Source organism: Geobacter argillaceus, assembly GCF_007830735.1.
Classification (GTDB): Bacteria; Desulfobacterota; Desulfuromonadia; order Geobacterales; family DSM-12255; genus Geomobilibacter; species Geomobilibacter argillaceus.
Map to the genome: position 1 here is coordinate 230687 of NZ_VLLN01000002.1, position 57671 is coordinate 288357.

At 61.8% G+C, this 57671-nt stretch carries 52 protein-coding genes, 1 tRNA gene, 1 other RNA gene and 1 pseudogene (2 of these 55 running past the window's edge); 12 read left to right on the forward strand and 43 right to left on the reverse strand.

The window, feature by feature from the left end; genetic code table 11:
- The 3 genes and pseudogenes from JN12_RS02590 to JN12_RS20710 form a co-directional block, all read left to right on the forward strand.
- Positions 1-180, forward strand: partial view of a multiheme c-type cytochrome gene (locus tag JN12_RS02590; protein ID WP_145017792.1) — the 3' portion only. The gene continues 1488 nt to the left of window position 1, outside the view; only the last 180 of its 1668 coding nucleotides appear in the window; its start codon lies off the left edge, out of view; it ends in the stop codon at positions 178-180.
- A 50-nt stretch (positions 181-230) separates the two neighbouring features.
- Positions 231-560, forward strand: a complete 330-nt coding sequence (locus JN12_RS20705) for a hypothetical protein (protein WP_246125724.1) — start codon at positions 231-233, stop codon at positions 558-560.
- A gap of 50 nt (positions 561-610) precedes the next feature.
- Positions 611-940 (forward strand): annotated as a pseudogene (locus JN12_RS20710) (multicopper oxidase domain-containing protein); the annotation flags it as partial.
- Positions 941-1057: 117 nt separating this feature from the next.
- Here JN12_RS20710 and JN12_RS02600 read toward each other — a convergent pair.
- Together JN12_RS02600 and JN12_RS02605 are read right to left on the reverse strand one after the other, a co-directional pair.
- A complete protein-coding gene (locus tag JN12_RS02600) occupies positions 1058-2041 on the reverse strand; it encodes a hypothetical protein (protein ID WP_145017794.1) in 984 nt (327 codons plus the stop codon).
- Between the two features lie 136 nt (positions 2042-2177).
- A complete protein-coding gene (locus JN12_RS02605) occupies positions 2178-5675 on the reverse strand; it encodes an alpha-amylase family glycosyl hydrolase (RefSeq protein WP_145017796.1) in 3498 nt (1165 codons plus the stop codon).
- A 134-nt stretch (positions 5676-5809) separates the two neighbouring features.
- Between JN12_RS02605 and JN12_RS02610 the strand changes: the two genes are divergently transcribed.
- Positions 5810-7438, forward strand: a complete 1629-nt coding sequence (locus JN12_RS02610) for a HAMP domain-containing sensor histidine kinase (protein ID WP_145017798.1) — start codon at positions 5810-5812, stop codon at positions 7436-7438.
- A 56-nt stretch (positions 7439-7494) separates the two neighbouring features.
- On the opposite strand, the gene JN12_RS20405 is transcribed toward JN12_RS02610, so the two are convergent.
- From JN12_RS20405 to JN12_RS02645, 8 genes are all read right to left on the reverse strand, one after another.
- On the reverse strand, positions 7495-7650 hold the full coding sequence (locus JN12_RS20405) for a hypothetical protein (protein WP_170241823.1): 156 nt from the start codon (positions 7648-7650) through the stop codon (positions 7495-7497).
- Complete coding sequence (gene glgA / locus JN12_RS02615; RefSeq protein WP_145017800.1) at positions 7650-9107, reverse strand: glycogen synthase GlgA; 1458 nt, start codon at positions 9105-9107, stop codon at positions 7650-7652. The genes JN12_RS20405 and glgA overlap by 1 nt, the downstream gene beginning before the upstream one ends.
- Before the next feature lie 29 nt (positions 9108-9136).
- The gene (gene galT / locus JN12_RS02620; RefSeq protein WP_145017802.1) at positions 9137-10162 is read right to left on the reverse strand and encodes a galactose-1-phosphate uridylyltransferase; all 1026 of its coding nucleotides are present in this window, start codon (positions 10160-10162) and stop codon (positions 9137-9139) included.
- Positions 10163-10171: 9 nt separating this feature from the next.
- Positions 10172-12373, reverse strand: coding sequence for a glycoside hydrolase (locus JN12_RS02625; RefSeq protein ID WP_145017804.1), 2202 nt, complete (start codon positions 12371-12373; stop codon positions 10172-10174).
- Positions 12374-12449: 76 nt separating this feature from the next.
- Positions 12450-14957 carry a mannose-1-phosphate guanyltransferase gene (locus JN12_RS02630; RefSeq protein WP_145017806.1) on the reverse strand — a complete coding sequence of 836 codons (2508 nt, stop codon included), beginning with the start codon at positions 14955-14957 and terminating at the stop codon, positions 12450-12452.
- Positions 14958-15010: 53 nt separating this feature from the next.
- Entirely contained in the window at positions 15011-15376 is a 366-nt protein-coding gene (locus JN12_RS02635; RefSeq protein ID WP_145017808.1) for a response regulator, read from the reverse strand.
- Complete coding sequence (locus tag JN12_RS02640) at positions 15377-16999, reverse strand: sensor histidine kinase (protein WP_145017810.1); 1623 nt, start codon at positions 16997-16999, stop codon at positions 15377-15379.
- Between the two features lie 193 nt (positions 17000-17192).
- Entirely contained in the window at positions 17193-17384 is a 192-nt protein-coding gene (locus tag JN12_RS02645; RefSeq protein WP_145017812.1) for a twin-arginine translocase TatA/TatE family subunit, read from the reverse strand.
- A 189-nt stretch (positions 17385-17573) separates the two neighbouring features.
- Here JN12_RS02645 and JN12_RS02650 point away from each other — a divergent pair, with 189 nt between their 5' ends.
- From JN12_RS02650 to JN12_RS02670, 5 genes are all read left to right on the forward strand, one after another.
- Positions 17574-18038, forward strand: coding sequence for a response regulator (locus JN12_RS02650; protein WP_145017814.1), 465 nt, complete (start codon positions 17574-17576; stop codon positions 18036-18038).
- Positions 18039-18127: 89 nt separating this feature from the next.
- A complete protein-coding gene (gene uvrB, locus JN12_RS02655) occupies positions 18128-20122 on the forward strand; it encodes an excinuclease ABC subunit UvrB (protein WP_145017816.1) in 1995 nt (664 codons plus the stop codon).
- Positions 20123-20147: 25 nt separating this feature from the next.
- Positions 20148-20801 (forward strand): lactate utilization protein, encoded by a 654-nt coding sequence (locus JN12_RS02660; protein ID WP_145017817.1) that lies wholly within the window; start codon positions 20148-20150, stop codon positions 20799-20801.
- A 246-nt stretch (positions 20802-21047) separates the two neighbouring features.
- Entirely contained in the window at positions 21048-21824 is a 777-nt protein-coding gene (locus tag JN12_RS02665; RefSeq protein WP_145017819.1) for a ComF family protein, read from the forward strand.
- A gap of 174 nt (positions 21825-21998) precedes the next feature.
- Entirely contained in the window at positions 21999-22466 is a 468-nt protein-coding gene (locus tag JN12_RS02670) for a hypothetical protein (protein ID WP_145017821.1), read from the forward strand.
- Here JN12_RS02670 and JN12_RS02675 read toward each other — a convergent pair.
- Both JN12_RS02675 and JN12_RS02680 read right to left on the reverse strand, forming a co-directional pair.
- A complete protein-coding gene (locus JN12_RS02675) occupies positions 22426-24957 on the reverse strand; it encodes a helicase C-terminal domain-containing protein (RefSeq protein ID WP_145017914.1) in 2532 nt (843 codons plus the stop codon). The genes JN12_RS02670 and JN12_RS02675 overlap by 41 nt on opposite strands.
- Before the next feature lie 100 nt (positions 24958-25057).
- The gene (locus JN12_RS02680) at positions 25058-25330 is read right to left on the reverse strand and encodes a cytochrome c7 (RefSeq protein ID WP_145017823.1); all 273 of its coding nucleotides are present in this window, start codon (positions 25328-25330) and stop codon (positions 25058-25060) included.
- 180 nt (positions 25331-25510) lie between these two features.
- On the opposite strand from JN12_RS02680, the gene JN12_RS02685 reads away from it, so the two are divergent.
- Entirely contained in the window at positions 25511-26449 is a 939-nt protein-coding gene (locus tag JN12_RS02685) for a helix-turn-helix domain-containing protein (RefSeq protein ID WP_145017825.1), read from the forward strand.
- A gap of 28 nt (positions 26450-26477) precedes the next feature.
- Positions 26478-27251 carry a PilZ-like domain-containing protein gene (locus JN12_RS02690; protein WP_145017827.1) on the forward strand — a complete coding sequence of 258 codons (774 nt, stop codon included), beginning with the start codon at positions 26478-26480 and terminating at the stop codon, positions 27249-27251.
- Positions 27252-27329: 78 nt separating this feature from the next.
- Here JN12_RS02690 and JN12_RS02695 read toward each other — a convergent pair whose 3' ends face one another.
- Entirely contained in the window at positions 27330-27986 is a 657-nt protein-coding gene (locus JN12_RS02695) for an OmpA family protein (protein WP_145017829.1), read from the reverse strand.
- 269 nt (positions 27987-28255) lie between these two features.
- Here JN12_RS02695 and JN12_RS02700 point away from each other — a divergent pair, with 269 nt between their 5' ends.
- The gene (locus JN12_RS02700; protein ID WP_145017831.1) at positions 28256-28459 is read left to right on the forward strand and encodes a GSU3473 family protein; all 204 of its coding nucleotides are present in this window, start codon (positions 28256-28258) and stop codon (positions 28457-28459) included.
- Positions 28460-28465: 6 nt separating this feature from the next.
- Here the strand turns inward: JN12_RS02700 and JN12_RS02705 are convergent, their stop codons facing one another.
- The 30 genes from JN12_RS02705 to JN12_RS02850 form a co-directional block, all read right to left on the reverse strand.
- The gene (locus JN12_RS02705) at positions 28466-30163 is read right to left on the reverse strand and encodes a radical SAM protein (protein ID WP_145017833.1); all 1698 of its coding nucleotides are present in this window, start codon (positions 30161-30163) and stop codon (positions 28466-28468) included.
- Positions 30164-30267: 104 nt separating this feature from the next.
- The gene (gene ftsZ / locus JN12_RS02710; protein WP_145017835.1) at positions 30268-31419 is read right to left on the reverse strand and encodes a cell division protein FtsZ; all 1152 of its coding nucleotides are present in this window, start codon (positions 31417-31419) and stop codon (positions 30268-30270) included.
- A gap of 82 nt (positions 31420-31501) precedes the next feature.
- Positions 31502-32737, reverse strand: a complete 1236-nt coding sequence (ftsA, locus tag JN12_RS02715; protein WP_145017837.1) for a cell division protein FtsA — start codon at positions 32735-32737, stop codon at positions 31502-31504.
- 80 nt (positions 32738-32817) lie between these two features.
- Positions 32818-33636: a cell division protein FtsQ/DivIB gene (locus JN12_RS02720; protein WP_145017838.1), complete on the reverse strand. Its 819-nt coding sequence runs from the start codon at positions 33634-33636 to the stop codon at positions 32818-32820.
- A 98-nt stretch (positions 33637-33734) separates the two neighbouring features.
- The gene (locus tag JN12_RS02725; RefSeq protein WP_145017840.1) at positions 33735-34673 is read right to left on the reverse strand and encodes a D-alanine--D-alanine ligase; all 939 of its coding nucleotides are present in this window, start codon (positions 34671-34673) and stop codon (positions 33735-33737) included.
- Positions 34674-34678: 5 nt separating this feature from the next.
- The gene (gene murB, locus JN12_RS02730; RefSeq protein ID WP_145017842.1) at positions 34679-35608 is read right to left on the reverse strand and encodes a UDP-N-acetylmuramate dehydrogenase; all 930 of its coding nucleotides are present in this window, start codon (positions 35606-35608) and stop codon (positions 34679-34681) included.
- Between the two features lie 8 nt (positions 35609-35616).
- A complete protein-coding gene (gene murC / locus JN12_RS02735; protein WP_145017844.1) occupies positions 35617-36999 on the reverse strand; it encodes a UDP-N-acetylmuramate--L-alanine ligase in 1383 nt (460 codons plus the stop codon).
- Positions 37000-37061: 62 nt separating this feature from the next.
- Positions 37062-38189, reverse strand: a complete 1128-nt coding sequence (gene murG / locus JN12_RS02740; protein WP_145017846.1) for an undecaprenyldiphospho-muramoylpentapeptide beta-N-acetylglucosaminyltransferase — start codon at positions 38187-38189, stop codon at positions 37062-37064.
- On the reverse strand, positions 38186-39289 hold the full coding sequence (gene ftsW, locus JN12_RS02745) for a putative lipid II flippase FtsW (protein WP_170241824.1): 1104 nt from the start codon (positions 39287-39289) through the stop codon (positions 38186-38188). Before ftsW ends, murG begins: the two co-directional genes overlap by 4 nt.
- The gene (murD, locus tag JN12_RS02750) at positions 39286-40641 is read right to left on the reverse strand and encodes a UDP-N-acetylmuramoyl-L-alanine--D-glutamate ligase (RefSeq protein WP_145017848.1); all 1356 of its coding nucleotides are present in this window, start codon (positions 40639-40641) and stop codon (positions 39286-39288) included. Before murD ends, ftsW begins: the two co-directional genes overlap by 4 nt.
- Before the next feature lie 69 nt (positions 40642-40710).
- Positions 40711-41787: a phospho-N-acetylmuramoyl-pentapeptide-transferase gene (gene mraY / locus JN12_RS02755; protein WP_145017850.1), complete on the reverse strand. Its 1077-nt coding sequence runs from the start codon at positions 41785-41787 to the stop codon at positions 40711-40713.
- Between the two features lies 1 nt (position 41788).
- Positions 41789-43189, reverse strand: coding sequence for a UDP-N-acetylmuramoyl-tripeptide--D-alanyl-D-alanine ligase (locus JN12_RS02760; RefSeq protein ID WP_145017852.1), 1401 nt, complete (start codon positions 43187-43189; stop codon positions 41789-41791).
- A gap of 1 nt (position 43190) precedes the next feature.
- Positions 43191-44714: a UDP-N-acetylmuramoyl-L-alanyl-D-glutamate--2,6-diaminopimelate ligase gene (locus JN12_RS02765; protein WP_145017854.1), complete on the reverse strand. Its 1524-nt coding sequence runs from the start codon at positions 44712-44714 to the stop codon at positions 43191-43193.
- A gap of 17 nt (positions 44715-44731) precedes the next feature.
- A complete protein-coding gene (locus tag JN12_RS02770; RefSeq protein ID WP_145017856.1) occupies positions 44732-46705 on the reverse strand; it encodes a penicillin-binding protein in 1974 nt (657 codons plus the stop codon).
- Positions 46702-47037, reverse strand: coding sequence for a cell division protein FtsL (gene ftsL / locus JN12_RS02775; protein ID WP_145017858.1), 336 nt, complete (start codon positions 47035-47037; stop codon positions 46702-46704). Before ftsL ends, JN12_RS02770 begins: the two co-directional genes overlap by 4 nt.
- Before the next feature lie 19 nt (positions 47038-47056).
- Complete coding sequence (gene rsmH / locus JN12_RS02780; RefSeq protein ID WP_145017859.1) at positions 47057-47995, reverse strand: 16S rRNA (cytosine(1402)-N(4))-methyltransferase RsmH; 939 nt, start codon at positions 47993-47995, stop codon at positions 47057-47059.
- Positions 47995-48477, reverse strand: coding sequence for a division/cell wall cluster transcriptional repressor MraZ (gene mraZ, locus JN12_RS02785; protein ID WP_145017918.1), 483 nt, complete (start codon positions 48475-48477; stop codon positions 47995-47997). Before mraZ ends, rsmH begins: the two co-directional genes overlap by 1 nt.
- Before the next feature lie 269 nt (positions 48478-48746).
- The gene (locus JN12_RS02790; RefSeq protein ID WP_145017861.1) at positions 48747-49091 is read right to left on the reverse strand and encodes a hypothetical protein; all 345 of its coding nucleotides are present in this window, start codon (positions 49089-49091) and stop codon (positions 48747-48749) included.
- A gap of 2 nt (positions 49092-49093) precedes the next feature.
- Positions 49094-49648, reverse strand: coding sequence for a hypothetical protein (locus JN12_RS02795; protein WP_145017863.1), 555 nt, complete (start codon positions 49646-49648; stop codon positions 49094-49096).
- A 17-nt stretch (positions 49649-49665) separates the two neighbouring features.
- An RNA gene (gene rnpB / locus JN12_RS02800) (RNase P RNA component class A) lies at positions 49666-50045 on the reverse strand.
- A gap of 22 nt (positions 50046-50067) precedes the next feature.
- Positions 50068-50790: a zinc ribbon domain-containing protein gene (locus tag JN12_RS02805; RefSeq protein WP_145017865.1), complete on the reverse strand. Its 723-nt coding sequence runs from the start codon at positions 50788-50790 to the stop codon at positions 50068-50070.
- A gap of 43 nt (positions 50791-50833) precedes the next feature.
- Positions 50834-51949, reverse strand: a complete 1116-nt coding sequence (locus JN12_RS02810; protein ID WP_145017867.1) for a Nif3-like dinuclear metal center hexameric protein — start codon at positions 51947-51949, stop codon at positions 50834-50836.
- A 151-nt stretch (positions 51950-52100) separates the two neighbouring features.
- Positions 52101-52177: transfer RNA gene (locus JN12_RS02815), tRNA-Ile, on the reverse strand.
- 87 nt (positions 52178-52264) lie between these two features.
- A complete protein-coding gene (locus tag JN12_RS02820) occupies positions 52265-53395 on the reverse strand; it encodes a THUMP domain-containing class I SAM-dependent RNA methyltransferase (protein ID WP_145017869.1) in 1131 nt (376 codons plus the stop codon).
- Between the two features lie 45 nt (positions 53396-53440).
- The gene (locus JN12_RS02825; RefSeq protein ID WP_145017871.1) at positions 53441-54271 is read right to left on the reverse strand and encodes an SIR2 family NAD-dependent protein deacylase; all 831 of its coding nucleotides are present in this window, start codon (positions 54269-54271) and stop codon (positions 53441-53443) included.
- A gap of 237 nt (positions 54272-54508) precedes the next feature.
- Positions 54509-54991 carry a Cys-tRNA(Pro) deacylase gene (gene ybaK, locus JN12_RS02830; protein ID WP_145017873.1) on the reverse strand — a complete coding sequence of 161 codons (483 nt, stop codon included), beginning with the start codon at positions 54989-54991 and terminating at the stop codon, positions 54509-54511.
- 25 nt (positions 54992-55016) lie between these two features.
- Positions 55017-55802: a J domain-containing protein gene (locus JN12_RS02835; RefSeq protein WP_145017875.1), complete on the reverse strand. Its 786-nt coding sequence runs from the start codon at positions 55800-55802 to the stop codon at positions 55017-55019.
- A gap of 27 nt (positions 55803-55829) precedes the next feature.
- Complete coding sequence (locus JN12_RS02840) at positions 55830-56165, reverse strand: YajD family HNH nuclease (protein WP_145017877.1); 336 nt, start codon at positions 56163-56165, stop codon at positions 55830-55832.
- Positions 56166-56195: 30 nt separating this feature from the next.
- Positions 56196-57329 carry a radical SAM protein gene (locus tag JN12_RS02845; protein ID WP_145017879.1) on the reverse strand — a complete coding sequence of 378 codons (1134 nt, stop codon included), beginning with the start codon at positions 57327-57329 and terminating at the stop codon, positions 56196-56198.
- 93 nt (positions 57330-57422) lie between these two features.
- Positions 57423-57671: the 3' portion of a type II toxin-antitoxin system PemK/MazF family toxin gene (locus JN12_RS02850; RefSeq protein WP_145017881.1), read on the reverse strand. It continues 81 nt past the right edge of the window; the window shows 249 of its 330 coding nt (coding positions 82-330); its start codon lies off the right edge, out of view; the stop codon is at positions 57423-57425.

The following is a 57671-nucleotide window of genomic DNA, read 5'->3' on the forward strand; positions in this document are numbered from 1 at the left end:
GCCGCCAAGGCCGACCCGCAGGCCTGCACCGTCTGCCACGGCAAGGACTACCGGGGAACCAGGCTCTCCCGGACCTTCACGACGCGAAGCTTCCACTCCACCGGACAGGACCTGAAGGTCTATGCTAAGGGGCAAACGGTGAGCTGTTATGATTGCCACACCAACCCGCCCGGCAGATAGTGGCCCGGATGGACGACGAAGGATTTCCCAAACTATCCGGAGGTACGCCAATGAAACGAGATAGGGTAACTCGCAGGGAATTTTTGGCCGGGGGCGCAGTCGCGGCCGCCAGCGCCTATGTCGGGCTTCATGCCGGCCTGGCCCGCGCCATGATGGGAAGCGGTGGCATGGGTGGTGGCACGACCATCATCGACCCGCCTCCGGGGTCGGCGCTCTACGACATCCCGGACGCGGTTAAGGACAGCATGGGAGCCTACAGGCTCACGGTCGGAGAGACGCGGCTGTCGCTGAACGGTACCCGTGTTACCCTCCTCACCTACGGGGGATTTCCACGGTCGATGCCTTGCCGGCTTCCATCAAGCCCGCGGCGACACGGTTGAATATGAACCTGGCCCTGCTGCCGCGGCGGCAGCTGACCCTCAGCATGATGATGGGGAGAGGGTACATCAACGGCATCTCGTTCACGGACATGGCCCACACCTACAAGGTCATGTCACACCTTGATTCATACGAGGTTTGGGAGATCGTCAACCAGAGCAACATGGACCATCCGTTCCACCAGCACGTCAATTCATGCCAGGTTCTCTCCATCTCGGGCGGCGACAGCGGCTACGCTTCGCTCTACACCTCCATTCCCGCCTGGAAAGACGTGGTCACGATCCCGAAGATGGGAAGCGCCACCATTCTTGTCCCGGTCATGGACTACGACGGCATGACCATGTTCCATTGCCACATTGTCGAGCATGAGGATATCGGGATGATGGGAGCATGGGACATTATGGGATGGGGATGTGAGAGGGCGAAGGATCTAAGTGAACAGCCCGGCCGACAGGACGTCGACCGGGCTGTTCACGCTATGCCGGGGAAAAGGCGCCGGTTACTTGACCGGCAGCTCCTGAATCGGCGCCGGCGGGGCGATCGCCTGCGGCTGCTCGGCAACGGGCGGTTCCGGAGCAGAAGCGGGTACCGCCACCGGGGCAGCGGGAGCCGGTGGCACCATGACCGGCGCCGGTGCCGATGGCACTGCAACTGGTTGGGCTGTTGCCGTCTTCTCTTTCTGCTCGGCCGACCGGCCACTCCCCATCAGCGACACCATGGCATCGAACAGGTCGCGGTAGAGGGTCGACACCGACGCCTTCGGCTGCAGCCGCGACTCCTCGCTCTTGGCCAGGGCGCGGCCGATGCCGGCCACGGTCTTGAACTTCACCTCGACCTCGTTGGCGGCATTGGCCTTGGCCTCGTCGAAGTCGGGATACTGGAGGGCCATGAACGCGGGGTAGCTGATAATCCGCTGACGGAAATTGGGATATTCCCAGAGCACGGTGCCGTCACGGTCGAGCACCTGGGCGGAGAAGGTCAGGAAGTTGTACTCCCCGGCCAGATAGGAGAGCAGGTTGCTGGAATAGAACTTGTCCTGGCGGGTCAGGCCGCTCGCGGTCACAATCATGACCGCGTCCGTCTTGTGCCGATCAACGAGCCCCTGCAGGGCCTCGGGCCGGAAAAAATACTTGTTGTAGATCACGCCGCCGTCGTCACGCCGCTCGCGCCGGGCGCCCAGGCCGGTAAACAGCTGGTCGGCGTCCTCGTCCAGCAGCCGGACGGAAAAATAGGAGCCCGTATCCTTGAGAAGCGCCACCAACTCCTTTTCGTTCTTCCGGTTCGCCTCTTTGAGCAGGGAGACGACGGCACCCTTTTCCGGATGGCGGATATCGGATTCCGCATCCACCAGGATTGGCACTACCCCCAGGACCCGGACCTTTTTCTCGTAACTCTCCCTCGGGATATTGTAATAGTTCTGGGCACACCCAAAGGCTGTCAACACCATGAAACCAATCAACACCATGTTCACTGCACGTCGCACGTCAAACTCTCCTTTGCCTGCTTTGGTCACGGATAGTCGGGTCGTCCCTGCCCTTATAACAGATGGCAGGGACGTTGACCAGAGCAATTCCGGGGCTCTTTGCAGATTTGCCACCAACTGCACCAACTCCCGAACCTCACCGATTCAGGGGATTACGTATGCCCATCCGCAGGAATCGATCCACGCGATAGCCGGCCGTCGCCGCTCGCCCAGCAAGGGTTGACGCGCTCTTTAGCAACGCCTTTCGCCGTGTGGCAGTAACGGCACCATTTTTCGCCGTGCCGGCCACCACGGTCAGGGCAGCGAGATACAACCAGCTCACCAGCAGATCCCAACGCTCCTTGACGAACCACTCATACCCGCCGCTCTCATGACGACCGATGAAGGTTGCCACATCGTTGTCGGAGAGCAGTTCGGCCAGTTGGGTTTCCACCAGTTCCGGTGCAGTCACCAGTGCCTCCTGCCAACGCAGAAGGGCTGCAAACAGGGCCACTATGGATGGCACCTCCAGCGTTGCCAGAGGATCGGCCTCCTCGCCGGCCTCGGCATGAAGCGCTTCTTCGAGCGGACGAAACAGGCCAAAACGGTGCGCCAGGTCAGCAGAGACGCCGACACTCCCCTTGTCTCCGTAAAGTTCGCCCGCACGGTGCAGGCAAAGCAGGGAAAAGGCAAGGATACGGGCAGTATACCCAGTCAGCGTCGCAACCGGCTCCATCTCCCCGCGTGCGACCGGTTCGGCAACCAGGCCTTCAAGGAAATCCAGCTCCTTGGCGATTGCTTTCTCGATCGACTGCGGATCCTCCGTCAGCCCGGCGGTTGCTGCCAAGGCAGCCAGGAACACGCCGAGGTCGGCACAAAACGCACGCTTCGCCTTGTCCAGGCTTGTTACCGGCACGTCACCGAAGGCCCCGGTAATAAGTCCGCTGTGCCGGTCGCAAAGCCCCCGCAGCCGGTCGATGAGGTCGGCGTAACGAACCTGTTTCACCTCCTCGTCCATGCTGGGAGCGGGCCGCCCATTGAGTTGGTGGCACAGCTTCCCCCAGGTACCGAACTCGTCGTCCCAGATCTCCCTGAAGTCCAGGAAGGCGTGGTATTCGTACGCCTCCATCTCCACGAACAGCCCCTGCTCGCACAGTTCGCGGCCATTGCGGATATACTCGAGGTCACTGGCATAATCGCGGAACAGGTAGTAGTGCCGGCCATCCCCCTTGAAAGAGAGCGCCTCGCCAAGGGTCGTCCGGCGCAGTTCCATATCGCCCGACCCGTTCTTTACCGCAAAGGAAGTGGAGCTCCTTATCCAGCCGGAGGTGGAAGCAAACCTGTTGTGGTAGACGATGATGGCCCGATGCTCACCGACCCGGTTCGAGTAGGCGAAGACATCTTCGTTGACGTGGGAGCCGCTCCAGAAGTCATAGAACACGAAGCTGTCGGCGCCGGAAAAGAGCCAGCGCCGCCGCATCAGCGGAAATATCCTCCGTTCGTGCTCCCGCACCAGGTGCTCGTCCACCGGCTCATCCCAATAAGCCTTCTTGTATTCCATGCCGTACTTCTCGTGGAACCCCTCCACCTGTCCATGGCCGATCATCGGCAGCCCCGGCATGGTCACCAGCAGGACGCAGGCACCGAAGTACTTGCTCTCCTTGCCGAACTGCTCGACCGCGGTCTTCTCGTCCGGATTGTTCATGAAATTGACGAACCGCTGCAGCACCTGGGGGTTGAACTCCAGCACGTTCTTCACGGTCTGGCGGTACTTGGCGTTCTCCTCCATTTTCAGCATGTTCATGAAGGCGCTGTTGTAGACCCGGTGCATCCCCAGGGTGCGAACGAAGTACCCCTCCATCAGCCAGAACGCCTCGGCCAGGAGCAGGGTATCGGACGCCTCGGACGCCACCCGGTCCACCACCTGGCGCCAGAACTCCTCGGGCATGGCCGCATCGAACTGCTCCCGGGTCAGGCCGTGCTCCCCCCTGGACGGCACCCCGCCGTGACCGGGCTGGGGGAACCAGAGGCGCTGGTAGTGCTTCTTGGCCAGGGTCATGGCCGCATCGAAACGGATAATGGGAAACATCCGGGCAACATGGAGGATGGTGCGGACCACCGCCTCCCGCACCTCGGGATTCAGGTAGTTGAGCTGGGCCGTATCGTTCCACGGCGTGCTGGTACCGTCGTTGCCGTGGTAGATGTAGCGGGTCCGGCCGTCGCGGTGGTCATAGTGCTTGAAGACCACGGCCGCATCCCGCCGTTCCCAGTAGCCATCCTCGATATGGAGGCTCACCTCGGGCGCGGAGGAGAGATCCGGGCCGTTGAACTGGTAGGCCGGGTACGGCGGATAGTCCAGTTGGACGAACCAGTCCGGGTGCTCCACGGTCCACTTGGAGTAAATGCCGGTGTGGTTGGGAACCATGTCGCTGGCCAGCCGGATGCCCCGTTTGAGCGCCCGTTCCCGCAGGTTCCAGAGGGCCTCTTCCCCCCCGAGATCGTGGGCGATGGTGTAGTCGAACAGGGAGTAGGCGGACGAGATCGCCTCCGGGTTGCCGCACATCTGCTTGATCCGCTGCGAGGCCGGCGAACGCTCCCAGAGGCCGATCAGCCAGAGGCCGGTGACCCCCCGGCGGGCCAGCCGGTCCAGTTCCGCGTCAGGAATCTGATCGAGCCGCGTGATCTCCCTGCCATACTGTTTCGACAGCTGCCCCAGCCAGACATAGACCATCTTGGCCAGGAGGACCACATTGGGCATCCAGTCCGTATCCGCCGAAAAGCGCTCGGGCTCGGGATAATAGTCGTTGATGCCGGCCCCACCGGCCCGGCCGAATTCAAGGACCGGCGCCCCTCCGGGCTCGCCGCGGGGGGCAAAGATGCGGCTTTCCTCGCGGACCACCGCAAAGGCCGACAGCATTTCAGTCAGCAGCTCATCCGGCAGGATTGCGCGCCAGTTTGTCCGAATGTACTCCAGTTGGTCATAGAGGGAAGCTGGTGCCGCCTTCAAGGGGAGGCGGAGCAATTCCGGCAGGGTCAGGTTGAACGGAGCCACCACGGGCGACCTGGCCAACTGCCGCTCCACACCGGATACGAGCTGGGGATAGCGGCTGCCGGCCGCCAGTTCAGTGTCGTCGAGGAGTTCGCGGAACGGATCGAGCGCCCGGTTCTCCGTTGCCAGCCTGAGCAGCAGCAGTTCAGCCGCAATCTCCTTCTTTCTGGCATGATCGGTGCTATCCTCCCCAAGCCAGGCTGCGGCATCGACACGGTCTCCGAACAGGAGGTCGGTACCGGGAAAGAGGGACGCGAACCGCTCCGCCACAGCAAAGAGGTCGGGCGAGTCGCAGGAAAAACCGGCAGCGGCCAGTACCTGTTCCAGTATCCCGGGGTGCTGTTCCCCGGCATAGCGGTCGATAACCGTCCGGAATATCCGCAGCTGCAGGGAGTAGAGACCGAGCATGCCGGCATGGACCGGCTGCCCGGCACGGCCCGGCTGGGGGGAGAGGCGGGCAGCCAGCTCCCGGTAGAACATGACCTGCGGCAACTTTCCGTCACGAATGGCGGTTGCTGCCGGCCCGAGAGAAAGGGTGTCCCAGAGGGACCGGCGGAGCTGTATGGAAAAGGGGAAATACCCCGGGGCAACTCTGTTGCGCTTCATGTCTGATCCTTCCGTGCAGGTATAGTGAATCCGTGAGTCATCAGCTTAGTGTGCATGATGATGGAGATTGCATTGACGAAATGCAACAGAAAGTTATAATGGAGAAAAAATTTAATTAATTAAACGAATACTATATGCACCGCAGCCTCACGACAAAACTGACGATCGTCACCAGCGTGGTCCTCCTCATCACCATGACCCTCTTCGCCTACCTGAACATCCATGGCGTACGGAAGCTCCTCTTGGACGACGCGGTGAACAATGCCGAACTCCTCAGCGAGACCCTCATCAATGTGACCCACTACCAGATGCTGGTCAACGACCGCAAGCAGGTCGACCGGATCATGCAGGATGCCGGCAGTCAAAAGGGGATCGAGTGCATCCGGCTCATCAACAAGGAAGGCCAGATCATCTTCTCCACGAACCCCAAGGAGGCGGGCACGGTTCTGGACAAAAAGGCCGCTGCCTGCACCATGTGCCACGCCAGTGGGGAGCCGCTGCTCCATGCCTCCACCATGAACAGAAGCCGCATCTTCACCCTTGCCGGCGGAAAGCAGGTGATGGGACTGGCCAAGGCCATCTATAACGAGACGAGCTGTTACGTTGCCGATTGCCATTTCCATCCGGAAAGCGCCAAGGTCCTCGGCGTCCTCGATGTAATCGTCTCCCTGGAAAACATGCAGGCCCAGCTCAGCTCCTCCCGTTCGTGGGTCATCGGCCTGACCATGGTCCTCTTGCTCCTCATATCCCTCTTCCTGGCGATTTTCACCCAGCAACTGGTCAACAAGCCGGTCAAGCATCTCCTGGACCACACGAACCTGCTGGCCCAAGGGGACCTGACCCAGACCATCCCCTTTAGCTCCGACGACGAGCTGGGTGAACTGGCCGAATCGTTCAACTCTATGACAACCTCCCTCAAGAAGGCTCGCCAGGAGTTGCAGGGATGGAACCGGACCCTGGAACTGAAGGTCGAGGAGCGCACCCGGGAGATCCAGTCGATGCAGGCCCAGCTCGTTCGTTCGGAAAAGCTCGCCTCCGTGGGCGAACTGGTGGCCGGCATCGCCCATGAAATCAACAATCCTCTGACCGGCATCCTGGTCTACTCAAACCTGGTGAGCGAAGATGCCAAGCTGGACCCGTCGCTGCAGGACGACATGGCGGTGATTGTCCGGGAGACGGAACGATGTGCCAACATAGTACGGGGACTCCTGAAGTTTTCCCGGGAGTCGGTTCCCCACAAGACCAGGACATCGCTCACACAGGTGATGGATGCGGCCCTTTCCCTTGTGGAACACCAGACGCTCTTTCAGGACATCATCATAATCCGCAACTACCAAAAAGCTCTGCCATTGATCTATCTCGACCCCGGCCAGATCGAACAGGTCTTCATCAACATGGTGCTCAATGCCGGCCAGGCAATGGACGGTACCGGCTCCCTGACCATTACCATTGACATCACCCCGGACGAACAATCCCTCTTCGTCCGGGTAATCGACACCGGTTGCGGCATTGCCGAAGAGACGCTGGCAAAAATCTTCGATCCGTTCTTCACCACCAAGGAAAACCGCGGAACCGGTCTCGGACTGTCTGTTTCGTACGGAATAATCAAGAATCATGGCGGAAATATCGAAGTGACCAGCCGGGTTGGCGAGGGAACCACGTTTACCATCGTGCTGCCGATCGCCCCGGACGAAGGATGCACCAAGCCTTTTCCGGACCAGGATGCCGACGGGGTAATGGGACATGACCACCAACAGGTCTGACACTTTGCAGAGATCGCCGAGGTCTCCAATCGTATCGTAACCGATTGGCCGGGGACTCAACCGACCGGCAAATCTCCCCCGGACTCCCCGTCGTCCTCCGGCTCGAAGTCATCGTCCATGATCCGGTCCAGAAACGTGCGATTATCCTCCACCAGCTTCCGCACCTCCCGGGCCAGTTGGGTCAATTCGCTCTCCGGCTCCTGGTCCCCCATCAGTACCCCCGCTTCTTCACCAGACACCGCCGATACAGGTCGTCATACTGTCGACTGGAACTGGCCCATGAAAAATTATGGCGCATGCCGTTACGCACCATGTGCCGCCAGCGGCTCTTGTCGCCAAATGCCGCGACTGCCCTTTGGAGCACGTCCCAAAGGGCAGTCGCGGTATAGTCGTCAAAGGTGAAGCCGTTTGGCTCCTTCGCTCCGCAGCGCTCGTCGCTGATGGTATCCGCCAGCCCGCCGACCTTATGGACCACCGGCACGGCACCATACCGGAGGGCAACCATCTGCGCCAGACCGCACGGTTCAAAACGGGACGGCATGAGAAAGATGTCGGCCCCGGCAAAGATGCCTGCTGCCAAGGCAGGATTGTAACCCTGCGAAAAGGAAATCTTTTTATCCTCCGACCGGGCAAGGGAGGCAAACTCCCGGACATAACGCTCATCACCCTCCCCGAGTATTGCCAACTGGATGTTTTCCGCTGCGATGCGGGGAAGCATCTCGACAATCAGGTCGAATCCCTTCTGCTCCGCCAGGCGGGAAACGATGCCAACCAAGGGAATGTTCGGGTCAACGGCAAGCCCCAACTGCTTCTGCAACCGCTGCTTGTTGAACTGTCGGGCGGCAAGGGAACTGGCGGTGTAATTCTTTGCCAGCGCCCGGTCGGAGGCCGGGTCCCAGCGCGCCGTATCGATTCCGTTGAGCACCCCGACCAGGTCGTCCCGGCGGGAACGCAGGACCCCGTCCAGGCCGCACCCCAGTTCCGGGGTCAGAATCTCGTTGCGATAGGTCGGGGAAACAGTGTTCAGCAGATTGGCGGTCAACAGCGCCCCCTTCATCAGGTTCACCTGCCCGTAGAACTCCAGCCGCTCAATCCGGTAACAGGTCTTGTTCAGCCCCATCTCCTCCAGGGCCTTCCGGGGGAAGATCCCCTGGAAGGCCAGGTTATGGATGGTGAAGAGGGTGGCCATCCCTGCAAAGAACGGATCGTCGTGGTGTTCGTAGCGAAGAATGATGGGCAGCAGGGCCGTTTGCCAGTCGTGGCAATGGAGGATGTCCGGTCGGAAGTCCATCCGTTTCAGCATGTCGAGTACGCCACGGCAGAAAAAAGTGAACCGGCAGTGGTTATCAGGGTAATCCCCACCCGGCGGGCCATAGAGATGATCCCGGTCAAAAAAGTCCCGGCTTTCGATCAGATACACCGTGATATCGTCAATCGTCGTCTGACGGAGAAACCCCTTGTATGAACTGGAGCCGCTGAGGAGCTCAATGCTCTTCCTCGCCTTGCGGATCGGCAGTTCCAAACGGTTCAGAGTCCGGTAGCACGGCATGATCACCCTGACGTCATGGCCGAGCAGCTTTAATTCCCTGGGAAGCGAACCAATCACATCGGCAAGCCCGCCCGTCGAAGCGAGCGGAGTCATTTCCGAAGCCACAAACAGAATCTTCATCTGGTAAACCTCGTTGAGTAGTTGTTTTTTCAGATATCCGCCTCACGGAGGAATGCAGCCGCATCCTCGGGAGAGGTGGGATTGATGTAAAAGCCGGTCCCCCACTCGAAGCCGGCAATCTGAGTGAGCCGGGGAACCAGCTCGATATGCCAGTGGTAGTCCCACTGGATGGACCCCCAGTAGTCGGGCTTTCCCGGCCGTGGCTGATGGGGCGGTACCGTATGGAGGATGAAATTGTACGGCGGGTCTTTCAGCACCTTTTTCACCCGCATGAGCATGTCCTTCAATGCCGCGGCCAGCTCCAGCAGCTCAGCGTCGGTCATCAGGGCGAAGTCATGGCTGTGGCGTTTGGGATAGAGACGCAGCTCGAACGGGAAGCAGGATGCATAGGGAGTGATCAGGAGGTAGTCGGGCGACTCCTTCACCACCCGCGCCCCCTCGGCGATCTCGAATTCGATCAGGTCGCAGAAAATGCATCGTTCCCGGACCGAATAGAAGTCCCGACAGACCTTGAGCTCGGTGGCGGCCACCGGCGGAGTCAGGGGAACGGCGATCAACTGGCTGTGGGAGTGGCTGAGGGTGGCGCCGGCCCGGGTACCGTGGTTCTTGAAGAGAACCATGTAGCGGAAACGGATGTCCTTGCGCAGGTCCAGCAGGCGGACCCGATAGGCCTTGAGTACGTTGGAGATTTCGTCCACCGTCAGGTCGGCCATACTCTTGTTGTGGTCCGGGGTCTCCACGATCACTTCGTGGGCGCCGATCCCCTCGCGGACATCGTAGAGACCGTAACCGCGGCTCTTCAGGTCGCCCTCGATCCTGAGCGCCGGATATTTGTTGGCAAAGACCCGCACCTGCCAGCCAGGCGTATTGGGTGCACCCGACTTCCGGATGGCAAAGATCTCCGGCGGGGTTTTGTCTTCATAGCCGTAGCAGAACGGGCAGACCCCGGCGTTATCGCCGGCCTCCTCAACCCGGAAATCCCGGGGTCGCCGCCCCCGGTCGGTGGCGATGATTACCCAGTGCTGCTTGATCGGGTCCCACCTCAATTCTGACATATCTTCTCCTCAAATCAGCCACGTTTCCAGCTCCAGCTCCGGCCCGACGTACCTGAGCCGCATCGGGGCATCGGTTGGCCAGCGCCCAACTTCGTCATCGCCCCGGGTCAGGGTGAAAAAGGCAAAAAGGTAGCCGCCGGGCTCGGGGTGCAGGATATCGAGCGGCACCTTCGCTTCGCAGATCTTGATGATCTTCCAGTGACAGCTCGTCCCGGTGTCGTGCCACTCTGCTCCGTCCCGTACCTGGAGCAGACCCTGTTCGCCGCCGAGCCCCATGACCAGACGGTATTCGCGATCGCTGATCAGGTGCAGGGTCAGGAGATCGCTCGGGTGCAGCATCTTTTCCAGGGACTGTTGTCCGTCAACCCGGAAATAGAAGGCATGCCGGTCGAAGCCGTAAAAGAACGACTGGAGCATGCTCTCGGCCGAATGCATGGCCGATGCCTGCTTGGAGAGGTCGAAGAGGCCTGCGGCGAGCCACTCGAAGTAATCGGTCACAAAGCCGTTGACAACCGGCGAGATCAGGGCTGCCGGCTCCCGCACGAAACCGGCGGGGCTCTTCTTTTTGATCGGTTCGTACAGTTCAGCCGGCACCGGCAGCCCCAGCAGCCGGTACACGTTCATCAGGTGGCGGCGGAAGAGGAGGTCGAAACGATCGCTATGGGGCGAAAAGTGGTCGTCACCGTACCACCAGAACCAGTCGCTCCCCTCGGCGGCGAAGAGCGAACGACAGATGAGGGCAGCGGTCCCGTCGGGCTCGTTCGGGAAATCGGCAACCGCTCCGGTGGCAAGGAGTTCGGCAACCCGGGGATGGTTGCGTACGGCCGCCTCCCTGGCCTTGTAAAGATAATCCCACCCTAGATTTTCTTCCGGGTGCCCGATCCAGATCCCGTAGTTGGCATTGATCCAGGAACCGGGGTAGATGCGATCCAGGCGCCGGTGCGTCGTATGTTCCGCCAGGAACGCCGAACAGGTGGTGAGCCTCACGTCGCGGTCATCCACAAGGGTCCGGTAAAGACGGGTGAGAAACGGATACCCGTTGTCCTCGTAGTATTCCCAGGCGTTCTCCCCGTCCAGGATGACCGGCACAACCCTGACGCCGTGGGTCTGGCGGCCGATGGCCAGGAGGCGCTCGCGAAAATCGTTTACGGCCCGCTCCCCATCCCACTGGGAATAGGTAAAGCCGATCAGGTCTGACAGGGCGTGATCCCGGAAGAACATCGCCAGGTCTGCGGCGCCACGCTGGAACCGGTACGACTGGTAGAGCGCCTCGCGGCCGGGACCGAGCCCCTCCGGAAGCGTATGGAGCAGCACCCCCTCATCGGTGGCAACCCACGTGAGGCCACAGTCGGCAATGATCTCCAGTGCCTCGTCGCACACCGATCCCTCGGAGGGCCACATGCCGGCCGGCGCAAAGCCGAAGAGCCCGGTGAAATAGTCGACAGCGGTTGTGACCTGGCTTCTGGCGTCCTGCGGGAAGCTGAACGGCAGGGTCGGCAGGGTCGCCTTCGGCATGGCGGTCAGGGCGTTTCGCACGTCGCAGAGGAGAGGCAGGATCGGATGAAAATAGGGAGTGACCGACAGTTCCAGCTTCCCCTCGGCATGCAACCGCTTGTAGAGGGGGATGATTTCTCCCAGGATCTGCCGGTGCGTGGCAAAGAGGAGCTCCTTGTCGGCCGCCGTGAAGCCGCTTCCTTTGCGCACCAGCTCCTGGAGCGCCGGATGCCGCCGCCTCGCCGCCTCGCCGGTCCAGGCGAGGAAAAACCAGACCTGGAGGTCGAGGATATCCTGGTCCCGGAACAGGCGGAGCCGGTCCCGTGCCCGCTCCCCGCCATCGCCGCCCGCCAGACAGAAAAGCTCGAAGTAGCGCCTGACCGGTTCGATCAGCCGCTGGCGGTTTGCGGCAAAGAAATTCTCCAGGACAAAGAGGCGGTCATCATCCCCCATGTCGGCCGGGTGCATCCGGCCCCGGGAAAGGAACGGATCGACCGCCTGCCCGGCGGCATACTCCTCCAGCTGCTCCAGAAGGGACGGCACCAGGTTGAACACCGCCCGTGCACCCGCCACCTCATCCACAATGGCCGCCATGTCATAGTAATCCTTGATGCCATGGAGATACGTCCAGGGAAGGATATACTCCCCCCGGAGCGGGTCCTTGTAGTAGGGCTGGTGCATGTGCCAGAGAAATATGACCGACAAAGGCTGTTTCATGAGAACCTGTTCAAGGTTCGAGGTTCGAGGTTCGAGGTTAATTTTTCAACATCGAACATCGAACCTCGAACCGGGTTTATTGCAGCTCCTTCTTCCAGTTCTCCACCTTCTTCTTGTACTCGTCCAGCAGCTTCTGGGCAGTCTTGGGGTCTTTGGCCTCAGCCACCAGGTGTACACAGGAGGCGTACTGGTCCGGCAGGACCAGCAGCCAGTCCTCGCCGAAGTGCACCTTGATCCCGTCAATAAAGGTCGCTTCCTTGTCCAGGCTGTCCTCGCTCATCTTGCGCATGATCCCCCCCTTCATCTCCCAGATACAGGCACTGGAGGTCTGCAGGAAGGTACGGTGCGGGATCTCGGCATGGATCTTCGAGAGAGGAACGCCACTGGCGGCGATCAGCTCAAGGGTCTTGGCAATGGCAAACATGCCGTCAAAGGCAGTCTGAAAGCGGGGAAATGCCAGACGGCCATCCATGGAACCGACCAGCACCACCTCGGAAGAGAGGGCCGCCTCCATCATGGCCCGTTCGCTATTTTTGGTACGGGTCACCTGGCTCCGTTTTTCCTGGACAATCTGCTCCACCACGGACGGGGCATTGACCGGCACCGCAAAGATCCCCTTGGCGCCGCTCTTCAGGAGCAGAGCCACCATGAGCGGCAGGAGCTCGGCAGATTCATAGATCTTGCCGGCCTCGTCCACCAGGGTGAACGCCTCGGCAGAGGGATCGAGCCAGAAGCCGGCCTGGGCCTCCAGGGTAACGACGATCTTGGCCAGCTGCTGCAAGCTGGCCGCTTTCTCTTCGGCCTTTTTCGCCCCCCGCTCCTCGTCCACATAGGCGTTGAGACCGATCACCTCGGACCCCAGCTCGTTCAGAATCGCCGGCAGGACCTGGCCGGCCGGGGAATGGTTGAAGTCGACGACCACCTTCAGGTTCTGCTTTTTGAACGCCTCACGGTCAATGGTCCTGAGGAACCCCTCCCGGTAGAACTCGCTTACCTGGGGGAGCTCGGTGATCCCGCCCGGTTCTTTGTGGTGAGCCCGCCGGAAGTTTTCCTTGTAGAAGATCCGTTCCAGGTTTTTCCCCATGGCACTGGAAAAGTCGAGGCCGTCGCCGTCCAGAAAGACGATCTCGGTTGAGGCGGGATCGTCCGAGGCCTGCCGGAAGAAGATCCCCCCCACCTCGCCAAAGGTCTTGAGCTTGTAGCGGAGCATGGGGAGCGGGATCATCTTCAGGTCCCTGACGTTGACCCCGGCAGAGAGGATGCCGCCAAAAAAACTCCGCTTGAGCATCCGCGAGGAGAGGTAGGCGTCACGCCCTCCCAGGACGAAGCTCCCCTTGGGAAGCGAGGTGCCATAAGCGCACCCCAGCTTGGCAACGAACTCCGGGGTCAGTTCGATATTGGTCAGCCCCTTGATCATCACCCCCTCGAACAGGGACCGTTTCCACTTTTCACCCCAGATCAGGTTGGCCGTTACCGTTGAGCCGGCCTCGATCACCTTGCGGGGCCAGATCTTCACATCCCGCTTGATATAGGTCTCTTCACCGATGGAGGTCTCTTCGGCAACGATCCCCCCTTCTTCTATGACCACCCCCTGGCCGACCCGGACACTGTTGCAGATGACGCTGTCGGTGATCTTCGCCCCTCTCTTGATGTAGACGTTGTCCCAGATGACGCAGCGGGAGAGCTTGACCCCCGCTTCAATGGTGCAGTTGCGGCCGATGACCGTATCCTTGATCTGGGCCTCGCCCAGAATCTGGCTGTTGTCGCCGACCACCACCGTTCCCTGGAGGTGGGACGGGTCGTCCAGACGGACATCGGCGCCGAGCCGTAGATCCTTCCCCACGAAGTCCTGCTTTGGCTCGTCGATCCGCACATTCACCTTGCCGCGGAAAATGTCGTGGTGCGCCTCCCGATAGGAGTCGGTGTTGCCGATGTCCCGCCAGTACCCCTTGGCCGGATACCCGAACAGCGCCTCCTCTTTCTCCAGCAGCGAGGGGAAAAGGTTCTGGGAAAAGTCGAAATTCTCTCCCTCCGGTATGTACTTGAGCACCTCCGGTTCCAGGACGTAGATGCCGGTGTTGATGGTATCGGAGATCACTTCTCCCCAGCCGGGCTTTTCCAGGAATTGGGTGATCCGCTTCGCCTTGTCGGTGATGACCACGCCGAACTGGAGCGGGTCCTTGACCGACGTGAGGGTGATGGTGGCAATCGCCTTGTTTTCCGCATGGAAGTCGATGACCTTCTGCAGGTTGAAGTCGGTCAGGAGATCGCCGCTGATGATCAGAAAGCGCTCGTCCAGGTATTTTTCGGCACACTTGACCGCCCCGGCGGTCCCCATGTCCTCCAGGGGGGTTACGTAGGTGATCTTCACCCCGAAGTCGGTGCCGTCCCGAAAGAAGTTCTTGATGATGCCCGGCTGATGGTAGAGCAGCATGATCAGGTCGGTAATGCCGTGCTTCTTCAGGAGTTCCACGGTGTGCAGCATGATCGGCCGATTGAGGAGCGGGATCATCGGCTTCGGAACGCTGCTGGTAAGGGGCTGGATGCGGGTACCGAACCCGCCGGCCATGATGACTGCTTTCATGCATTACCCTCCTTCATTGTAGTGAGAAGTGAGCCGCCTCACCCCTCACGAATTCATCGGTTCCGCTTCTTGGCCAGAAGCCGCTTGATCTCGTCCTTCAACTCCTGCGTGTCACTGGATTTCACCACATAGCCATCGGCCAGCCAGGCCGAAAAGTCGTCCTTATAGCAGGAGAAGGCAGTCGAAAGGATCACCACCATGTCCTGGCGCTCCTTGACGATTTTCTGCAGCAGATCGAGCCCACTCTCGTTCTTCAGTTTGATATCCAGGAGTGCCACGTCGAAGGTCGATGCCCGGAGCTTGTCCATGGCCTCGGCAATGGTGCCGGCAGTCTCCACCGCGTACCCTTCGTCAGCCAGTTCCTGGGCGAAAAGGAGCCTGATGGAGGCCTCATCGTCCACTACGAGAATGTTGGTCATCTACTGATCCTCCCTTAGAAGCGGAATGACAAAAGTGTATGCCGTCCCCCCCTCGGGACGGTCAATAATGGAAAACGTGCTACCATGGCGCTCCAGGATGATGCGGCAGAGCGGCAGACCGACACCGATGCCAAGCTCCTGGGTGGAGGTAAACGGGGTAATCAGTGCCTCCTTAACCGCATCATCGATGGTGGCGCCGTCATCGCTGATCGTTACCCTGAGGCCGTCACCGTCCCCGCTGGTAGCAGCCCAGATTGCACCTACTCCCGGCTGGGTCTCGATGATGTGCTGCAGGATTGTTTTCAGGCAGTAGGCAATCTGTTTATAGTCGAGCAGGATGGTGGGTATGTCCGGATCAAGATCAAGGGTAAGCGCGATGTTCCGGCCGGCCAACTGTTCGCTGAGTTCCCGACAGACGTTACGCACCAACTGGTTGATGTCCCATCGATCCATGACCGGATAGAGCGACTCGGAATAGTGCAGCACCTCTTCCAGCACATCCTCCAGGCGCTTGGCCTCCGTGACGATCTCCTCCAGGTATTCCCGTTTCCTGGCCACCTCGCCCACGTCCTTCATGAGCGACCTGGCATAGCCGCCAATGGTCATCAGAGGATTGCGGATGGAATGGGCGATGCTGGAGGTGATCCGCCCCACCACCGCCATCTTCTCCATCTTGACGATCAACGCCTGCTGCTCCTGCAGCTTGATGTTGGCAGCGGTCTGCTTCTCGATCTCTTCCTGAAGCTTTTCATAGAGGGACGCGCGCTCCAGGGCAAAGGCCACCGGAAACGTAAAGATCTCCATGGACTGAAGGTCCTGGGTAGTGATAGCTCGGTGGGTCACAAAGTTGTCGGCCAGAAGAACGCCGATGCGCCGGTTGCGGGAGATGAGCGGCATGACGAGGAAGCTATCCACTTCCAGGATACGTGCCAGATCCTCACTGACCTCAGGATTGTGAAAGGCATCCGTCACCAGGATCGGTTTGCGTTCCCGAAGCGCCCGGTTAAAGACGTGTAACTGGTCGGCATACGGCACGGTCAAGCGTTCGAGGATATCCTGGAATTTGACCTTTTCCGAAGTGATCTTGGTCTTGTGGAAATGGCGAGCCAGCTCCTTGAGGGTGTAGTTACCCTGCTCCAACTCGGACCAGATCCGCCACGCTTCGTCGTAGTTCCGTGGGCCGACCCCCAGGTACCCCTTGAGGCACTGCCGCTCCCGGTCGGCCATAAGGAGAAAGGCCCGGTTCATGCCGAACCCTTTGCCCGAGGTAATGGCTGTCATGGCCACCGACAGGACCTCGTCCAGGTCGAGGGATGTCTGGAGCACCATGCTCAATTCATGGAGAAACTTGATTTCGCGGGTCTTGCTGTCATGAAAGGCGATGAGGGACTGGAGCTGGCCCCGCTGTTCGATGAACTCGTCCACGAGGTAGCGCAGCACGTCGTGCATCGGATAGTCCCGATCGCTTAGCTGATTGAGGTCCTTCCTGAAGCTCGGGCACTCCAGGCACTTCTCCACCAGCCGCTTGCGGTGAGCAACGTAGAGCTCCTCCTCCCCCGCAGCGACATAGGGGCACTCTTCCGGCCTGATCTCATTGTTGAGCCAGCAGCATTCCCATTCCACAAAATCTGCTCCTGAGGCTGTTCCCCCGGCACGGGGCGCGAAACGCAATCAGTATAGCAGCCCGCCACGCCCTTTCAAGGCAACGGGCAAAAATGGCGTGCAGGAATCATAGGGCTCCGCACGTGGTGGAGGAGAAAAAACCCTTTTAAGGAGGCATTGACGAAACAGTGGAACAAGGCAAGCAGCTACCAGCTCACCCTTCCTTTTTCCCATCCTCTTCCTTGCGGGGCTTGATCTCGATCTCGTCCTTCCCATCCGACGCCCGCTTGAAGTTGCGGATACTCTTGCCAAGGGCACCACCGATCTCGGGGAGCTTGCCGGCACCGAAGACTACCAGGACGATGACCAGAATGACTATCAGTTCGGGCATACCGAATCCAAACATTGAGAAACCTCCACGGTTACTGTATCTTGCGCGGGAGTATGGCATTCTCCCTGGAAAAAATCAAGGACTGCCGCTGCTTATCGACACCGATATTGGCAACTTCTAATTAGTGCTGGATTTTTTCGCTAAAGCCTGGTATATAAGAGTGTCAAAATTGCAACAATAGTCATCGCTTCTGGATGGATACTCATGGAAACCAAACGGATTCTGCTTGTTGAAGACAACCCGGACGACGAAACCCTGACCCTGCGCACCCTCAACAAACACCGGATACCGTGCGAGGTGACCGTGGTGCGTGACGGTGTCGAAGCACTCCATTATCTATTTGCAACCGGTCCGTTTGCCTCCCGTGACATGGCGGTCATGCCAAACCTCGTGTTGCTGGACCTGAAACTCCCCAAGGTGGACGGACACGAAGTACTCCGCAGCATCAGAAACGACGAACGGACCCGGCTCATCCCGGTAGTCGTCTTCACCTCGTCCAACGAGGCCCACGACATTCAGCAGAGCTATAACCTGGGCGCCAACAGCTATCTCCGCAAACCGGTGGACTACAACCTCTTCAGCGAAGCGGTCAATCAGCTTGGTCACTACTGGCTGGAACAGAACCTCACTCCGCCATCTCTGGGCCACTACTGCCCTTCAGGCTCCTGACGACCACATTCTCGCACACTCCTGCGGCCAAGCCGACCCGCAATGTTTTTCTCGGCGCCGGCAGGCCAGACGTGTTATTATCCCCGCACATGAATCGGTTCAGACTCATCAGCGACTACCAGCCCAGAGGAGATCAGCCACGGGCCATTGCCGAACTGGTGCAGGGTATCGAACGGGGCGACCGGGATCAGGTACTGCTCGGGGTCACCGGCTCGGGAAAAACCTTCACCGTAGCCAACCTCATTGCCGCCACCAACAGACCGGCCCTGGTACTGGCCCCCAACAAGACCCTGGCAGCCCAACTCTACGGCGAGTTCAAGGAACTCTTTCCGGAAAATGCCGTAGAATACTTCGTTTCCTATTACGACTATTACCAGCCGGAAGCGTATCTCCCCACCACCGACACCTTTATCGAAAAAGACTCGTCCATCAACGACGAGATCGACAAGCTGCGCCACTCGGCCACCCGCAGCCTCCTCACCCGGCGGGATGTGATCATCGTCGCCTCGGTCTCCTGCATCTACGGCATCGGCTCACCGGCCGAATACCAGGCCATGCACATCTTCTTCCACGAAGGGGAAGACTACGGGCGGGACACCCTGCTGCAGAAACTGGTGGATATCCAGTACGAGCGGAACGATGTGGACTTTCACCGGGGCACCTTCCGGGTGCGGGGTGACAGTGTCGAGGTCTTTCCGGCGCACGACGACGAACGGGCCTATCGCATCGAATTCTTTGGCGACACGGTGGAGGCGATCAGCGAGATCGACCCGCTACGGGGCCAACTGCTCTCCCGTCTCGCCAAGGTCGCCATCTATCCCGCCTCCCACTACGTGGCCACCCGTGAAACCCTGGAGCGGGCCATAGAGGAGATCCGGGTCGCCCTCAGGGAACGGCTCCAGTGGTTCCGGAGCCGGAACATGCTGGTTGAGGCCCAGCGGCTGGAGCAGCGGACCATGTTCGACCTGGAGATGATGGAAGAGATGGGATTCTGCCAGGGGATCGAGAACTACTCCCGTCACTTCGACGGCCGGCAACCGGGAGACCCTCCGTACACCCTCATCGACTACTTCCCGCCGGACTTCCTGCTGTTCATCGACGAGTCGCACATCACGGTATCCCAGGTGGGAGGGATGTACCGAGGTGACCGGAGCCGCAAGGAGACCCTGGTGAACTATGGCTTCCGCCTCCCCTCGGCCCTGGACAACCGCCCCCTGAACTTCCCTGAATTCGAGGCCAAGCTGAACCAGGTGGTCTACGTCTCCGCCACCCCTGCCGACTACGAACTGCAAAAGGCAGCCGGGGTCGTGGTGGAACAGGTCATCCGCCCCACCGGGCTCCTCGACCCGGTGATCCAGGTCCGCCCGGCCTCCGGCCAGGTGGATGACCTGCTGAACGAGATCCGGACCACCATCGCCAAGGGGGAGCGGGTCCTGGTCACCACCCTGACCAAGCGGATGGCCGAAAACCTGACCGATTACTACCAGGAGTTGGGGGTGAGGGTGAAGTACCTCCACTCGGACATCGACACCATCCAGCGGATGCAGATCATCCGGAGCCTTCGCCTCGGCGAATTCGACGTCCTGGTGGGGATCAACCTGCTCCGGGAAGGGCTGGACCTTCCCGAGGTGTCGTTGGTGGCCATCCTGGATGCGGACAAGGAGGGGTTCCTCCGCTCCGAACGCTCCCTGATCCAGACCTGCGGCCGGGCCGCCCGCAACGTCAACGGCCGGGTCATCATGTACGCCGACGCCGTCACCCGCTCCATGCGGGCCTGCATCGATGAAACCACCCGCCGCCGCACGCTCCAGGAGGAGTTCAACACCGAACACGGCATCACCCCGCGCACCGTCCAGAAGGGGCTACGAACCATTCTCGAATCGATTGAGGAGCAGGACTACTACACCGTTCCCGTGGCGGCAGAGGCCCGGGAGGAGTACATGCCGCTGGAGAAGATCCCCGGACTGGTGAAGAAGCTGCGCAAGGAGATGCTGGCAGCGGCCAGGGAGCTGGACTTCGAAAAGGCCGCCGAGCTCAGGGATCGGATCAAGAAACTGGAAGATATGGAACTGGCGCTGAAATAACGAAAATCAACCAACGGAGGAAACTATGTCACTCACCCACGAACTGATCCAATGGAGCCACGAACAGAAGTGCGAAAAGGCCGTAGAGGCCTTGGGACAGAACGGCTTCACCGCCGTCTACTGCCGCTCCTCCCAAGAGGCGCACGACTACATCATCAAAGAAGCTGCCAATGCCCAGTCGATCGGCTTCGGCGGTTCCCGGACCGTCGTCGATTTGGAGGTGCAGGCGAAACTGCGGGAGCAGGGGAAGGAGATCCTCGACCACGGCACACCGGGGCTGTCGGGCGAGGAAAAGATGGCCACCATGCGCCGCCAGCTCACCTGCGACCTGTTTCTCGCCGGCACCAACGCGGTGACCCTGAACGGCTGGCTGGTGAACATCGACGGCAACGGCAACCGGGTGGCGGCCCTGACCTTCGGCCCGAAAAAGGTGATCGTGGTGGCCGGCCGGAACAAGCTGGTGGACGGGAACCTGCAGGCCGCCATCGACCGGATCAAGAACTACGCCTCCCCTGCCAATGCCCGGCGTCTGAACCTGAACACCCCCTGCGCCAAGACCGGTTTCTGCAGCAACTGCAACTCGCCGGACCGGATCTGCCGGATCACCACCGTCATCGACCGCAAGTCGAAGACCATGGACTTCCGGGTGCTGATCGTCAACGAGGATCTGGGACTGTAGGGCTCGGGGCGATTAAAAAACTGGGGCCTAAAATCAACGTTGTCAGTTAGAAAATTGCTGCACAGCTTTGAAGCCCCGTTAGGGGCGCTCGCATTGTAGCCGGGGGATTCATCCCCCGGATGCGTTGCCGATATATCTCTGCGTCACGTACGTGACGCAATGGCATTTTGCCAAGATAACCGGGGAATAAATTCCCCGGCTACAGACATTCTGTCCCTATGGGACGTAGACAACCACTGGCCAAAAATGGGAAAAGGTTTTCACCAGTCACTACTTACGAGTCACCAGTCACGGCTTTCCAGCCTCTTCGGCGGCCTGCTCGACCTGCTCTTTCCTCCCCTCTGCCATGTCTGCAAGGAGTTCATCGGCAGAGGGGAAAAGGTCCACCTCTGCCCCACCTGCAGCGCCGGGTTCACGCCGATCGGTACGCCGCTTTGCACGGTCTGCGGCACACCTTTTCTGACCGAAGGGGGGATGGACCACCCCTGCGGCAGGTGCCTCAGCCACCCGCCCCCCTATGATGCAGTCCGGGCCGCCTTTCTGTTTCACGGACCGGCGCGCGAGCTGATCCACCGCTTCAAGTACAACCGGCAGATACAGCTGCGGCGCCCGCTGGGGCTGTTGCTGGCCGAACGGCTGGCGCCGGTTGTCACGCAGTGGGGTGTGGACCTGCTGCTGCCGGTGCCTTTGCACCGTCGGCGCCTCAGGCAGCGCGGGTTCAACCAGGCAGCCCTGCTCGTGGAACTGCTGGCCAATGAATGGCGGCTTCCCCTGGCACGGCACCTCCTCCAGCGGACCCGTTGGACCGAACCACAGGTGAACCTGCCGGCACACGAACGACCGGGCAACGTGAAGGGGGCGTTTGCGCTGCGACGGCCGGAAGAGGTAAAAGGAAGGCGGATTGTATTGGTGGATGACGTTTTCACCACCGGCAGCACCATTGCCGAGTGCAGCCTGGTGCTGAAGCGGTCGGGAGCGTCAGCGGTCTATGCCGTGACCCTGGCCAGGGCAGTCGGGGAATAGCCCTCCTGATTCCGTGAAGAGTGGCGACCCGGTGGAGCGGAAACGGGTTGCCACTCCTCACGGAATCAACGCTCTGAAATACCGGACCATTTCTCCCCTTGTAAAACAATATCTCATTTGATATGCTGGCAATCTTAAATTTACCACTAACATATTGAAACTTATGGAGAATGGATGAGCACGTCATTTGATTTCAAACGGTTGCGCCGATTCATCACCATCTATGCCGCTGTCCAGGTTGTGCTGGTTCTCCTGCTGGTCTACATGGCGGTCAATTTTCAGGCCGGCCTGCAGGCCGAAGGGCGGCCACAGCGTTTTCTCCACAGCGTGGTGGCCACCCTGGTCTTTCAGCTGATGCTCTTTTATCCCATCAGAAAGTTTGCTGCCAGCGAGGCGACACGGGAAGTGGAAGCCTGCGCCACCAACCTCGATCCCGACACGCTGAAAAAGATGCGGACCCGGCGGACCATCGGCGATGTGGTCAAGTGCGGGGCCTTCATCTTCTTCGTCACCTTCATCCTGAAGGCGCCACAGGACCGCTTCGTCCTGAGCATCATCTTTTTCACCTTTATCCTGACCTTTCTCTCCTACTTCCAGTGCTTCAACTTTGCCGCAAAGCGGGAGATGAAGCTGAAGGCCTGAAAAAGGCCGTCATCTCCGCCAGCACCTCCGCCCCGTCGCCGGTCGACGTCCCGGCCGGCGGCAGGGAGTGCAGAAACAGCCGGCCATACCCCTTCGACACGATCCGCCGGTCCAGGATCAGCACCACGCCACGGTCCTCCCGGCTCCGGATCAGCCGCCCGAATCCCTGTTTGAACTTGAGCACCGCCTGGGGAACCGTGTACTCCATGAACGGGTCCCCGCCCCGGGCCGCGATCTGCTCGGCCCGCGCCTCCTGCACCGGATCGGTCGGCACCCGGAACGGCAGCCGGGTGATCACCACCAGCTCCAGCGCCTTCCCTTGGACGTCAACCCCTTCCCAGAACGAGTCGGTACCGAACAGTACCGCGCCGGGTGTATTTCTGAACCGGGAGAGGAGCAGGTGGCGGTTCATCTCCCCCTGACGGAGCGGCACCAGCCCGGCATCGAGCAGATCTTTTGCCAGGCGGCCATGGACCCGCATCAAAAGGTCATACGAGGTAAACAGCACGAACGCCCGGCCGAGCGAGATGTACAGCGCCTCCCGCAGCGTGTCGGCAAGGGCGACCTCATAGCCGCGGGCCGTCGGCTCGGGCATATCTGCCGGAATGCCGATGAAGGCCTGGCGTTCGTAGTCGAACGGCGACGGCAGCAGCAGCTCCACCACCCGCTCACGGGGGAGCAGGCTGATGCCGGTCCGCTCGGCAAGGAAGTCGAACCGCCCCTCCACTGCCAGGGTCGCCGAGGTGATCACCACGGTCTTGAACTTGTCCAGGATGACGGCACGGACCATCCGGGCGACCTCAAGAGGGGCAGCGCAGAGCCTGACCACGCTTCCCGCCTTCCCCTTCACCACCTCGAACCAGCGGCAGACCTCCTCGTCGCCGGCGAGAAACTGGCCAATGGTCTGGCCGTAGCAGATCAGACGCTCACCGATCCCCTTCAGGTCGATGACGGGACCGGTCATGCGTTGTCCCACCCGTTCCGGCAACCGGGCACAGGCGTGGCAGAACTCGTCTATCTTCCGGGCAAAGGCCTGGAGCCGGCGGGCAAGTTCCTGCAGACGGGGGGCGTTCTCCTGCCAGAGCCGGCCCCGGATCAGATCGGGCGTTACCCGGATGCGCCGGTCGCCGCCCGCACCGCCTTTCCCCTTCTCGCGGTTGAGCGACACGGCGAGCCCGTCCAGCCCCTTGACCACCTCGTCCTTGAGAGCAGCAAGCTCCGGCACCAGCAGTCCTTCCAGGTGGGCCGCCAGCTCCTCGTAGAGATCATCGAGCTCTTCCGGCACCTCACGGGAAAGGAGGGCGGAGAGCCGGGGAATGAGGCCCCGTTGGGGCTTTTTCGGATGCTGCAGCTTGGCGAGGGTCTTCAGCATCCCCTGCTGGGTGACCTGCAGCGAGAGGTGACCGGTGACCACATTCTCCAGGTGGTGGCCCTCGTCGATGATCAGCCGTTCAAAGGGGGGGAGGATGGCGGAACCGGCGTAGCCGGTCTCCCGGCGGACCGCCAGGTCGGCCATGAGGAGGGCATGGTTCACTACCAGGATATCGGCGCCGGCAGCGGCCCGGCGGGCGGTGTAGAAAAAGCAGCGCTGATAGTTGGGGCATTTGACCCGGCCGCACTGGTCGGCCTCGCAGTTGACCTCCTCCCACAGCTCACTCCTGGGAATGAACGGGAGATCGTCGCGGCAGCCGGTGGGGGTCTGCTCCCCCCAGGCAACGATGGCCGTTAGCTCGTCCGCCTCCTCGGAGAAGAGGGACGGCTCCGACTGCACGGTCTCCAGCTTCCGCCGGCAGAGGTAGTTGCCCCGCCCCTTCACCAGCACGGCCCGGAACGTAATGCCGGCGTGCTCCCGGAGAAAGGGGAGGTCCTTCTTGATCAGCTGTTCCTGGAGGTTGATGGTGTTGGTGGAGACCACCACCCGTTCCTTGTTGCGGACCGCCCAGAGCACGGCCGGCAACAGGTAGGCCAGGGATTTGCCGGTGCCGGTGCCGGCCTCCACAACCGCCACCCGGTCCGCGTTGAACGCCTCGGCAACGGCAAAGGCCATCCGCACCTGCTCGGGCCGGTGCTCGTACCCGTCAAGGCTGGTGGCGATGGGACCGCCGGGCGACAGCAGGTGCTCGATCTCCGGCAGGGCGAGCGGTTCGATGCTCCTGCGGGCAAACGGGGCAACCGCCTGGTAGCAGTCGGTCACACCGTTGTCGACGATGTAGAAGCCGACCCCCTGGTTTCCCAGGACCGAGGCGATCTCTATATCCGGCGCCGAGGGGGTGAGCTTGCCGCTCGGGTGGTTGTGGATCACCACGTCGCCGAAGGAGACGGCGATGAGGATGGCGGCCACGGCATCCCGATTCCCCCGCGCCAGCGGCTCGACTCCGACCACCAGCCGCTGCTCGTCGGTCGTCCCCAGGAAGAAGACCTCATTCCCTCCGGCCGCTGTTATTTCCTCCCGCATCCGGAGGATCGCCTGCTCTGAAAAGTAGTGTTGCATCCGGATGAAGATACATGGTTGGGCCGCGAGGGGCAACAGGGAAAGAGGGGACGACCGGAGCCGTCCCCTCTTACTCACCCCCGGGATTTCAACACTCCACCTACTTCTTGTGGCACTCCCCGCACTTGGTCGGCCCTTTCTTCAACTCTTCATGGCACCCCTTGCAGGTCTTGTGTGCCCAATCCTTGCCGAATCCCTCGATCTTGCCGGGGCCCTTCTCGTGACACTTTTTGCACTCCTTCAACGCTTCCTGGTGCTGCTTGTGGGGAAAGGTGATGTTGCCGTTTTTGGCCGGCAGGGTGATGGTGTCGGCCGCCAGGGCCATGCTGGCGGCAAACAGGGTAAGGGCAACTGCAGAGATGATCCGTTTCATGATGATACTCCTTTCGTTTTTTGGATAATTTTTTATCCGTTTGTGGTAAAAACTACCCCATGGATTAGGGTTACGCCATGGACATCTACCGCCATACGACCCGATGTCGGGTTCCGGTCCGGCAGCCCCCACACGAAAACATCATTAAAAATCAGGTCGATACCTATTTGATTGAGAACCATGGATGAAATCCGGGAAAAATCTGCTCCTGCTCCCTCTCCGGCCCTTGCCATCGATGGCACCAGGATCAAGGGGATCAGGGAAACCAAGAAACTGACCCAGCTCTACGTGGCCAGTGTAGTCGGCGTCACGACCGACACCATCTCACGCTGGGAAAACAACCGCTACCCGTCCATCAAACGCGACAACGCCGAAAAGCTGGCTGTCGCACTGGAAGTGGATCTGGAAGAGATCCTCCGGCAGGAAGAGCCGGAAATACTCCCACGGGAAGCGGAACCAGAGTCGGAACAACCCTCTCTCCCCCCGCCCGCACGCCCCCGTTGGGGTCTCATTGCAGGCATTGCCCTGCTCTTGCTGCTGGCACTGATCCTGTTCTTTTCCCGCCAGTTTGCCGCCCCCCCCACCGCTATCCGCGTGCTGCCACCATTTGCCGCACCCGGGACGATCATTCCGGTCCAGGTAAGGATACTTAAGGGTTCCCCTTCAGGCAAGGGTTACATCCTCAAAGAGCAGCTCCCGGCTGGCTGGAGCCTGGTGAACGCCAATCCGCCGGTTCCGCCGGGCAGGGGTCCGGCCGACGAGGCCAAATGGCTGCTGCCCGCTGCCGAGGGTCAACAGACCGTCTCCTATACCGTCCAGGTGCCGCCGAATCTTCCCCTGAAAGGAAAGGCCTCGTTTGCCGGCAGCGTGGTCACCCATACCGGAGAGGAAACCAGGACCGAAGCGGTCGGCGGCTCCCGCACCATCACCGTTGCCGACCGGCACTGGGCCGACCAGAATGGCGACGCCAGGATCGACGACAACGAGATCATGCCGGCCTATTATCTGTGCGAAGAGATGAAGGGACTGGGGCTTGACTGGAAGAGCATCGAGGCGATCTGGAACGGCAAAGGGTACCGCTGGGATCCCACCAGCCGCACGTTTATCGTGATCAGGTAACAAGCCCGGCGGGGGCATGGGGACAGCCATGGCGCAGTTACAGTACACATTGTTTTTCAGGCCCGACCAGCCGGTCACGCTGCACCTTCACCCCGGAAGCGGGCCGCCCCTGGAGGAAAACGGCATTGTCCTCACGATGGAGGGAGCAATGCTGGTCGTGGAACTGCTGGGCAAGGGGCTCCCGGTGGAGATTGCCGCCACCGGCGACATGGCGGTAACGGTCACCAGCCTTGACGGCTGGGCGATTTATCGCTGTCACGCCGTCCTGGCCGGGCGGATCAGAGGGAGAGAACTCCGGCTCCAGCTCGTGGATGAAGTATCAGTCCACCAGCGGCGGGAATATTACCGCCTTGACCTGGACCTGCCGCTGCTCTATAAGGTGCCGGAAAATCAGTTGCTGAACCATGTCCGGGCCGAGTGCGAACTGCGCAACCGGTTCAGCGCCAACGGCTTCCCGCCACTTTTCGAGCCACATGAAAGCGGGTTCAAGGTGGTCGGGTGGGAGCCCGGCATGGATCTGCTCCCCCAGCACGTCAACCTGAGCGGCGGCGGCATTCGCATCGTGATGCCGTTCAAACTTCCCATCGGCACCATGGTCCTTCTTGACCTGTTTCTGGTCGGTCCGCCACCCCGGGTGGTCCACACCATCGGCTCGGTCACCAGGACCGGCGAACTGCGCCTCAACCTTGGCCACTCCGCCTACCCCACCTCCATGGCCTTTCGCTACCTGGAACAGCGTGACCGGGACGCCATCATCACCCACATATTCAATCAGGAACGGGAAAATCTGCAGAAAAAGTGATCCTGCCTGCCGCAACAAAAACGGCGGGGCGCACCGGAAGATGCCGCCCCGCCGACATATTGTCCTCTGAACAATTGGTTACTGTTGCTGGTTCGGCTTGATAAAGATGTTCACCCGCCGGTTCATCGCCTTGCCCGACTCCGTATGGTTGTCGCCAATCGGCTTGGACGCACCGTAGCCGATGGTATTGATGCGGGAGGCAGCCACCCCCTGTCCCACCAGGGCATTCTTCACCGCTTCGGCCCGCCGCTCGGAGAGCTTCTGGTTGTAGTCGGCCTTGCCGGTACTGTCAGTATGCCCGGCAATCGTGAGGGTTGTCTGGGGGTACTGGTTGACGACCCGGGCCACCCGGGCCAGTTCGTCAAAAGCCCCCCCCTTCACGGCGTTTGAATTGACGTCAAACAGCAGATCCGACTTGAAGTTGACTGCCAGGGTATCCAGGTCCCGCTGGACGCTGGCACCTTCCACGGCGGAAAACTCCTGGCGCAGGGCAGCTTCCTGCTTGTCCATGTAGTTGCCGATCAGCCCCCCGCTCAGACCGCCAACCGCCGCACCGATGCCGGCACCGATCAGGGTCGATGAGGTGTTGCGGCCAATGGCCTGGCCAAGGGCGGCGCCGGCAGCCGCACCGGCACCGGTTCCGATCAGCGACCCCTTCTGGGTCCGGCTCAGCGGTTCGGCACACCCCGCCAGTGTTACCGCCAACAAAAGTACTCCGCATACAGTTCTTTTCATATTAAATCTCCTCTCTCAGATTCCTTTGGGTCCTGTTATACCAAAGGTTTCCCAAAACTCAATGCTCCCCTGCGGGATCAGGCGCTCAGCAGTTGTCGGATATTTTTACACTGCAACTAAACTGCCCATCCCATCACAAGAGACGGCCTTAACTTTCAGCATGTTACACTGATGGCAAACTGCTTGCATTTACGCGAGCAGTCGCTATAGTAACGGTCAGAGAACAGTTCAAACGCAAGTTGCACCGGAGACAACGGAGGGAACAATCCATGATGGTCCGCATTATCTACCACGACAACCGGTACGACATGGTCAAGTCCACCAGACTTGACGACCTGATCAGTTCCAAAGCGGTGGCCAAGTTCGAGCGTTCCAGCGGTTGGGTCACCATCGGCGTCGACCCGATACGCACCCCCAAGAGCCGCCAGCAGTATACCGGCCAGGAACGGCGGTCGTCCGGCTCAACCACATAGCAGGAATCATCCGGAGACGTCACCCGTCACAACCGCTGATGCCAAGCCGGCCACGTATTCCCGTACCAGATGCTCCCTGTTCTCACCTTCTATGAATTCCCAGGGAAGGAACTCGTCCAATGGGATGGTGCGCCCTGTCAGCGCCTCCACATCCACACCGAGCTCCTTCGCGGCCCGACGCCAGTTCCCTGACTCGGCAGCCGCCACCAACAACGGTGCAAGCCGGCGGTCGCCTCGTGACAGGAGTGCCTGCAAAAGCGCCTCCTTGAGCCCCTCCACCTGTAGCTTCACATTCGGCACCTTGCCCAGCGCCTTGCGGAGCCGGGCGACCTTTCGCTCCAACTCCTTGAGCGGAGCCATGCCGCACCACTGGAAGGGGGTCCACGGTTTGGGGATGAATGGGTTCACTGACAGGGTGATCTCACCCAGCCGCCGGTTCTGCTTCGCCCGTTCAACCACCCGCAGCCTGATCTTTTCCACCAATGCCACCAACTCGGCAAGATCGCCATCCGTTTCGGTCGGCAGGCCGATGATGAAGTAGAGCTTCAGGTTCAGGATGTCCCGGGCGATGAGCCGCTCGCAGGCATCAAGAATCTGGTCCTCGGTGATACCCTTCCGTATCAGGTCCCGCAGCCGCTGTGAACCGCCCTCCGGGGCCAGGGTCGCGGTCTTGTGACCGCTCGCCGCCAGCACCTCGATCATCTCGCTATCCAGGCCGTCGATGCGAAGCGAGGAGACCGAGACCTGACCGCCGGCAGCGAGGATATGGGTGCAGAGTTCGCCGATCCCGTGAAAGTCGCCGACCGCGGCAGCCACCAGGCCGATCCGGCGATGCTCGTGCAGCGCCACGTCCACCTGCCGCTTGATGGTTTGCAGCGAACGCCCCCGGTAGGGGAGATAGATAAAGCCGGCAGCGCAGAACCGGCACCCCCGCGGGCAGCCGCGGGAAAGCTCCACCAGGTGCATGTCGCCGAATTCGGCCTGGGGCGCATGGATACGGGTGCCGGTCGGCTGGCTGTCCAGGTCGGCGGCCCAGACCCGCTGTACCCGGGGAGGGGCACCGCCAGTCGCCCGGACTGCGGCCAGGCGGCTATCCTCATATTCAGGGGTATAGAGGCTGGGGACATACATGCCGGGGAGGGTGCAAAGGGTGCGGAGCAGTTCGCTCCGGCCGACACCACCGTTCTCCAGGATGGCAGCAACCAGCGGTGCCAGCAGTGGCTCGGCCTCGCCGATGACCACCAGGTCGAGAAAATCAGCCGCCGGTTCGGGGTTGAGGAAGAGCGCGGCACCGCCGGCCATGACCAGCGGCATGCTGTTGTTACGATCGGCAGCAAACGGAGGAAGTCCGGCAAGGGAGAAGATGGTCGGTAGGTTCAGGTAATCGCTCTCGAACGAGACGGAAAAGGCGAGCATGTCGAAATCCGCCACCGGCCGCTGGCTCTCCAGGGAGAGGAGCGATGTGCCGCTGCGCCGATACTCCTGCAGATCATCGGCATCGGGCAAAAAGGCCCTCTCGCAGAGGACGCCGGGAATCTCGTTCAGCAGCCCGTGCACCGTCTGGAATCCCAGGTTCCCCATGGCGGTACGGTAGCGGTTCGGGTAGACAAGGCAGATGGAGAGCGATGCACCACGGCGGGTCGGGAGGGAGCCCTTCTCGGCAGCCAGGGTCTGCCTGAGTCTTTCAGTGATCTTCCACGACATGGGGGAAAGGTACCATGGGGGGACTGGGGTGCAAAGGGAAAAAAGACCCGGCCCCCCATCAGGGGGAGAAAGGGGGGCCGGGGTCAGGGGTAGTTGAGACTGATCTAATCGACCGACTTGCGCAGGAAGGTCGGGATATCGTATTGGTCCTCCTCATCCGAGAAGCCGGGCTGGCGGCCATAGAATGAGCGTCCCTGCTGCTCGCGGCGGATATAGGCCGGGATGTCGCGGTTCACTTCCTGCCGGGGAGGGAGCGAGGAGACCTTGCGCCCTTCCTGGCGGGCGTAGTCGGCGTCAAACCGGTCACCGAAGCCGGTGGCGATGGCGGTCACCTTGAGCCGATCCTCCATTGCCTCGTCCACCACCAGGCCGATGATGATATTGGCATCCTCGTGGACCTTCTCGTGGATGATCCGGCTGACCGCGTCATACTCATCCATGGTCATCTTGGACGAGCCACAGATATTGACCAGCACCCCTCTGGCGCCGGAGATGTCGATGTCTTCCAGGAGCGGGCTGGAGATGGCGGCAGTGGCAGCCTCCATGGCCCGGTTGTCGCCGGAGGAGATGCCGATTCCCATCATGGCCATGCCGCGCTCGCTCATGATTGCTTTCACGTCGGCAAAGTCGACGTTGATCATGCCGTGGGTGGTGATCAGGTCCGAAATCCCCTGCACCGCCTGGCGCAGCACGTCGTCGGCCGGCTTGAAGGCGTCGAGGATGGAGGTGTTCTTGCCGGCCAGACCGATCAGACGGTCGTTGGGGATGACGATGAGGGAGTCCACATGCTTCTTCAGCTCACGGACCCCATCCTCGGCCTGGGTCATGCGGCGACGGCCTTCGCGGGTGAACGGCTTGGTCACCACGCCGACGGTCAGAATGCCGAGTTCTTTGGCCGCATCGGCGATGACCGGCGCAGCGCCGGTACCGGTGCCGCCCCCCATGCCGGCGGCCACGAAGACCATGTCGGCACCCTGCAGGATCTCCAGCAGCCTCTCCCGGTCCTCGAGGGCGGCGTCGCGACCCTTGCTCGGGTCTGCCCCGGCGCCGAGCCCCTTGGTCAGTTCGCCGCCGATCTGCAGCTTGGTCGTCGCCTTGGAGGTACGCAGCGCCTGGGCGTCGGTATTGGCAACGATAAAGTCCACATGATTGACATGTTTGTCGATCATCGTGTTGACTGCGTTGCTCCCCCCCCCGCCAACGCCGAACACCTTGATTCTTGCCACCTGGTCGATATTCTCATCGAATTCAAACATACCTACCCCCTTGATAGTTTGGCTTCGCAGCATGTAAACTTGGTACTGGTCCTCACGCAACGTCAGAACCATGGCGTTGCGCTTAGAAGAACTCGCCGAACCACTCGCGCATCCGTCTACTCACCCGCCTAAAGACGTTGTCGTCGCTCTGGGTGGTGGGGAATTCGTGCACCCCCACGTTCTTGCTCCCGTAAACCACCAGTCCGACGCCGGTGGCATAGACCGGCGAATTGACCACATCCACCAGTCCGCCGATCTTCTGGGGCAGGCCGCGCCGCACCGGCAGATTGAACACCTGCTCGGCCAGTTCGGGCATCCCTTCCAGGATCGTGGTGCCGCCGGTAATGACCACCCCGGAAGCGATCAGATCCTCGAACCCGGACTTGACGATCTCCCGGTTCACCAGGGTAAAGATCTCCTCTACGCGCGGCTCCAGGATCTCGGCCAGCAACTGGCGGGAAAGGACCCGCGGCTTGCGGCCGCCAACACTCGGCACCTCGATGGTCTCATCCTTGCCAACCAGGGATGCGAGACAGCAGCCGTACTTCTGCTTGATCTTTTCCGCCTCGGCCATGGGGGTGCGCAACCCCACGGCGATGTCGTTGGTCAGGTGGTTCCCTCCCAGCGACAGGACCGACGTATGCTTGATGGCACCGTCGACGAAGATGGCGATGTCGGTGGTGCCGCCGCCGATATCGACCAGCGCCACCCCCAGCTCTTTCTCATCCGAGGAGAGAGCCGCTTCCGAAGAGGCGAGCTGCTCCAGGACGATGTCGGCGACGTCCAGCCCGGCGCGGTTGCACGACTTGATGATGTTCTGGGCGCTGGCCACGGCGCCGGTTACGATATGGACCTTGGCTTCCAGGCGGACACCGCTCATGCCGAGAGGCTCGCGGATACCATCCTGATCGTCGATGATGAACTCCTGGGGAAGGATATGGATCACCTCCCGGTCCATGGGGATCGCAATCGCCTTGGCCGCTTCGATGACCCGCTTCACGTCTTCCGGGGAAACCTCCCGGTTCTTGATCGCAATGATACCCTGGGAGTTGAACCCCTTGATATGGCCGCCGGCAATGCCGGCATAGACCGATTTGATCTCGCAGCCGGCCATCAGCTCCGCCTCTTCCACGGCCTTGCGAATGGAGGCGACAGTGCTGTCTATATTGATAACCACCCCTTTGCGCAAGCCGCGCGACGGGCTGGAGCCGATACCGACAATATCGATGCCCTCTTCGGTGGCATTACCGACAATGGCGCAGATCTTGGTTGTTCCGATATCAAGACCGACGATCAGATTATCCCGTTTACCCGACATATTCCCCCCAACGGCTTATTACCAAGCCCGTGTACAACGTAATCCATCCATTCATACGGCACAGCAACCGACTGCCGGGCTCAGACCTTTTTGACGATGATCCGGTCGCTATAATCGAGATCCACATACTCCAGGAGCGGCAGATCCTTCTGCAGGTCCCGGTAGATCCGTGCAAATCGCCGGAGCTTTGCCGGAAAATCGTTGTTTCCCAGCTTCACGGGCACGCCGTTCCTCCGGGTGAACAGGGTAAAACCGTAGACCTTGTCGAAGTGGATCTCAGAGACGTCGGCAAGGTTGAATTTCTGGTCATCCCTAAGCAGGCCGATCAGGCCGAGGGCCGACCGGACCCCCTCGCGGCAGCCCGCCGGGTCCCGGGCCATCTCCTCTTCGCTGAAACCGGTCAGGATCGGATAGTCGAGGCGGTCTCCCACGGTGAGGGGCTTGAACACCTCTCCCTGGCCATCCACATAGTACAGGAACCCCATATTGATGACGGCAACCGGCTCCCGCTCCTGCAGCACAATGGTCAGGGTGTTCGGGAAGGTGCGACGAATCCGGACCTTTGCCACCCACGGGTTCTTGGCGATATGCTCGCCCATCTGCCGAAGTCTCAGCCCCAGCATGTCTTCGCCGGTGCGCACGGTCGCCAGGGAGATGACCTCATCCCTGGAGAGCCGCTTCATTCCGGTCACCTCGATCCGCTCCAGCCGCAGAAAGGTGGTCCGGGAAATGAAGCCGCTGGCTCCGTAGCCGATCAGACCGATGAGGGAGACGACCACCACCACTGACAGAACCCGCACGGACCTCTTCAACAGGCCGCGGAAATCGATCTTCCGGCGCTGGCGCTTGAACCGGTTGCGGCTGGCAACCTTCTGCTTGTTGAGGGTTAATTCGCGCATGGTAACCAGTTCGTTACCGGCTCTTCCTGACCGGACAAATGTCTGGCAATGTTAGCCGGCGATACTAGCACACTTTCGTGTTGCTTAACAGTCACAAATCATCCACCCGCCTGAATTTTCAGCGCCGCGGAGCAGGCAATCCGCTCCACCAGTTCGGAGAAATCCATCCCCCCCCCCCGGGCAATCTCGGGGAGCAGGCTTAAGGAAGTCATCCCGGGCAGGGTGTTGACTTCCAGCAGGAAACAGTCGCCGGCCCCGGTCACCAGAAAATCGACCCGGCTGTAGCCGCTGCAGCCGAGTGCCCGGTGGGCCTCTTCACCCTGCCCGAGCACCTTGGCGTACAGCTCGGGGGACAGGGGCGCCGGCATGATATGGGTCGCCATGCCGTCCGTGTATTTGGCCTCGTAGTCATAGAACTCGTTCCGGGGGACGATCTCGATGGCGCCCAGTGCCTGTTCGGCAAGTATCCCCACCTGGATCTCCCGCCCCTTGATGAACTGCTCCACCAGTATCTCCCGGTCATACCGGAACGCTTCGGCCAGGGCCGGCGCCAGCTGTATGGGCTCCTTCACGATGCTGACCCCGACCGATGACCCTTCCCGGGCCGGCTTCACCACCACCGGCAACCCGAACGGCACCTGGTCCGCCTCCAGGGACTCACCCCGGGTAAGCACACGGTACGGCGCAACGGTCAGACCGCTGGCCGCGAACACCTTTTTGGCAAAGATCTTGTCCATGGCCAGGGCGCTGGCCAGGACCCCGGAGCCGGTGTAGGGAATCCCCAGAAGCTCCAGAAGCCCCTGCACCGTGCCATCCTCGCCGTAGCGGCCATGGAGGCAGACAAAGGCGACGTCGACCCCCTCCCGGACCAGCAGCTGGGCCAGGTCGCGCCCCACGTCGATGGTCACGGCCCGGTAGCCGCGATCCACCAACGCCTGATGGACCCCGGCACCGCTCTTGAGCGACACCTCCCGCTCCGCGGACAGCCCCCCCATCAACACGCCGATCTTCTTTGATTTCAGCTCGTCTCTTGTCATAGGCTTTACCAGTCCCCAGTCCCCAGTCCCGAGCCCCCATCCTCGCCAACGATCCGCACTTCCTCTTCAAGCTCCACCCCGCTCGTCGACCTCACCCGCTCCTTGACGAGCGCTGCCAATTCGAGGAAATCCCGGGCCGTTGCCCCACCGGCATTCACCAGGAAATTGGCATGGGCCTCTGCCACCTGGGCACCACCCACCTGGCAGCCGCGCAGCCCGGCCCGGTCGATGAGACGCCAGGCCTGCTCTCCCAAGGGGTTCTTGAAAAACGAGCCGGCATTGGGTAGCGAGATCCGCTGGCTTTCCTGCCGGTGGGCACGATAGTCGGCCAGAAGCGTGTCAATGGTATCGGCATCGCCCGGCGACAGCTGAAACTCCGCCGCCAGGATTACCTCGCCGGGCGCCATGACATGCCGGCGGTAGCCGAATGTCCGCTCAGTTGCCCCCCACTCCCGGAGACTGCCGCCGGTCCGGGTCACCAGCCTGACGACCCGCTCCATCACCGCCGCGCCGTACGCACCGGCATTTACCGCCAGGGCGCCGCCAACCGTGCCGGGAATCATGGCCAGAAACTCCAGGCCGGTCAACCATTCATCCCGACAGAACCGGGCCAGCTGCTGGTTGGTCGCTCCTGCTTCGGCCCGTATCCGGTCTCCCGGGAGACGCTCGACCGCAGCCAGCCGCTCCAGGGAGATAACCACGCCGCGGAAGCCACCATCACGCACCAACAGGTTATACCCCCCCCCAATGACCAGCCAGGGAAGACGTTTCGATTCGAGGACTGCCAGGAGTCCCAGGAGATCGTCCCGGTCGGCCGGCAGCGCCAACCAGTCGGCCGGTCCGCCCACCCGTAGCGATGTGTGACCGGCCAGCGGTTCGTTCTCCCGCAGTTCGCCGCGGAACTGCCGGAAGATGCCGTCATTGGGGCGGTTCATGAACCTCCCTACATGCAGTCCTGCAACCGTTGCAGGAGCGCTTCCCCTGCCTGCCAGATATTGCCGGCTCCCAGGGTGAGGACGATGTCGCCCGGCCTGACGATGCCGGCCAGGTACTCCGGCAGGGTCTCCCGGTCGGCCACGTGGGTCACGTCCCGCTGCCCGTGCTTGCGGATCTCGCCGGCCAGCGCCTCCGCGGTCACCCCGGGGATCGGCGGTTCGCCCGCCGGGTAGATATCGGTCATCACCAGCACATCGGCGTCGTGGAAACAGGTGACGAACTCGGTGAACAGCTCCTTGGTCCTGGTGTAGCGATGGGGCTGGAAGGCGACCACCAGCCGCCGCTCGGGCCAGCCGTTCTTGCCGGCCGCCAGGGTGGCCCTGATCTCGGCCGGGTGGTGGCCGTAGTCGTCCACCACCATGATATCATTCAGCTCCCCCTTCACCTGGAAGCGCCGCCCGACGCCGCCGAACCGGGCGAACCCCTCCTGGATCAGCGGGAACGGAACGTCCAACTCCATGGCCACGGCGATGCAGGCCAGGGCGTTGAGGACGTTGTGGGCGCCGGGCATCGGAAAAGTGACCTCACCCATCCGGTACCCCTTGTAGTGGGCAACGAACGTAGCGGTGTTGCCGGACAGGGTCACATGGGTCGCCCGGATATCAGCCTGTGACGACAGACCGTAGGTAACGAACCGCTTCTTCACCCGGGGCAGAATCTCGGCAACGTTCCGGTCGTCGAGACAGAGGACTGCCAGACCGTAGAACGGAATCTTGTTGATGAAGTCGACAAAGGTATCCTTGATCTGCTCGATGCCGCCGCTGTAGAAGTCCAGGTGGTCGGCGTCGATGTTGGTGACCACTGCAATGGTGGGGGAGAGCTTCAGGAACGACCCGTCCGACTCGTCCGCCTCGGCCACCAGGAACTTCCCCTGCCCCAGCTTGGCGTTGGTGCCGAGGGTGTTCAGCTTGCCGCCGATGACAATGGTCGGATCGATGCCACCGTGGGTCAGGACCGTCGCCACCATGGAGGTGGTGGTGGTCTTGCCGTGGGTGCCGGCAATGGCAATGCCGTACTTCATCCGCATCAGCTCGGCCAGCATCTCGGCACGCGGGATGACCGGAACGACCCGCTGCCGCGCCTCCTGCACCTCGGGGTTGTCATCGTGAACCGCCGAGGAGATCACCACCACATCCACGTTGGTCAGGTTCTCCCGGGCATGGCCGATATAGATCTCCCCCCCCAGCGAGGCGAGCCGCTCGGTGGTCTCGGACTGCCGCAGGTCGGAACCGGAGACCTGGTACCCCAGGTTGAGCAGCACCTCGGCGATGCCGCTCATGCCGATGCCGCCGATGCCGACGAAATGGATTTTTTCGATTTTTCCGTACATGGTCGCCTTCCGTAGGGGCGATCCTTGTGATCGCCCGTTCCGGGCAAACACAAGGTTTGCCCCTACAATTCTTTCGCCTTCAGCATCTCGTCCACGATCACCTTGGCCGCGTCCAGTCTGGCCAGCGACCTAGCCTGACGACCCATCCCGGCGAGCCGTTCCGGTTCACGCAGAAGCCCGCCGACAGTCGCAGCCAATCTTTCCCCTGACAGCTCCAGTTCCAGGAGCATCTCGCAGGCCCCCTTTTTCAAGAGCGCCTCGGCGTTACGCCGCTGGTGGTCGTCCACCGCAAAGGGGAACGGGATAAACAGGCACGGCTTGCCGCAGGCCGTCGCCTCGGCAATGGTGGTGGCGCCGGCACGGCAGACCACCAGGTCGGCCCGGTGGTAGGCAGCCGCCATATCGTCGATGAAGGTGACCACCTCCGCCTCCAGCCCGGCCTCCCGGTAGGCTTGGGCGACCGTTTCCTGATCCTTGTCCCCGGTCTGGTGGGTGATGGTCAGCCTCCCCCGCCACCCGGACAAAAGCGGTGCCGCGGCAGCCATCGCCTCGTTGATGGCATGGGCACCCAGGCTGCCACCGAAGACGAGGAGATGAAAAGAAGGCTCGGGGCTCGGGGTTCGGGGCTCAAGGCTCCCCCCTTTGAGAAAGGGGGGCTGAGGGGGATTTCCCTCCACCTGTTCCAGGATCTGCCGGCGAAGTGGGTTCCCGGTCAGGAGCACTTTGTCCTCGGGGAAATACCTGGCCGATTCGTCCAGGGAAATGAACACCTGGCCGGCAACGTAGGCAAGAACCTTGTTGGTCATGCCGGGGATGGCGTTCTGCTCGTGCACGAAGCGGGGGATCTGTAGCCCCCGGGCCGCCAGCACCGCCGGCCCCGAGGCGTAGCCGCCGACCCCCAGCACCAGATCCGGCTTGAATGACCGGAGCAGTTGGCGGGACTGTGAATAGGCATAGAGCAGCAGGCCGATTCCCTTCATCCGGGATAATGTCCCCTTGCCCCGAATGCCGGCTGCGGCAATGCATTCCAACCGGTAACCGAGCTTCGGGAGCAGTCGCGCCTCCACGCCTCGCTCGGTGCCGACGAAGAGCACCTCATTCGCCGGGTCGCGGGCCAGGAACTCCTCGGCAACCGCTATTCCCGGAAAAAGGTGGCCGCCGGTACCGCCACCGGCTATCAACAACCTCATACCGCACCCCGCATCCGGCTGGAAATGTTAAGCAGAATCCCGATCGCCACGAGCGAAAAAATAAGGGAGCTGCCGCCGTAGCTGATGAACGGGAGCGCCAGCCCCTTGGTGGGGAAGAGCCCGGTCACTACGGCGATGTTGACGAACGCCTCGGCGCCGAGCAGCACGGCGATCCCGAAGGCCAGGAAGCGGCCGAAACTGTCCTCGGCATGGATGGCCACCCGAAAGCTCCGGTGGACCAGGAGGAAGAACATGGCAATGATCACCACCACGCCGAGGAATCCCAACTCCTCCCCCACCACCGACAGGATGAAGTCGGTGTGGGCCTCGGGGAGATAAAAGAGCTTCTGCTTCCCCTCTCCCAGCCCCTGGCCGATAACGCCGCCTGTGCCGAAGGCGAGCCACGACTGGATGATCTGGAACCCGGTGTTGGTCGGGTCCTCCCAGGGGTTGAGGAAGGAGAGTATCCGCCGCTTGCGGTACTCCTTGTGCATGACCAGGTAGTAGAGGATGGGAAGCGAGAACAGGACGATGGAGACGATGTGCGAGACCCGCATTCCGGCGGCGAAAAGCATGACGATCGCCACCCCTGCCAGGGTGATGGACGAGCCCATGTCCGGCTGGATCATCAGGAGGCCGATCATCACCAACAGGACGATCATGTAGGGGAAGAGCCCCTTGAACCAGCGGACCTGTTCCTGCTTCCGGTCCAGAGAATATGCCATGAAGATGATCAGGGCCAGCTTGGCCAGCTCGGCCGGCTGGAAGTTGAAGCCGAAGAGACGTATCCAGCGGGTCGCCCCCTTGGCGCTGCCGCCGATGCCGGGAATGAACACCGCCAGCAGGCAGACCATGCAGACCAGGAGGAGCGGCACCGCCGCCTTCTTCCAGTGGTGGTAGTCCAGGCGCATGGCACCGTACATCAGCCCGAAGCCGATCAGGGCAAACATCCCCTGCCGCTTCAGGAAATAGAAGCTGTCGTGAAATTTCTTGACCGCCATGATGGAAGAGGCGGAGTAGACCATGACCACCCCGAAGCAGGTGAGTGCCACCGCCATCAGGAAGATGATCATGTCGTACCCCTCCAGGCGCCGGATCATCCCCTCTCCTCCGGCAGTGCCCGTACCAGGGCCTTGAATCGCTCGGCCCGCTCCGCATAGTCCTTGAACATGTCGAAACTGGAGCAGGCCGGCGAAAAGAGCACCACCCCGCCCGGACCGGTCAGTGCCGCGGCAAGCGTCACCGCCTCTTCAAGGGAACCAGTCAGCCGGGTGTCGCTAAGGTGGCCGAGTTCCCGGGCGATCCGCTCTTTGGCCTCGCCGATCAGGACCAGGTGGCGCACCCGCTCCCGGACCAGTTCCGCCAACGGTGCATAGGAGCCGCCCTTGTCCTTGCCGCCGGCGATCAGGGTGATGTTGTCGAAGCTGGCCAGCGCCTTCTGGACGCTCCCCACATTGGTCGCCTTGCTGTCTTCGTACCAGGGAACGCCGTTCACGGTCCGAACCAGTTCCATCCGGTGGGGAAGACCGCGGAAAGCGGTCACGGCCGCCTGGGCATCGGCTGCATCGCACCCGAGCAGCAGGGTAGCGGCCAGGGCTGCCATGATGTTCTCGATGTTGTGGACCCCTTTGAGGTGGTAGCCGGCCACGGGAAAACGCTCCTCGCGCCCCTGCCAGCGCCAGACGATTACCCCATCCCGGTGGAAGATGCCCTCGACCAGTTCCTGCTGCTGGCTCATGGGGACCACTTTCGCCTTTACCCGGTCGGCAAACGCCCGGGCCAGGGGATCGTCCAGGTTCAGCACGGCGAAATCGTCGCTGGTCTGATTCTCGAAGATCCGCCCCTTGGCCGCAATGTATTCGGTCATCCCCGGATAGCGGTCCAGGTGGTCCTCGGTGATATTGAGGAGCACTGCCACGGTCGGCCGGAAGGTGTCGATCCACTCAAGCTGGAAGGAGCTGATCTCCACCACCACCCGCTCGATTGGCTCATCCGCCGCGACCAGTTCGATGAGCGGGGTGCCGATGTTCCCGCCGACAACGGTGGCAAAACCGCACGCCGCAAAGATCTCGCCGGTGAGGGTGGTCGTGGTGGTTTTGCCGTTGGTGCCGGTGATGACCACCAGCGGGGCGGTGATGAAGCGGGACGCCAGTTCGATCTCGGTGATGACCGGACGACCGGCACCACGGGCGGCCGCCAGATACGGGCTCTCCTGGGGAACGCCTGGGCTTACCACCACCAGGTCGCTGGCAGCGAAATCGGCCGCGTCGTGGCGGCCGAGCACGTAACGGATCGGCAGGCCGGCCAGCTGGTCGAGCTGCTCCTGCAACTGGGGTTCGGTCCGCTGGTCGGTAACCGTGACCCGTGCCCCCCGGCCAGCCAGGAAGCGGGCGGTTGCCACGCCGGTGCGGGCCAGACCGACGACGAGAATGTTCTTGTCTATTAATTTCATGATTGGAAAACCGTAGGGGCGGGGTTCCCCCGCCCCGGGCGCGGAAACCGCGCCCCTACGTTGTTGGTTCTAACGCATCTTGAGCGTCGAAATCGCCACCAGCGCCAGGATGATGGTAAGAATCCAGAAGCGGACGATGATCTTCGGCTCAGCCACCCCTTTCAGCTCGAAATGATGGTGGATAGGGGCCATCCGGAAGATCCGCTTCCCCCGGTACTTGTAGGAGCCGACCTGGAAGATGACCGACAGCGCCTCCACCACGAACACGCCGCCAACGATCACCAGGAGGATCTCCTGCTTGGTCAGCACCGCCAGGGTTCCGAGCCCCCCGCCGAGGGCCAGGGAGCCCACATCCCCCATGAAGACCTCGGCCGGGTACGAGTTGTACCAGAGAAACCCCAGTCCGGCCCCGACCATGGCCCCGCAGACGATAGCCAGTTCGCCGGTGCCGGGAACGTACGGAATCTGCAAATAGGCCGAGAGCCTGACATTACCGGCAATGTAGGTGAAGAGCATGTAAGTGGCGGCATTGATGGCAACCGGTCCGATGGCCAGGCCATCCAGGCCGTCGGTCAGGTTCACCGCATTGCTGGCCCCCACGATCACCAGGGTGGCAAAGGCGATGAAAAAGATCCCCAGATCAGGGTGCAGCCGCTTGAAGAACGGGAAAAAGAGCTGTTTCGTGAACACCGGATCAATGTACAGATAGATAGCCACCCCGCCGGCCAGGAGCACCTGCCAGAACATCTTCTGCCGCGGCGACAGCCCCTTGGGGTTCTTCTCCACCACCTTCTTGTAGTCGTCCACAAAGCCGATCAGCCCGTAGCCGGCGATGATGAGCAGGGTAATCCAGACGTATCTGTTGGTCAGGTCGGCCCAGAGCAGGGTTGGCACGATGATGGCGGCCAGGATCAGCACCCCCCCCATGGTGGGGGTCCCCTGTTTTTTCAGGTGGGACTCGGGGCCGTCGGTCCTGATGACCTGCCTGGCCTGCAACCCCTCAAGCCTCCTGATCACCCACGGACCGATGAGAAACGCCACGGCCAGGGCCGTGATCATGGCGTAGATGGTACGGAAGGTCAGGTACTTGAAGACATTGAACAGCCGGATGTCGGCAGCCAGCGGATAGAGAAAATGGTAGAGCATCTCAGTCCTCCTCTCCCGCCGCGCCGGCATAGATGCTGCGAAGCGCTGCCGCTACCAGGTCCATCCGCATCCCCCGGGAACCTTTCACCAGGATACAGTCACCATCCATATGATCTTTCCGTATATCGTCCACGATCGCCCCATGATCGGTTGCCACCACGATCTCCTCGCCGGCCACCCCGGCGTCGATGGCAGCAGCAGCTACGGTCTCCGCCATCTCCCCCATGAGGTACAGGCGATCGGCGCAGGTGGCGGCCAGCCGGCCCAGGTCCTTGTGCGCCGCAACGGTTTCCTCGCCCAGTTCCAGCATGTCCCCCAGGACCGCAATGACCCGTCCCTGGCCCTTCAGGTCCCGCAGGGTCAGCAGTGCGGCGGCCATGGAAGCGGGGTTGGCATTGTAGCTGTCGTCAACGAGGATTATCCGTCCCAGATTTTCCAACTGGAATCTTTTATCATACGGCCGAAACGATGCCAACCCGGAAACGATCCGTTCGCCGCTAACCCCCAGCGACCAGGCGGCGGCAGCTGCGGCCAGGGCGTTGTAGACATTGTGCAGGCCAAAGGCTTTGAGCTCGACCCGGCAGCTCCAGCCCGGCAGTACCAGGGTAAAGGCCTGTCCCTCCCAGCCACGGCCGCTGATGTCGTTGGCGGTCACCATTGACCCGTGGAGCCCGAACCCGACCCTCCGTACCCCCGGGGGGACCGGACAGGCGGCAATGAGCGGATCATCGGCATTGTAGATCGCAACCCCTTCCGAAGGCAGGCGCAGGAAGAGCTCTCCCTTGGCCCTGGCCACCCCTTCCACGCTCCCCAGGGTCGCCAGGTGGGCCGGATAGGCGTTGGTGATGATGCCGACGCCGGGCCCGGCGATCTCTGCCAGCCGGTCGATCTCACCGAATTCGCTCATCCCCATCTCCAGAACGGCCCATTGGTGCTCGTCCGTCAGCCTGAAGAGCATCTGGGGCAGGCCGATCAGGTTGTTCAGGTTCCCCTGGGTCTTGAGTCCCGGTCCGGTCCCGCCGAGAATAGCCGCCAGCATCTCCTTAGTGGTCGTTTTCCCGTTGCTGCCGGTTATTCCCACTATTGGCAGCTCAAAGCGGCGGCGATGAAAGGCAGCAAGATCGCCCATGGCGCGCAACGTGTCCGGCACGGCAATGCAGCTGCAGCCGGCCGGCGGTGTGTTGTCGGCCAGCCAGCCAATGCTGGCAAGCACCACCCGCACCCCTCTGTCAACGACTTCGGCGATGAAGTCGTGACCGTCGAACCGATCACCCGCGAGCGGCACGAAGAGCTCTTCCGGGAGAACCCGCCGGGAATCGGTGCCGACGCCGGCGACCTCACCCTCTGTGCCGCAGACGAGAGTGCCGCCGGTCGCTGCGAGTATGTCGGCAACAGTGAACATCCTACCCTCGCCCTTTCGGGTCCAGTTCGCGGCAGGCGGCAGCGGCCTCCTCCCGGTCGTCGAAATGATGCTTGGTGGTGCCGATGATTTGGTAATCCTCATGCCCCTTGCCGGCCAACAGGACGATGTCTCCCGGCCGGGCCAGCCTGACCGCCAGCCTGATGGCCGTACGCCGGTCAGGTTCAACAACGAACCCCCTTTCCGGGAGGTCGGCGACAAGCTCTTCCGCCGTATACTCCCGGAGCCCGAGAGGCAGTATCCCTGCGCGGATCTGGGCCACGATGGCAAGCGGCTCCTCGGTTCGCGGGTTGTCCGAGGTGACCACGGCCAGGTCGCTGTACCGGGCCGCAATCTCACCCATGACCGGCCGCTTCCCGGCATCGCGATCGCCACCGCAGCCGAACACGGTGATGATCCTGCCGGCCCGGATCTCGGACAGGGTAGCCAGGACATTCTCCAGGGCATCGCCGGTATGGGCGTAATCCACCAGCAGCGCTACACCCCGGTCATTTTCCACCCGCTCCAGGCGCCCCGGTACCCGCCGGTGTCCCGCGATGCCCGCCGCAATGGCGTCCAGCGGCAGATCGAGGGCAACGCCGGCCGCCACGGCGGCCAGAATGTTGGCCAGGTTGAAGCGTCCCATCAGGGGAGAGCGGAGCGGGAACTCTCCGGCCGGGGTCACGATCATGGCCGCGATGCCGTCAACGGAAAAGACGACGTCCCTGGCCGTCACCTGCGCGCCGCTTGCCAGGCCATAGCCAATCACCGGGCATGCTGCCACCGCTGCCACCCGGGGGCCGTAGCTGTCGTCCAGGTTGACCGCCCCGACGCCGCCGGCTTGCGGCAGCAGTTCGGTAAACAGGCGGAGCTTGCTCTGCAGGTACGACTCCATGTCGCCGTGATAATCCAGGTGGTCCCGGGTCAGGTTGGTGAAGATGCCGGCCCGGAAGCGGCAGCCATCCACCCGGTGCTGATCCAGGGCATGGGAGGAGACCTCCATTACCACCCCCCGAGCCCCGGCATCGACCAGTTCGCGCAGTGTCCGCTGCAGGTCCACCGACTCCGGCGTCGTATGGGGAGCGGGAATCGTCCGGTCCCGGAAACGATAGCTGATGGTACCGAGCACGGCGGTCGGAATGCCGGCCGCCTCCATGATCCCTTCCACCAGGTAGGTGGTGGTGGTCTTGCCGTTGGTACCGGTGATCCCCACCAGCGGAACAGCGGCGGTCGGCTCGCCGTAGAAGCTCGCAGCCAGCCGGGCCATTGCCGGCCTGGTATCGGTCACGGTGACACACGGCACCCCCACGGGCACAGCTGCGGCATCCTCCACCAAAAAGGCGACAGCCCCGGCTGCCAGCGCCTGGGGAATGAACCGGTGGCCGTCGACGCTGCTCCCCCGGAGGGCGCAGAACAGGCTGCCGGCCGGCACGTGGCGCGAGTCGTAGGCGATAGCGGCAATCTCCACATCGACCGTTCCGGTAATCGCTTCCGGGGTGATTGCTGTCAGCAGTTCGGCCAGACGCATCCGGCGCCTCCTTTAGTTTAGGCCGAAGGGACCAGCCGGACCCAGACCGGCTCGTTAGGGCCTATTCGCCGGCCTGCCGCCGGATTCTGCTCCACCACCCGGCCACTCCCCAGCACCTTCACGTTCAACCCCTTTTTCTCCATCACCTGCAGGACCTGACGCATGCTCATCCCCCGGAAATTGACCATAACTCCGCCTTCGCCGGCATCGGTTATGGACCCTTCGGCAGCATCGGCCACGGTCTGGTCAGGCTGTTGCTGCTTCACCTCGATCCGCTGGGGCTGCTTCCGCTCCACCCGATCCGGCTGGACCCGGAGGTAACAGAGGGCCTGCCGGGCAATGGCACCGAAGGCGGGAGCCGCCACCACCCCCCCATAGGGACTGGTTTTCGGCTCGTCCACAATGACCACAATGGTGAGGCGTGGCCGGTCAGCCGGCACGAAACCGATGAATGACGCGGTCCGCTTGTCCAGTGAGTAGCCACGGGTAACCGGATCGACCTTCTGGGCCGTTCCGGTCTTGCCGGCTACGCGAAATCCTTCCACTGCAGCATTGGTACCGGTTCCCCCCTCAGCGGCAACCCCTTCCATCATCCTGGCAACAGTCTTTGCGGTCTGGTCCGAAATAACACGCTGCCGCGGTTCCGGAGCATATTCCTTGAGAACGTTGCCGTTGTCGTCCAGCACCTTCTCCACCAGATACGGCTTCATCAGGGTACCGCCGTTGGCCACGGCAGAAAAGGCCGTTGCCAGTTGCACGGCTGTGACCGACACCCCCTGACCGAAGGAGATGGTAGCCAGATCGATGCCGTACCAGCTGTTGCTGTTCCGCAGATAGCCGCTAGCCTCGGCCGGCAGGTCGATGGCGCTCCGCTCCCCGAAGCCGAAACCGCGCAGGTAGCGGTAGAGCCGCTCGGCGCCCATGCGCGCCCCGATCTTTGCCGCCCCGATGTTGCTGGAGTATTTGAGGATATCGGCGACCGACAACCGGCCATACTTGTGGGTATCATGGATGGTCCGGCCGCCTATGGCGTAGCTACCGCCCTCACAGTTGAACCCGTCCCCCGGAGACACCACTTTTTCCTCAAGGGCCGACGCGATGAGAAAGACCTTCATCGTCGATCCGGGCTCAAAGCTGTCCGCGACCGCCTTGTTGCGCAACACCTGTGCCGGATAGCGGCCATAGGCGTTGGGATTGAACGACGGGGCATTGGCCATGGCCAGTATCTTCCCGGTCTGGGGCTCCATGACGATGGCGATCCCCCCCTTGGCCCGGCTCGTTTCCACCGCCTTGGCAAGTTCCTTCTCGGCAAGATACTGGATGTTCTTGTCCAGGGTCAGTGTCAGGTTGTACCCCTTTGACGCGCTTTTCACCACCGTGCCCCGAAGGGCGATGTCCCGGCCCAGGGCATCACGCTCGGTGATCAGGTAGCCGTCATTGCCCAGCAGGATGGTATCGTAGCGCCGCTCGACCCCTTCCAGCCCCTCGGGGTCGAGACCGGTAAAGCCGATGACATGCCCGGCAATCTCCGCGTTGGGATAGAACCGTTTGGTTTCTTTGGCAAAACCTATCCCGTCCAGTTCCAGCTCCTTGATCCGCTTGGTCAGATCGGGAGTGATCCTGCGCTGGAGCCAGACAAAGTTCCTGGCGGACTTGAGCTTCTGCTCCAGTTCCGGCCGGGTCATACCGAGGAGTGGCGCGAGCTTGGCGGCTGTTCCGGGGATGTCGTCAATGGAACGGGGCTCGGCAAAGCAGGAGTCCATTTCGATGGAAACGGCAAGGGGGGCATTATTGCGGTCAGCAATGGTCCCCCGGGCAGGGGTCAGGGGGACCGTCTTGAGATGCTGCTTCTCTGCCAGCTTGGTGAGCCGCTCGTGCTGCGAAACCTGGAGATAGAAGGCCCGGGCGACCGCAATGGCCAGGCAGAGGGCAAAGAGCCCTCCTACGAAGCGGATGCGGACCCGTGTCCATTTCTCCCGGTCGTTCCTCACTTTACCACGACCACCTGCTGGTCCGTGGGGAGGGTCATGCCAAGTGTTCCCTTGGCAATGGCTTCAATCCTGGCAGGTGTCTTGAGTGACGCCACCTCCAGCTTGAGCCGACTCTGCTCCTGCTGCTGGTCCTTGTACTCCCGGCGCAGCTGGTTGATCTCCAGCCCCAGGTCGACCACCTTGACCCGTGACCAGACGTGGAACACCGCCACAACGGTCACCAGGATCATGACGGCAACCAGATAGGGAAAGAGCTCCCACCTATGCTCATCGGCCGCGTCGACTCTTCTGGGGTCGACGACTTTGGGGAAGGCAGTTCTTGCATTGGCCATACGGACCTCCGATGGTTCCTTACATTTTCTCCGCAGCCCTTAGCTTGGCGCTCCGGGCACGGGGATTTGCTGCCAGTTCCTCGGCAGTGGCGGTCACCGGCCGGCCGGTCAGGATCTTCAGTTCCGGCAGTTTGCTACATTGGCAGATCGGCAGCCCCTTGGGGCAGACGCAGCCGGTAGCATGGGAACGAAAACTGTTCTTGACGATCCGGTCCTCCAGGGAGTGGAAGGAGATCACCACCACCCGGCCACCCGGCCGGAGCATGCCGATCCCGGCCGCAAGGCCTGCCTCTAACTCCTCCAGCTCCCGGTTCACCGCGATCCGCAGTGCCTGGAACGTGCGGGTCGCGGGATGTATCCGCTCCTCCCACGCCTTACGGGGTATGGCCCCCTTTACCAGTTCGGCAAGCCTGACCGTGGTCCAGACCGTGTCCTCTTCCCGGGCCGTGCAGATGAACGAAGCAATGCGGCCGGCCCACCGCTCCTCGCCATATTCCCGGATGACCCTGGCAAGTTCGCCATGGGACAGACTGTTCACCAGGTCGGCGGCAGTGACACCCGTCGTTGTATCCATGCGCATATCCAGCGGGGCGTCGGCCTGGAAGCTGAAGCCGCGCTCCGGCGCATCCAGTTGATGGGACGAAACCCCCAGATCCAGGAGCAGCCCGTCGATGGCCTCTATACCCAGATTGGCCAGGTGCTGCGCCAGGTCGCCGAAACTGCCGTGGACGATCCGTGCCCGGTCGCCGAAGGGAGCCAGCCGCGCCTTTGCCGCTCTGATGGCCGCCGGATCGCGGTCGATCCCCACGAGGATGCCGGCCGGTGCCGTTGCCTCCAGGATATGGCCGGCATGACCGGCGCCGCCGAGCGTGCCGTCGACATAGACCCCGCCGCTAACCGGCGCCAGAAACTGCATGACTTCATCGGCAAGCACCGAAACGTGATGAAACGTGGCCACTAGAGCCCAAGCTCCGCCAGGACCGGCGAGTCGCTCGGGAAGAGCGATTCATCCTGCCGGCAGACCTTCTCCCATTCCACCAGGCTCCAGATCTCCACCTTGTTCACCACCCCGACAAATACGATGTCCCGCTCAAGGGCCGCGCTCTTGCGAAGATGGGGCGGCACCAGCACGCGACCGAGCTTGTCGGCAGCCGCTTCCACAGCCGGCGCCACGATCCGCCGCTTGACCGCGGCAAGCTCGGCCGACGACAGGCCGAGACCGGTGCCGGTCATGAGCTTCTCCTCAAGCTCCAGCCAAGCCCGGTAGGGATAGAGTGCAAGGCCGGAACTGGACAGACCGTCTCCCAGCTTCACCGGATTGGCGTTGGTAATGAAGAACCGTTCGTCACCAAAGGCTTCGACCAGCACGTCCCGCAATCTGGCCGGCAGGCTGGTCCGTCCCTTGGCGTCTATGGTCGTTTCGAAGATCCCTCGGAACATGGCGCCCCTGGCATTTCTTGCCACAACAATCCACTTTTTACCACCAAATGGCACAACTATAGCCGGCACCATATCGGTTGTCAAGGCAAATGCTGGTCAAAATTATTGGATTCTTGGAGGTTTTTCGCAATCGAATGACAAGCGGAAACGAATGTGGCGACATTCACACCAAACAGGAAATTGTGTATAATTATTGGAGTGTTACAGAGTGGTTACAACTTGAGCAACGGGGAATGGAGCTGGCGGGCAAAAATAGGGTGCGGAGGGAGTTACCCCTCCTTTTTCCGGTCGAGCAGCGAGACCACCTTGGCACCCGGTTTGGCTGCGGCATTCTTTTTCCCGACTGGGGGCACCGTAGGCGCCGGTTCTTCGGGCCGGGCGTGGAGAGACTCCACCTTTTCCAGCCTGATGGGGGTGCCCCCCATGGTGAAGTCGGCACCGGCCACCTGGCTCTCGTCCAGTATCCAGGTATAGATCTGCAGCGGAAAGGTGAGCACCAGCAGCTTCACCTGCCACCAGCCCGGTTTCACATCCGGGGCAATCTCCTCGATCCGGGCATAGAAGCCCGGCTTGTGGTCCACATGCACAAGAACGAGGTCATTGATGGTTGCCATGGTTACTCCTTATGTATCGCTGCGGTATCGATAAGCGATCCCCGCCGGGCCGCCGTCCGCTCGGCGACAAGAAGGAGGCTGCTGGCCGGCGAAATGGCGAGCAGTTCCCCTATATCCCCATAGAGCCGTGCGAGGCCGGTTTCCAGCCTATCGATCGAACTGCGCCCGTCATCAGCTATCCGCTCCAGAACCGGCTCGCAGAGAAACACGATACAGGTGCGGGGACGAAAAGCGGGCGGCATGAGACAGCCGTTCCCCCCAAGATAGGGACAGACCGGCGCGTCGAACCAGGGGGTAAAGATCTCGGCCCCCAGCGCCAGATAGGCCAGGAGGTCGATAACGGTTACGTGGTGCTTCCCGCCGAAACAGCATTGCCCCCCGCACGGATGGCACAGGCGGTCGGCGCCGCTTGCCGCCACCAAGGAGTGAAGCTCCTCCTTGTGGGCTGCAACCTGGCGAAGCAGTTCCGTCAACCGCTCGACCACCGGGGGCGCACAACAGGTCCACGCCTCCGTAATCTGCCGCAGCGCGGCGCTCCACAGTTCCTGGTCGTTCATAAAAATTTTAAAAGTGTGGCCGGAGCAATCCGTAAGCCGGGTTCTGTTCCTGCCCACGGTTACCCCTGGGCAGGCGATGACCATTCATCTAGGACCGCCGTTACCGACGGTCTCCAGCAACCAACCCGGAAGCACGGGCGGGCCACCCTTGACGCTTCCCTATTCGGTCTTGCTCCTGGTGGGGTTTACCTGGCATCCGGCGTCACCGTCGGACCCGGTGAGCTCTTACCTCACCCTTTCACCCTTACCTGCCTTTGCCGAGGCTTCGGCAGGCGGACTTCTCTCTGTGGCACTATCCCTGGGGTTGCCCCCGCTGGACGTTATCCAGCACCATGCCCTATGGAGCCCGGACTTTCCTCCCCCTGCCGAGGCAGGCGGCGGTCATCTGGACGGCTCCGACCACTATAAAAATCTGTTATTTATCCCTCCTGCGCCACTGTCTGACGGAGGACCAGTATCCGGTTGCAGTGAGGGCAGGTGATCAGTTCATCACCGCGGAAGAGATTGTTGTACATCTGGGGAGGAATGCTCATGTTGCACCCCAGACAACTCCCGTCACGGGCCTCTACCACCGCAAGGCCGCGGCGCTGTTCGCGGAGCCGATCGTAGCGTTTGATGATGGCCGGCGGCAGTGCCTTGGCAGTTTCCGCGCGGACAGCCGCGTCTGCGGCGATAGCGGCATCCAGCCCGGCAATTTTTGCCCGAATCTCTTCCTGGGTGGCGGAAAGATTCTGCTCCAGTGCCGACTGCTGTTCCCGCAACTGCTCTTCTTCGCCCCTGAGCTGCTCAAGGGTGGAGATCTTCTGGAGTATCTGCTCCTCCAGTTCGCCAATCAGCTTCTTGGCGGTGGAGATCTCCTTGGAAACCGCCAGATACTCCTTCTGGGTGGTGATCCCCTTCAGGTTGGCCTCGGAACGGGTGATGTTAACCTGCTCAATGGCCAGGTTCTCCTCCAGAGCCCCCTTCTCGGTGTCGACGGTTTCGATCTCGACCCCCTTGTCGGTAAGCTTTTGGGTCGCCTCGGCCAACGTCTGGTCCAACTGGTTCAGTTGAGCGCCGAAGCCCTCTTTCTCTCCCTGCAGGGCGTCAACCTTCAGGTCGATCTCCTGCAGATCGTCAAGCAACGTCAGTTTTTGTCGCACATTACCTCTCCTTTCCCATGTATCCGTAATCCGTATAAATACGTCACCAGGCGGTAAACGGGTCGTTATCGTCGGTAAACGGTGCTACGCTCAGATCGTACGGGCCATTGGCCAGCGCCGCCCTCAGACGGTCGGCCACGGCCTCGGCCATGATCCGCTCGGTGGCGAAATGGCCGGCATCGACCAGCGCCACCCCCAGGGCCTCGGCATCCCTGGCCTCGTGGTACTTGACGTCGCCGGTAACCAGCACGTCAGCCCCCTGCCGGACTGCTTCCCGAAGGAGCGAGGCGCCGCTGCCGCTGCACAGGGCAACCTTGCGCACCGGCCGGTCCGGACTACCCACCAGGCGAAGCGTCCTCATCTGCAGGCGCTCCTTGATGGTCGACGCAAACCCGCCCAGGGTAACGGTCTCCCCAAGCCGGCCGATACGACCCAGTCCAAGGGTCTCCCCCTGGTTCAGCAGGGGATAGCAGTCAAAGGCCGGCTCCTCATAGGGGTGGGCGGCACAAAGCGCCTTGACCGCAGCGGCCAGGTCGGCCTTGCGCAGCAGCAGTTCCAGCCGGCTCTCCGCAACCGACTCCCGGGTCCCCACCTGACCGATGAACGGCCGGGCACCGGGGAGCGGGCGAAAGGTACCAATCCCTTCCCCCCGGAACGAGCACTCGTCGTAGGCGCCGATGTCGCTGGTGAAACGGAACAGCGCGTTCATCACCGCTTCTTCATGACCCAACGGCACGAAGACGGCCAGTTTGACCAGATCGTCCACGCTTGTTACCTTCAGCGGCCTAGTCTCCTCGACCCCGAGCCTGGCAGCCAGCACATCGTTCAGCCCCTCGGCGACAATATCGTAGTTGGTATGCAGGGAAAATACCGCGAGTTCATGGCGGATGGCCTGGAATATCAAGCTGGAAGTCGGGTCTGCGGCGGAGATTTTTTTCAAAGGTTTGAAGATCAGGGGGTGGTGGGTAAGGAGCAGTTGGCAGGAGCTTTCGATGGCGGCCCGGATTGCAGCCGGGGTGGGATCAAGGGCCACCAGGATTCTCTCCACCGGCGCCGTCGGGTCTCCCACCTGGAGCCCCACATTGTCCCACTCCTCTGCCAGGCGGGGTGGGGCTATTTTATTAATAATTCCGACAAGATCTGATATTTTGGCAATCACCGTGTCAGTCCAAAGAAAAAGAGTGCAGCCACCTGGCGTGCACTCCCTTTCTCCCCATTCGGGTATTTCCTGCAGTTGCCGTGCGTTATCCGCATCCCCACTAAGACCTTTGCTACGGAGTTGCAGGCGTATGCATATCCGTAGTGAAAAATGGTGGGCCCACCAGGACTCGAACCTGGGACCGACCGGTTATGAGCCGGTAGCTCTAGCCAACTGAGCTATAGGCCCGCCGCAGGAATGTTGATAGTATTGCAAGCGGGTTACACTGTCAAGAATTTATCTGTCATTTTACTGCCATTACCGGGACTTATCTTTTCAGTACAGATCGTACCGGTACAGTCGGCACTCCAGCGGGCCGTTCCAGAGCACGATCCTCTTGGAGGCCTTCAGCCCCACCCGCTTGGCCAGTTCCCGGTCAGCCGTGAAGAGAAAGGCGGTGTACCCCTTCCAGCGCTGCTTGAAGATGTCGCCCAGCCGTTTGTAGAGCTCCCCCAGATCCGCTTGCTGGCCGAGCCGCTCGCCGTAGGGGGGGTTGACCAGGATCGTGCCGCTCGTGGCAGGCGGTTCCACCTCGCCGACCTCGGCGCGCCTGATCTGCACCAACCCTGCCGCACCCGAGCGGGCAAGGTTCTTTTCCGAGGTCCTGAGCGCATCCCAGGAGAGATCGGAGCCGAAGACCAGCGGCGCTTCAGTACTTCGCACCGACTGACGCGCCTCGTCTTTCAGCCGATTCCAGAGCGGCTGGTCGAACTCGCGCCACCCCATGAAGCCGAACCGTTCGCGCAGCAGACCCGGCGCCATCCGGGCCGCCACCATGGCCCCTTCCACCAGGATGGTCCCGGAGCCACACATGGGGTCCACCAAAGGGGCACTCCCGTCCCAGCCGGTCAACAGGACCAGTCCGGCGGCCAGCGTCTCCCGGAGCGGGGCAGAGGTCCGGTCGAGACGGTAGCCGCGCCGATCCAGGGGATCTCCGGAACTGTCCAGGCTGAGGGTGCAGATATTCCTGGCCAGGTGGACGTTGACCCGTACCGAGGGTGCCCTGGCATCCACACTGGGGCGTTGGCCGGTCTGGTCCCGGATGGTATCGACAATGGCGTCCTTGGTCTTCAATGCCACGAAGTGGGAATGGGTAAGGGCCGAATCCCGCACCGTCGCATCCACCGCAATGGTCATCTCCGGCGTCAAGAGCTGCGACCACCCTGCCTGACGGACCCCGGCGTACAGTTCCTCCGGGCTCGTACAGGGAAATTCGGTCAGCCGCACCAGCACCCGGTTGGCGGTCCTGAGCCAGAGGTTGGCCCGATAGCATGTCGCCAGGTCGCCCCTAAAAAGGACCCCGCCCGAATCGACCCGCTCCGGCACGATCCCGAGCCCGCGCAGCTCGGTCGCCAGAACCTCCTCCAAACCCTTGGCAACCGTGGCAAAATACACGTACTCTCCCATTCCTTCTCCTTTTTTTGAACTGAGCTTATCCCCAAGCGTCACTATCTACGAATTCAGCACCGTCTCAATCCCTCGCAGCCCGGCCAGCGCCCCCCGGGAGATCGAGAGATGGGGCGGCCCGATCTGCGCCTCCCGTGGATTGATCCGGATCACCCTGGCGCCGTACCGCTGGCCGAGGTGTTCGCTCGTATGGCGGATGGTCGGAATCGCCGTGCCCGCCCCCATCTCCACCACCACCAGCGGTTCCTCCCGATACTCAGCCACGAAATGGTCAAAGGCGTGCTGCTGACGGCGGGTCCTGTCGCTGAGCCAGGAGAAGTCGCCGAACATCAGGATGTTGGGCCGCGCCACCCCGCCGCAACGGGGACAGCGCGGCACGTGGCCGGCCCGCATGGTGGCATGGTCCACCGGGATCTCCTCCCGGTTGTCCCAGATGGACGACGAACAGGGCGAGAGGCACTGAAGGTGGTGAATGGAGCCGTGCACTTCCAGGACGGCGTCATCCGGAAAACCTGCCTTCTGGAACTGGCCGTCCACGTTGGAGGTCACCACGAAGGTCGCCAGGCCGTAGCGATCACCCCATTCCCGCAGCAGGTGAAAACCGTCGTGGGGCACCGCTGCCCGGTAGAGATTGGTCCGGTGGCCATAGAATCCCCAGCCAAAGGCCGGATCCCGCTCGAAGTGGTCCGGGTTGGCGGCGCCGACAAAGGTGATGCCGAGCCGCTCGTACATCGGGTAGGCGTTCCAGAACCCCTTATCGCCTCTGAAATCCGGCAGCCCCGAATCGACCCCCATCCCGGCACCAGCGGTGATCACCAGGGCGCTGGCGCCACGGATGGCCTCTGCGGCAGCGGCGAACTTTTCCCGAATCTCCATCGGTTCCCTCCCAAGCCAAATGCTGAATCTCGGGTTGCTCAAAAATAGTCAGATCGTCGCACCCGCAGAAAGCACCGCGGAGGCGTAGTACCCAAACATCGGGCATAAACAGCGCTACGCCGCACAATTTCACCTGTGAAATTGGACCGCGAAGGCGCCCGAAGGGTGAGGCCGCAGGCCGAAGTCACAAGGAAGCTTTCGAGGATGGCGGCGAGATGGCTGTTTTTCAGCAACCCGCTAAATTCCCACCGTCACCAGCGTCGGCTTGAGCAGTCTCACCACGTCCTGCGGATCGAGCCCCACCAGGTAGCCGCGCTTGCCGCCGTTCAGATAGACCTTGGAGAGCGCCGGGATCGACTCTTCCAGGTAGACCGGCATCGCCTTGCGGGTGCCGAAGGGGGAGGTCCCCCCCACCTGGTAGCCGGAATGCCGGTTCGCCGTGTCCGGGGAGCAGGGGGCCACCGTCTTCACCCCGATGATCCGGGCCAACTCCTTGGTGGAGACCTGCCGATCGCCATGCATCAGGACGATCAGCGGATTTTTCCGGTCGTCCTCCATGATCAGGGTCTTGACCACACTATGCTCGTCCAGGCCCAGTTCACGGGCCGACACCGCCGTCCCCCCCTTTTCCTCATAGGTGTAGAGGTGGTCCGTATAGGTAACCCCCGCAGCCTTGAGCACCCTGACCGCCGGGGTTACCGGCGTCTTATCCTTGGCCATGTTCCGCGCCCTTTCTCCGTAGTTACTACCGTCCCCTGGGCACCACCGGTGCTGAAGGCGCGGCGGGCCGATCCGGCGCCTCGGGTGCGGTGGGCGGTGTCGGCGGCGTTACCTGTCGCATGCCGTTCGGCGCCCCGGTGCCGGCATCTCCCGGCAGCAGCTCGGGGAGCACCGGCACGCCCGACGGGCCGGTTACGGTCGGCGCCACCGGTTCGCCGCGGTCAGGATAGCGGGGTCCCGCCTCCCGCCCCCCTGTTCTCATCATCGAGGCATCGGCCGCCAGCAGGACAGCAAAGATGCAGATGGCCGCCACATAGGCCTTCCAGATGCTCTGACGCATCCCGAGCCGCGTGCTGCAGAGCAGGGCAAAGATCGCGGGGATGGCCGCCACCTGCAGGAAGTAGAACAGATCGCCCCTGGCAGCTGCCATGCGGGCCGCAAAGAGCAGATAGGCGAGAAAGAGGACATTGGGCCAGAAGGAGAGGAACCGGACCAGCCCACCGGGCTCTCGCCCCCTCTTCTCCCGGCCGCTTACCGGTTCGGCAGCAGTTTCTGCCTTGGCCCGGGGCGGTGGCGATGGTGCCACGGCCGACGGCTGCCCATGCACGCCGGACAGCGCCTCTTCCAGCACCCGGTAGGCCTCGTTGATGATCTTCAGCCGCTCCTGGGCCAGCCGCTGGCGTGGCGGATCGTCGGCAAACCGGTCGGGGTGCCACTCCCGTACCAAGCGAAGGTAGGAGCGACGGACATCCCGAAAGGAGGCGCCAGGGCTGAGTCCCAGGGCATCGTAATAGCGGTGGAGTTCGTTCATGGGCGCTTCAGACCGGCAACGGCGGCATCATTTCTTCCCATCGCTCCCCTGCAGGAAGTCGGCAAGGATCGACCGGCTGTGCTCGTCGTCGTGGCAATAGACGCAGAGGTTTTCCCAGTTGCTCCCGTCCGGCGGATTGTTGTTGTGGTTGCCGTCCTTATGGTGGACGGTCAGAAGCTGCAGGTTGGCCAGCTCGAACTCCCGACCGCACTTGGCGCAGATCCAGCCGTGAATCTTGAGGGAGCGCTCCCGGTAGTTCTCGGGCCGGGTCTGCTCTCCTTTCAGGCGGCGGACCAGGTCGTCCAGCTCTTCCTGGCTCTTGGCCTGTACCGGCCGGGGGGTGGAACGAAACGAACGGGGCATGGCAATAACCTCGCATTGGCAGGCCGCAGGCTAATACGGCATGCCTTTTTTCATCCTATCCTGGACGATCTCGTAAAGCCGTTCGTCGACGTTATCCGGGGTTATCCCGTACTCCTGGCAGATATCTCTAACCTGTTTCAGGCGACCGGGAATCTCCATGTCACTCAGGCGAACGAAATGCCCCGATCGCTTGCCGACCTGGAACAGAACCCGCTGTTCAGGCGCCATATCGATGAACGTCCGCAGCAGTGCCAAGAGCCGCGCCTTGTCGTCGGGCAGGATACCGTCGATCTCCTGTAACAGGTTATAGCTGTGATCGCTCGTGATACAACTGGTGATGCCATCCAACCGCTCGATGAGGGTATGGATCTCCTCGGCCTGGACAAGATCGGGTGCCCACTGATAACTGTGATCTGCGCTGTCGGGAAAGAGCGTCACCCAATCCGGCAGGTGCAGGTTCCGGAACCGGATGAAATCAGGGTTGATCCGGTTCAGGGCGTCCGCGGTCTCGACGGCATGCAGCTGCGAGAACTCCCGGCCGCCGAGTCCGGTCAGCACGTATTCCGACAGCTCGATCCCGGCACGTTTCACCTTGAGCCCGGCAGTGATGTGGATCTCCTTGGTGACCCCCTTCCGTACCAGTTCCAGAATCCGGTCAGAAGCGCTTTCCATGCCGATGTGGATCCGGTTCAGGCCGGCAGCGGCAAATTCCGCGAGCATCCCGTCGTCGATTCGAGCGACGCTTTCGGAGCGGGCATAGGAAGTGATCCGTCTGACCTGGGGAAAGGAGGCTTTAAGGTGCCGCAGGATCTTCAGGAGGTTTTCCGGCCTGATGACCAGACCGTCCGCGTCCTGGAGGAAGATCGACTCCATGCCGCCGGCGATCCAGGTCCGTGCCGCATACAGCGCCTGCTCGTCGCCGGGGGAGGACGCCTTCGGCAGCGAACCAGGCCCCCCTTCCTGCACGGCATCGACGAAGCGGCGGATGGTGTCGATGTCCTGCAGCACATCGTTCACCGGCCGGAGCGAGAACTTCTTTTTCTTGTAGATCGAACAGAACGTGCACCGATTCCACGGACAGTTCCGATTCACGCGGATCAGCAGGCTGGAAGCCTCACTGGGCGGCCTGATCGGCCCTTGTTCGAACCCGCCGTACTCTTTCATAATGTATCACCTGTTAGCTGGTTGTAAGTGTTACCCACGTGCGGGGTCCTACCCCGACGACAAAGACAGTGCGGCAATCCTGCTGCCAGACTATCACGGCGCAAACATTTCTGCCAGAATCGACAACACCTCTTCCTGCGTCGGCTTGTCGATTCTGCCAAGTTTTTGCATAAGGTGCTTCTTGTCAATGGTTCTGATCTGGTCGAGGACCACCTGGCCATCCTTGCCCTTGAAACTGCATGGTACCCGTGTAGGATAATTGCGACCCTTCGTCGTCATTGGCGCGGCGATAACGGTTGCTATGTACCGGTTCATCTCATCAGGGGAAACTATGAGGCATGG

Coding starts and splice junctions, on each gene's coding strand:
- JN12_RS20705 (WP_246125724.1), top strand. CDS start 231: ATGAAACGAGATAGGGTAACTCGCAGGGAATTTTTGGCCGGGGGCGCA.
- JN12_RS02605 (WP_145017796.1), bottom strand. CDS start 5,675: ATGAAGCGCAACAGAGTTGCCCCGGGGTATTTCCCCTTTTCCATACAG.
- JN12_RS02610 (WP_145017798.1), top strand. CDS start 5,810: ATGCACCGCAGCCTCACGACAAAACTGACGATCGTCACCAGCGTGGTC.
- JN12_RS20405 (WP_170241823.1), bottom strand. CDS start 7,650: ATGGGGGACCAGGAGCCGGAGAGCGAATTGACCCAACTGGCCCGGGAG.
- glgA (WP_145017800.1), bottom strand. CDS start 9,107: ATGAAGATTCTGTTTGTGGCTTCGGAAATGACTCCGCTCGCTTCGACG.
- galT (WP_145017802.1), bottom strand. CDS start 10,162: ATGTCAGAATTGAGGTGGGACCCGATCAAGCAGCACTGGGTAATCATC.
- JN12_RS02625 (WP_145017804.1), bottom strand. CDS start 12,373: ATGAAACAGCCTTTGTCGGTCATATTTCTCTGGCACATGCACCAGCCC.
- JN12_RS02630 (WP_145017806.1), bottom strand. CDS start 14,957: ATGAAAGCAGTCATCATGGCCGGCGGGTTCGGTACCCGCATCCAGCCC.
- JN12_RS02635 (WP_145017808.1), bottom strand. CDS start 15,376: ATGACCAACATTCTCGTAGTGGACGATGAGGCCTCCATCAGGCTCCTT.
- JN12_RS02645 (WP_145017812.1), bottom strand. CDS start 17,384: ATGTTTGGATTCGGTATGCCCGAACTGATAGTCATTCTGGTCATCGTC.
- JN12_RS02650 (WP_145017814.1), top strand. CDS start 17,574: ATGGAAACCAAACGGATTCTGCTTGTTGAAGACAACCCGGACGACGAA.
- uvrB (WP_145017816.1), top strand. CDS start 18,128: ATGAATCGGTTCAGACTCATCAGCGACTACCAGCCCAGAGGAGATCAG.
- JN12_RS02660 (WP_145017817.1), top strand. CDS start 20,148: ATGTCACTCACCCACGAACTGATCCAATGGAGCCACGAACAGAAGTGC.
- JN12_RS02665 (WP_145017819.1), top strand. CDS start 21,048: ATGGGAAAAGGTTTTCACCAGTCACTACTTACGAGTCACCAGTCACGG.
- JN12_RS02670 (WP_145017821.1), top strand. CDS start 21,999: ATGAGCACGTCATTTGATTTCAAACGGTTGCGCCGATTCATCACCATC.
- JN12_RS02675 (WP_145017914.1), bottom strand. CDS start 24,957: ATGCAACACTACTTTTCAGAGCAGGCGATCCTCCGGATGCGGGAGGAA.
- JN12_RS02680 (WP_145017823.1), bottom strand. CDS start 25,330: ATGAAACGGATCATCTCTGCAGTTGCCCTTACCCTGTTTGCCGCCAGC.
- JN12_RS02685 (WP_145017825.1), top strand. CDS start 25,511: ATGGATGAAATCCGGGAAAAATCTGCTCCTGCTCCCTCTCCGGCCCTT.
- JN12_RS02690 (WP_145017827.1), top strand. CDS start 26,478: ATGGCGCAGTTACAGTACACATTGTTTTTCAGGCCCGACCAGCCGGTC.
- JN12_RS02695 (WP_145017829.1), bottom strand. CDS start 27,986: ATGAAAAGAACTGTATGCGGAGTACTTTTGTTGGCGGTAACACTGGCG.
- JN12_RS02700 (WP_145017831.1), top strand. CDS start 28,256: ATGATGGTCCGCATTATCTACCACGACAACCGGTACGACATGGTCAAG.
- JN12_RS02705 (WP_145017833.1), bottom strand. CDS start 30,163: ATGTCGTGGAAGATCACTGAAAGACTCAGGCAGACCCTGGCTGCCGAG.
- ftsZ (WP_145017835.1), bottom strand. CDS start 31,419: ATGTTTGAATTCGATGAGAATATCGACCAGGTGGCAAGAATCAAGGTG.
- ftsA (WP_145017837.1), bottom strand. CDS start 32,737: ATGTCGGGTAAACGGGATAATCTGATCGTCGGTCTTGATATCGGAACA.
- JN12_RS02720 (WP_145017838.1), bottom strand. CDS start 33,636: ATGCGCGAATTAACCCTCAACAAGCAGAAGGTTGCCAGCCGCAACCGG.
- JN12_RS02725 (WP_145017840.1), bottom strand. CDS start 34,673: ATGACAAGAGACGAGCTGAAATCAAAGAAGATCGGCGTGTTGATGGGG.
- murB (WP_145017842.1), bottom strand. CDS start 35,608: ATGAACCGCCCCAATGACGGCATCTTCCGGCAGTTCCGCGGCGAACTG.
- murC (WP_145017844.1), bottom strand. CDS start 36,999: ATGTACGGAAAAATCGAAAAAATCCATTTCGTCGGCATCGGCGGCATC.
- murG (WP_145017846.1), bottom strand. CDS start 38,189: ATGAGGTTGTTGATAGCCGGTGGCGGTACCGGCGGCCACCTTTTTCCG.
- ftsW (WP_170241824.1), bottom strand. CDS start 39,289: ATGATCCGGCGCCTGGAGGGGTACGACATGATCATCTTCCTGATGGCG.
- murD (WP_145017848.1), bottom strand. CDS start 40,641: ATGAAATTAATAGACAAGAACATTCTCGTCGTCGGTCTGGCCCGCACC.
- mraY (WP_145017850.1), bottom strand. CDS start 41,787: ATGCTCTACCATTTTCTCTATCCGCTGGCTGCCGACATCCGGCTGTTC.
- JN12_RS02760 (WP_145017852.1), bottom strand. CDS start 43,189: ATGTTCACTGTTGCCGACATACTCGCAGCGACCGGCGGCACTCTCGTC.
- JN12_RS02765 (WP_145017854.1), bottom strand. CDS start 44,714: ATGCGTCTGGCCGAACTGCTGACAGCAATCACCCCGGAAGCGATTACC.
- ftsL (WP_145017858.1), bottom strand. CDS start 47,037: ATGGCCAATGCAAGAACTGCCTTCCCCAAAGTCGTCGACCCCAGAAGA.
- mraZ (WP_145017918.1), bottom strand. CDS start 48,477: ATGTTCCGAGGGATCTTCGAAACGACCATAGACGCCAAGGGACGGACC.
- JN12_RS02790 (WP_145017861.1), bottom strand. CDS start 49,091: ATGGCAACCATCAATGACCTCGTTCTTGTGCATGTGGACCACAAGCCG.
- JN12_RS02795 (WP_145017863.1), bottom strand. CDS start 49,648: ATGAACGACCAGGAACTGTGGAGCGCCGCGCTGCGGCAGATTACGGAG.
- JN12_RS02820 (WP_145017869.1), bottom strand. CDS start 53,395: ATGGGAGAGTACGTGTATTTTGCCACGGTTGCCAAGGGTTTGGAGGAG.
- JN12_RS02825 (WP_145017871.1), bottom strand. CDS start 54,271: ATGGAGATTCGGGAAAAGTTCGCCGCTGCCGCAGAGGCCATCCGTGGC.
- ybaK (WP_145017873.1), bottom strand. CDS start 54,991: ATGGCCAAGGATAAGACGCCGGTAACCCCGGCGGTCAGGGTGCTCAAG.
- JN12_RS02835 (WP_145017875.1), bottom strand. CDS start 55,802: ATGAACGAACTCCACCGCTATTACGATGCCCTGGGACTCAGCCCTGGC.
- JN12_RS02840 (WP_145017877.1), bottom strand. CDS start 56,165: ATGCCCCGTTCGTTTCGTTCCACCCCCCGGCCGGTACAGGCCAAGAGC.
- JN12_RS02845 (WP_145017879.1), bottom strand. CDS start 57,329: ATGAAAGAGTACGGCGGGTTCGAACAAGGGCCGATCAGGCCGCCCAGT.